41 protein-coding genes (1 of these 41 running past the window's edge) are annotated in these 57,671 nt (G+C 41.7%); 31 read left to right on the top strand and 10 right to left on the bottom strand.

Annotated elements, in window-relative coordinates:
- Positions 1-1,388 carry the 5' portion of a DUF3466 family protein gene (locus Q4567_RS14405; RefSeq protein WP_303500840.1) on the bottom strand. It extends 277 nt beyond the left edge of the window, so 1,388 of the gene's 1,665 nt are visible here — the first part of the coding sequence; it begins with the start codon at positions 1,386-1,388; the stop codon falls past the left edge of the window.
- Between the two features lie 132 nt (positions 1,389-1,520).
- Positions 1,521-3,029 (bottom strand): DUF4397 domain-containing protein, encoded by a 1,509-nt coding sequence (locus tag Q4567_RS14400; RefSeq protein WP_303500839.1) that lies wholly within the window; start codon positions 3,027-3,029, stop codon positions 1,521-1,523.
- 1,053 nt (positions 3,030-4,082) lie between these two features.
- Here Q4567_RS14400 and Q4567_RS14395 point away from each other — a divergent pair.
- From Q4567_RS14395 to Q4567_RS14380, 4 genes are all read left to right on the top strand, one after another.
- Complete coding sequence (locus tag Q4567_RS14395) at positions 4,083-6,911, top strand: TonB-dependent siderophore receptor (protein ID WP_303500837.1); 2,829 nt, start codon at positions 4,083-4,085, stop codon at positions 6,909-6,911.
- Positions 6,912-6,943: 32 nt separating this feature from the next.
- A complete protein-coding gene (locus Q4567_RS14390) occupies positions 6,944-8,545 on the top strand; it encodes a peptidase dimerization domain-containing protein (protein ID WP_303476633.1) in 1,602 nt (533 codons plus the stop codon).
- A 100-nt stretch (positions 8,546-8,645) separates the two neighbouring features.
- Positions 8,646-10,253, top strand: coding sequence for an amidohydrolase (locus tag Q4567_RS14385; RefSeq protein WP_303500836.1), 1,608 nt, complete (start codon positions 8,646-8,648; stop codon positions 10,251-10,253).
- Positions 10,253-11,881: an amidohydrolase gene (locus Q4567_RS14380; protein WP_303500835.1), complete on the top strand. Its 1,629-nt coding sequence runs from the start codon at positions 10,253-10,255 to the stop codon at positions 11,879-11,881. The genes Q4567_RS14385 and Q4567_RS14380 overlap by 1 nt, the downstream gene beginning before the upstream one ends.
- Before the next feature lie 175 nt (positions 11,882-12,056).
- Here the strand turns inward: Q4567_RS14380 and Q4567_RS14375 are convergent, their stop codons facing one another.
- Positions 12,057-12,911, bottom strand: a complete 855-nt coding sequence (locus Q4567_RS14375) for a LysR family transcriptional regulator (RefSeq protein ID WP_216047106.1) — start codon at positions 12,909-12,911, stop codon at positions 12,057-12,059.
- Between the two features lie 149 nt (positions 12,912-13,060).
- On the opposite strand from Q4567_RS14375, the gene glyA reads away from it, so the two are divergent.
- A complete protein-coding gene (gene glyA / locus Q4567_RS14370; protein WP_303500834.1) occupies positions 13,061-14,314 on the top strand; it encodes a serine hydroxymethyltransferase in 1,254 nt (417 codons plus the stop codon).
- Between the two features lie 83 nt (positions 14,315-14,397).
- On the opposite strand, the gene Q4567_RS14365 is transcribed toward glyA, so the two are convergent.
- A complete protein-coding gene (locus Q4567_RS14365) occupies positions 14,398-16,047 on the bottom strand; it encodes a SulP family inorganic anion transporter (RefSeq protein WP_303500833.1) in 1,650 nt (549 codons plus the stop codon).
- Between the two features lie 19 nt (positions 16,048-16,066).
- Positions 16,067-16,711, bottom strand: a complete 645-nt coding sequence (locus Q4567_RS14360) for a carbonic anhydrase (RefSeq protein WP_216047103.1) — start codon at positions 16,709-16,711, stop codon at positions 16,067-16,069.
- Between the two features lie 168 nt (positions 16,712-16,879).
- Here Q4567_RS14360 and Q4567_RS14355 point away from each other — a divergent pair, with 168 nt between their 5' ends.
- The 8 genes from Q4567_RS14355 to Q4567_RS14320 all read left to right on the top strand — a co-directional run bounded on the left by Q4567_RS14355 (position 16,880) and on the right by Q4567_RS14320 (position 27,787).
- On the top strand, positions 16,880-17,821 hold the full coding sequence (locus tag Q4567_RS14355) for a hydrogen peroxide-inducible genes activator (RefSeq protein ID WP_216047102.1): 942 nt from the start codon (positions 16,880-16,882) through the stop codon (positions 17,819-17,821).
- A 262-nt stretch (positions 17,822-18,083) separates the two neighbouring features.
- Positions 18,084-21,128 carry an ammonium transporter gene (gene amt, locus Q4567_RS14350; protein WP_303500832.1) on the top strand — a complete coding sequence of 1,015 codons (3,045 nt, stop codon included), beginning with the start codon at positions 18,084-18,086 and terminating at the stop codon, positions 21,126-21,128.
- Between the two features lie 87 nt (positions 21,129-21,215).
- Positions 21,216-22,487, top strand: coding sequence for an alanine racemase (locus Q4567_RS14345; RefSeq protein WP_303500831.1), 1,272 nt, complete (start codon positions 21,216-21,218; stop codon positions 22,485-22,487).
- Between the two features lie 106 nt (positions 22,488-22,593).
- Positions 22,594-24,189 (top strand): catalase, encoded by a 1,596-nt coding sequence (locus Q4567_RS14340; protein ID WP_303500830.1) that lies wholly within the window; start codon positions 22,594-22,596, stop codon positions 24,187-24,189.
- Between the two features lie 66 nt (positions 24,190-24,255).
- Complete coding sequence (locus Q4567_RS14335; protein WP_303500829.1) at positions 24,256-24,822, top strand: ankyrin repeat domain-containing protein; 567 nt, start codon at positions 24,256-24,258, stop codon at positions 24,820-24,822.
- A gap of 191 nt (positions 24,823-25,013) precedes the next feature.
- The gene (locus Q4567_RS14330; protein WP_216047097.1) at positions 25,014-25,445 is read left to right on the top strand and encodes a hypothetical protein; all 432 of its coding nucleotides are present in this window, start codon (positions 25,014-25,016) and stop codon (positions 25,443-25,445) included.
- Positions 25,446-26,050: 605 nt separating this feature from the next.
- Positions 26,051-26,392 carry a hypothetical protein gene (locus tag Q4567_RS14325; RefSeq protein WP_216047096.1) on the top strand — a complete coding sequence of 114 codons (342 nt, stop codon included), beginning with the start codon at positions 26,051-26,053 and terminating at the stop codon, positions 26,390-26,392.
- 15 nt (positions 26,393-26,407) lie between these two features.
- Complete coding sequence (locus Q4567_RS14320) at positions 26,408-27,787, top strand: lyase family protein (protein ID WP_216047095.1); 1,380 nt, start codon at positions 26,408-26,410, stop codon at positions 27,785-27,787.
- 85 nt (positions 27,788-27,872) lie between these two features.
- Here Q4567_RS14320 and Q4567_RS14315 read toward each other — a convergent pair whose 3' ends face one another.
- Entirely contained in the window at positions 27,873-28,721 is an 849-nt protein-coding gene (locus tag Q4567_RS14315) for a ferredoxin--NADP reductase (protein WP_354667859.1), read from the bottom strand.
- Positions 28,722-28,849: 128 nt separating this feature from the next.
- Here Q4567_RS14315 and Q4567_RS14310 point away from each other — a divergent pair, with 128 nt between their 5' ends.
- From Q4567_RS14310 to Q4567_RS14300, 3 genes are all read left to right on the top strand, one after another.
- Positions 28,850-29,386: a hypothetical protein gene (locus Q4567_RS14310; RefSeq protein ID WP_216047093.1), complete on the top strand. Its 537-nt coding sequence runs from the start codon at positions 28,850-28,852 to the stop codon at positions 29,384-29,386.
- A 126-nt stretch (positions 29,387-29,512) separates the two neighbouring features.
- Complete coding sequence (gene nhaD / locus Q4567_RS14305; RefSeq protein ID WP_216047250.1) at positions 29,513-30,742, top strand: sodium:proton antiporter NhaD; 1,230 nt, start codon at positions 29,513-29,515, stop codon at positions 30,740-30,742.
- A gap of 248 nt (positions 30,743-30,990) precedes the next feature.
- On the top strand, positions 30,991-33,138 hold the full coding sequence (locus Q4567_RS14300; protein WP_303500828.1) for an ATP-binding protein: 2,148 nt from the start codon (positions 30,991-30,993) through the stop codon (positions 33,136-33,138).
- 22 nt (positions 33,139-33,160) lie between these two features.
- Here the strand turns inward: Q4567_RS14300 and Q4567_RS14295 are convergent, their stop codons facing one another.
- Both Q4567_RS14295 and Q4567_RS14290 read right to left on the bottom strand, forming a co-directional pair.
- Positions 33,161-33,691, bottom strand: a complete 531-nt coding sequence (locus Q4567_RS14295; RefSeq protein WP_216047091.1) for a DUF3750 domain-containing protein — start codon at positions 33,689-33,691, stop codon at positions 33,161-33,163.
- A 120-nt stretch (positions 33,692-33,811) separates the two neighbouring features.
- Complete coding sequence (locus Q4567_RS14290) at positions 33,812-34,501, bottom strand: VIT family protein (protein ID WP_216047090.1); 690 nt, start codon at positions 34,499-34,501, stop codon at positions 33,812-33,814.
- A 337-nt stretch (positions 34,502-34,838) separates the two neighbouring features.
- On the opposite strand from Q4567_RS14290, the gene Q4567_RS14285 reads away from it, so the two are divergent.
- The 14 genes from Q4567_RS14285 to Q4567_RS14220 all read left to right on the top strand — a co-directional run bounded on the left by Q4567_RS14285 (position 34,839) and on the right by Q4567_RS14220 (position 54,515).
- A complete protein-coding gene (locus Q4567_RS14285; RefSeq protein ID WP_216047089.1) occupies positions 34,839-36,236 on the top strand; it encodes an MFS transporter in 1,398 nt (465 codons plus the stop codon).
- Positions 36,237-36,492: 256 nt separating this feature from the next.
- Positions 36,493-36,792 (top strand): FHA domain-containing protein, encoded by a 300-nt coding sequence (locus Q4567_RS14280; protein WP_216047088.1) that lies wholly within the window; start codon positions 36,493-36,495, stop codon positions 36,790-36,792.
- Positions 36,789-37,598: a MotA/TolQ/ExbB proton channel family protein gene (locus Q4567_RS14275; RefSeq protein ID WP_216047087.1), complete on the top strand. Its 810-nt coding sequence runs from the start codon at positions 36,789-36,791 to the stop codon at positions 37,596-37,598. Before Q4567_RS14280 ends, Q4567_RS14275 begins: the two co-directional genes overlap by 4 nt.
- A gap of 18 nt (positions 37,599-37,616) precedes the next feature.
- The gene (locus tag Q4567_RS14270; RefSeq protein WP_216047086.1) at positions 37,617-38,390 is read left to right on the top strand and encodes an FHA domain-containing protein; all 774 of its coding nucleotides are present in this window, start codon (positions 37,617-37,619) and stop codon (positions 38,388-38,390) included.
- Between the two features lie 2 nt (positions 38,391-38,392).
- The gene (locus tag Q4567_RS14265) at positions 38,393-39,166 is read left to right on the top strand and encodes a PP2C family serine/threonine-protein phosphatase (protein WP_216047085.1); all 774 of its coding nucleotides are present in this window, start codon (positions 38,393-38,395) and stop codon (positions 39,164-39,166) included.
- Between the two features lie 19 nt (positions 39,167-39,185).
- A complete protein-coding gene (locus tag Q4567_RS14260; protein WP_303500827.1) occupies positions 39,186-40,706 on the top strand; it encodes an FHA domain-containing protein in 1,521 nt (506 codons plus the stop codon).
- A gap of 60 nt (positions 40,707-40,766) precedes the next feature.
- Positions 40,767-41,588 carry a vWA domain-containing protein gene (locus Q4567_RS14255; RefSeq protein WP_303500826.1) on the top strand — a complete coding sequence of 274 codons (822 nt, stop codon included), beginning with the start codon at positions 40,767-40,769 and terminating at the stop codon, positions 41,586-41,588.
- A gap of 15 nt (positions 41,589-41,603) precedes the next feature.
- Positions 41,604-42,491, top strand: a complete 888-nt coding sequence (locus Q4567_RS14250; protein ID WP_216047082.1) for a serine/threonine-protein kinase — start codon at positions 41,604-41,606, stop codon at positions 42,489-42,491.
- Positions 42,492-42,514: 23 nt separating this feature from the next.
- Positions 42,515-44,395 (top strand): PP2C family serine/threonine-protein phosphatase, encoded by a 1,881-nt coding sequence (locus Q4567_RS14245; RefSeq protein WP_216047081.1) that lies wholly within the window; start codon positions 42,515-42,517, stop codon positions 44,393-44,395.
- 12 nt (positions 44,396-44,407) lie between these two features.
- Positions 44,408-46,963, top strand: coding sequence for a M4 family metallopeptidase (locus Q4567_RS14240; protein ID WP_303500825.1), 2,556 nt, complete (start codon positions 44,408-44,410; stop codon positions 46,961-46,963).
- 47 nt (positions 46,964-47,010) lie between these two features.
- Positions 47,011-49,308: a serine/threonine-protein kinase gene (locus Q4567_RS14235; protein ID WP_303500824.1), complete on the top strand. Its 2,298-nt coding sequence runs from the start codon at positions 47,011-47,013 to the stop codon at positions 49,306-49,308.
- A 55-nt stretch (positions 49,309-49,363) separates the two neighbouring features.
- Complete coding sequence (locus Q4567_RS14230; protein ID WP_303500823.1) at positions 49,364-51,823, top strand: protein kinase; 2,460 nt, start codon at positions 49,364-49,366, stop codon at positions 51,821-51,823.
- Positions 51,824-51,879: 56 nt separating this feature from the next.
- Positions 51,880-52,212 (top strand): hypothetical protein, encoded by a 333-nt coding sequence (locus Q4567_RS14225; RefSeq protein WP_303500822.1) that lies wholly within the window; start codon positions 51,880-51,882, stop codon positions 52,210-52,212.
- The gene (locus Q4567_RS14220) at positions 52,212-54,515 is read left to right on the top strand and encodes a DnaJ C-terminal domain-containing protein (protein ID WP_216047076.1); all 2,304 of its coding nucleotides are present in this window, start codon (positions 52,212-52,214) and stop codon (positions 54,513-54,515) included. The genes Q4567_RS14225 and Q4567_RS14220 overlap by 1 nt, the downstream gene beginning before the upstream one ends.
- Positions 54,516-54,622: 107 nt before the next feature.
- Here the strand turns inward: Q4567_RS14220 and Q4567_RS14215 are convergent, their stop codons facing one another.
- Together Q4567_RS14215 and Q4567_RS14210 are read right to left on the bottom strand one after the other, a co-directional pair.
- Positions 54,623-55,090 carry a CreA family protein gene (locus tag Q4567_RS14215; RefSeq protein ID WP_216047075.1) on the bottom strand — a complete coding sequence of 156 codons (468 nt, stop codon included), beginning with the start codon at positions 55,088-55,090 and terminating at the stop codon, positions 54,623-54,625.
- Positions 55,091-55,125: 35 nt separating this feature from the next.
- Positions 55,126-55,800, bottom strand: a complete 675-nt coding sequence (locus Q4567_RS14210) for a nitroreductase family protein (protein WP_216047074.1) — start codon at positions 55,798-55,800, stop codon at positions 55,126-55,128.
- A 267-nt stretch (positions 55,801-56,067) separates the two neighbouring features.
- Here Q4567_RS14210 and Q4567_RS14205 point away from each other — a divergent pair, with 267 nt between their 5' ends.
- The gene (locus Q4567_RS14205; protein WP_216047073.1) at positions 56,068-57,243 is read left to right on the top strand and encodes a thiolase family protein; all 1,176 of its coding nucleotides are present in this window, start codon (positions 56,068-56,070) and stop codon (positions 57,241-57,243) included.
- The last annotated feature ends 428 nt before the right edge of the window (positions 57,244-57,671 follow it).

Genomic DNA, 57,671 nt, shown 5'->3' with positions numbered 1-57,671 from the left:
TCTACGATGTTGTACTCGCTATTACATTCAAGCAAAGTATTTATCTCATTGAAAAGGTCATTTCGATAATCGTATAGAAAAGCGCCGGTACGACTTGTACCCGAAGTGGTGAGTTCCGAATCTCCGTATCCGATAATCATATTTTGATTATTGATATCAGTAGCATAGCTATTGGCAGTCGTATAAAAATCATCTGGGTATTCGGTGACGTCAGCATCCACATCGTGAACAAAAAACTTATTGACTAAACTGCCTTGAACTAACTTTGAAGCATAACCTACCACTATGTTGTCATTATTAATTGCCGTAGCAGAACTGGAATAAACGCTCTCATCTTGGTTAATTGTAGTGACTTCATCATCTATATAAATAGCCGCCGATGTAATAAGGGTTGTGGTATCTAAGTAGTAATCAGGGGATTCTCCCACAGCAACCCCATAATCATTGATTGCTACCGCTGTGCTGCTATATACGGTTTCATCACTGCTATCGGGTTCGATTAGCATGGGTAAAACATAAGTGTCAGTTACGCTCCCGCGTCCATCTACTTGCCATATAATTCCTCGGCGTTGTGATATTGTGGTGACGCTGCTGTTCAGTTCAATGCTCAAGCTGCGTAAACAGGATTCTTCTGGCACATCAGCACGTACTTCATCATCTGCACAGTCTTCTACACTTTGCGCAAACTCATCTGATACCAACTCAGTGGTTCCATAGCCAACAACTTGGTTACTATCATTTATGTCGAAGGCGTAACTTAGACCGCCAGCCGTGGTGTCAGGAGGAGGCAGGGCAACTGTATCGCCATCAATATAGGCAAAACCTCTGACATAAAAGTCATTTAGTACATAGGTAACATCGTCAATATCTTCATTGATATAATCGAGGGTGTAAAATCCGTCAAAACCGTATCCTACGGCATAACCAAAGTCGTTAATCCCTTGCAGATCGACAAAGGTACTATTGCTATAGTCATCAGTGGAGGAATCAACACTGTCAAATCCGTGTAACTCTTGACTGTCTGACTCGGTGGCTATAAAGCCGTTTTGTGTGGAAATTTGTTGGTATAACTGGTTCTCAGCGAAAGATTGAATATAGCTATATAGAAATGCGTAGTCATCATCATTGAAATCACCTACTTTTGCTGATTCTACGTCTGTCAAATAACTAGACAATGAATCGAAGTCGAGTAGCGATATGTCTATCGGTGGATTATATTTAGTCACGAGATTGACGGTGACCTCACCAATACTGTTAATGTCCGTGGGAGACGAATTCTCTCCTAATTCGGCTACTGGTAATTCTACTACTTTGTATTGCGCCCCATAGACCTTAAAACCCAATAATAAGGAGCAAGACAGCGCTAGTACAAGTCGGATTGTTTTCATTGAATTTCCTGTTTACTGCTTTTTAGCTACGCTCACATGCAGATTTCACGCATCTCTTATGGCAGGCACAATTAAATTGTGCCTGCACTTATAAAGGAATTACGGTAATTTTACTTGCGAGGAGTTGTCAGATTACTCGTCAGATTTTTGGTTAACTAAGGTCATCTCATAACCTGAGGGCATAGACTCATTTTCTGCGAATATCAGAAATTGCTCAACACTGTCTTCATCTAATGTCATCGTTAAGCTGTCCATTATGACGTCGGTACCGTCTATAGTGGCAATGGCGAAAATATCGTAGGTATTATTGAGCAATGAAACTGAACCACTGCTGGTTTCTAAAACTGATAATTTACTTTCAGCCGTTGATATTATTTCGTCGCTCAATACAAAGTAAAAAGTCACACGGCTAAAGTCATCAGAATCAGACAAGTTAACCACTTTGATACCATGACTATAGATACTTGAGCTGTTGCTTTTGGTAATTGTGAGTGATTTTATGGTGGCTTCGTAACCGTCTACAACACCATCACTATTTTCATCGATGTCATCATCTTCGTCATCATCAATAGGATCAACTTTGCTATAAATGAAGATAGTACTGTCAGCATTTTCTTCAAGGCTTAACAAGGCATCACTAATAAAGGTGTCTTCGGTATAAGTGTCCAATACATCAAATCCGTAATCGCCATTTGCAGTGGTTGTTGAAGTACTGAATTCTCCAGTGGCTAAACCTTCTATCAATACCTCTGAATCATCATTTAATTTGACATCAATATTCATGTATCCACGATAGTTAGGTAAATAATCGGATTCATCAACACCGTTATAAAATCCAAAGGAGGCTTCTGAGTCCACATCATTTAATAGGGTCACGCCGTTGGTGCCAATGCTATCGATAGCAAAAGGTGAAGAGCCAACCCCAACGTTTTCACGTAACACGATGACATACTGGCTCACGGTGGTATACGACTGATCCGTAGAGGTATAGATAACCTCGTCACTGCCAGCTTCGGTGATGTAGAAAATATATTGATCTTGATCCATTTTTATATTTTCAGACAACTCGGTATAACTGCTGCTAGTCACAAATACCGCTTCGTTAAAAGTTTCATTATCTGCAGACATATATACGTCAACATATTGGTAGTCAGGGTGCAGATTTAAGAACCTAAGGTTAAACAAGTCATCGTCGTCGTCATCATCGTCATCGACTACCGCAATATCAAATTTAAGTACCTCGGGGTCTCTAATATCGCCCGTCATAGCAAGGAACGTAATGCTGTCAGAGTTGATGCTTAATTGTTCCTGATAGACCATTTCGAGATCACTGCGATCACTACTTTCTTCATCCTGCCATGCTAATTCAACATAATAGCTACCCGTATCCAACTCGTTATTTGCACTGACTTCTGCAAACTCCACAGCGCTGTAGGTAAGTTCAATTTCATCGTCGTCGTCATTATCTAAATCTTCATCAACTGTGAGGTAAACCCCAGGCGCATTCGCCGATGCATTATAGAATTTAATATAACCTGAACTGTCGTCGTCACTGCCACAGCCAGTTAGTACGAATAGCATTAAACCCATACATACCCAAGGGTAGTAAGTGAATTTAAGGGGGGTCTTACTGATTTTCATGGATTCTCCACATTAATTATTGTTGGCAAAAGCGAGGTAATGAGCATAGAAGTCATATTTCTCACAATGGCGATTCGGACAGAGTTAAGTTCTACTTAGTTCATTAGTAAGGGGCGTCTTTACAGAAACTTTACGATCTAAATGAATTTGTTATCTCACTTGCTAAAAGCCCTTAAGAGGTCACCATGAAGCGTATGAATCAACGAGCATCCGATGATTTATTTTGGGAAAAAGGTAGCGGTTTTTCGCCTAACTAATCCAAATATCAATTTAGTATGCAAATACTCTGGCTTAGTTATAACTGTTTTGAGATGAGCTTTATTCAACGCACCTATATGAATGTTAAGTGTTAACCACTAAAAAATTGAAATGACATTTCATGATGTACAAAACATCCAATTTGGTGCAAAGCAGAAATGATTGAATAAAAATTCACTTTTTAGTGCATATTTACTCTTTTTTGAAGGTCGAAATGGGCTAGGGTAAGCGCAGCGTTTAGGGTTGAGCAAAATATTGGAAGTCTCATTGTATATTACAATATGTTTCTAAAATCATGACATATAGAAAATTATATCATTATAAGCGGTCATAATTAGGATGTTTATAACTTTAAGTCGGGTTAAAAAATTCTCCAATGTATAATTATCATCCGTATTTCCATTCCATTGCATCGAAATAGTGCGAGTTTTCAAAATGCATAAATGAAGTTTATTTTTGCATAAGATTTTTTTATCAAATTTAAAAAATATTAATTAATCTTATCTCAATCCTCAAATTTCAATAAGAAAATCTTATATGTTACAGCCTGTAAATAAAATGTTTTTATATCTTTCAAGTTGCTGTTATTAAAGATATTTTTTTATCTTTTTAGGTTGTTTCAATTTAACTTCTTCAAAGGAATTCAATAATAATTTTTTAAATCAATGTTTTAGGTATGACTTGTGCTTTTAACTCGTTGCAAGTGTAACGACGTGAAAATGCATTTATGTTTTAAGTCACAAAAAATCAGCAAATAAAAATAACTATTACATCCTTTGTACAGGAGAAGAACACATGAAAAGCCCCATTAAATCAAAAACGCATAGAGTTACCTATCTGGCTACATTGATTTCTAGCATGTTGGCAGTGAACACCGCTCTTGCTCAGGAAGCAGCTAGTGAATACGACAGTTTGAGTGAGGATTCCAAGTTGGAATCGATACAAATTACAGGATCACGGGTAGCAAGGGACGGCTATGACACGCCAGCACCCGTGACCATAATGACACAAGATGACATTAATGCTTACGCACCAGGAAGTGTGGCTGAGTTTGTTAATACGTTACCTTCTGTTACCGGCAGTAGTACCGCGTCTACATCATCCGGCTCATTGAGTAACGGTGCCTCAGGTATCGCAGCATTGAACTTAAGAAACTTGGGTGTCGGTCGTACCTTGGTGTTATTCGACGGTCAGCGTAACGTCGTGTCTGCATCAACGGGTCAGGTAGATACCAATACTTTCCCACAGGCATTGATCAAAAATGTTGAGGTGGTAACTGGCGGTGCATCCTCTGTATATGGCTCAGATGCCGTGAGTGGTGTAGTGAACTTTATACTCGATAAAGAATATACCGGTTTTAAATCTCAAGTTGAGTATGGCGAAACCACCTACAGTGATAGAGAAAATGGCAAAGTGGTACTAACCTACGGTACTGAATTGGCCGATGGAGCAGGGCACTTATTATTAAGTGGCGAATACTACTCTGCAAATGGCATTCACTATGAGACGCGAGATTGGGCAGAAAGAGGTTATGTTGGGATGATAAATCCTGATACCAGCGACGGTTCTCCATTCTTCTTAGTGGATGAAGGCATTGGTATTTCTAATTATACACCAGGCGGAATGATCGCATCTGGTCCTTTATATGGTACCTATTTTGGCGTTGATGGCGCAGTTAATCAGCTGGCTTTTGGCGATGTTTCAGGTCAGTGGATGCAAGGTGGTGATTGGCAATATACTTCTTCGGGTATGGTCGGCACGAACTCTTTAGCAGCCGATGAAGAACGTAAAAATTTATTTGCTCGTCTGAGTTATATGATTGGCGAAACAGAGGTGTATTTGCAAGGTTCTTATGCTGAATATGAAGGCTTAGCTTATTACATCAATCCGACCACTAAAGGCGTTACTATATATGCTGACAATGCATATTTACCTGATTCAATAGCCACGCAAATGGCAGACGAAGGGTTAGAGAGCTTTAGTTTAAATACAAGTAATGTCGACATGCCTGCATCAGGCGCAAATAACGTCCGCGATACCACTCGAATTGTATTGGGTGCTGATGGTGAATTTGAGATGGGCGGCAAGTACTTTACTTGGGATGCTTATTATCAATACGGTAAAACCAAAACCGATGAGCATATGACCCCTACCTATAATTCAGCTCGTTTAACTTTGGCAACCGATGCGGTAGTTGATTCTTCCACTGGCGAAGTTGTTTGTCGTTCTACCTTAACTGACCCCAGTAACGGCTGTGTTCCATTAAATCGTCTAGGTGTAGGTGTTGCCAGTGACGAAGCATTGGATTACGTATTAGGTCGTCCGCGCCGTGAACAAGAATTTATTCAAAATGTGGCTGCTGTTAACTTCAGTACCGGTGATTTTGAGGGCTGGGCGGGTCCAATTTCTGTTGCTTTTGGTGCTGAATACCGTAAAGAAGAAATGGATGGTTATGTCGAGTCACAATATCAATCAGGCTGGAAATACGGTAACTACAAAGTGACTGAAGGTGACTACGATGTAATCGAAGGTTATGTTGAAACGTTGATCCCACTAATGGATGATTTAGACTTTAATGGTGCAGTCCGCTACACCGATTACAGTACCTCTGGTGGTGTCACTACCTGGAAAGCGGGTTTAACCTATCAACCGATCGAAGATGCAACATTTCGTTTAACCAAGTCACGTGATATCCGTGCGCCTAACTTGAGTGAACTCTACGCTGCAGGTACTGCCCGTAGTAACTCTGTTACAATCGACGGCGCATCAGTTCCTATGATTCAAAACCTGCAAGGAAACCCTGATGTAGCGCCAGAAGAAGCCGATTCTTTGGGAATAGGTGTAATTTTACGTCCTAGCTTCTTAGAAAATTTCTCTGCTGCAATTGATTATTACGAAGTTGAAATCGATGGCATCATTAGTTTCGTATCAGCTGATGATACCGCGGAATTCTGCGTTGAATTTGGTGTCCAGAAATACTGTGACAACATGATTTATGATGAAACAGGTACGCTACAAACCATCAACCTTTTGTATGACAACCTAAACGTGATGACGGCCAAAGGTGTGGATTACGATTTGACTTATACCTTCGACCTAGCTGATGCATTTGCTGATGCCCCTGGTTCGTTGAAATTGCGTTTCTTAGCCACTAATTATTTAGAAAGTATCACCGATAATGGTGTTACTGCGGTTGATTCTGCTGGTGCCAATACGACTAGCACACCAGATTGGAAATACCGTGCTTCTGCAACTTATACCCTAGATGGTGTCACGGTTGATTTGACCGCTCGAGGTGTCAGTGATGGGGTGTTAAGTAATGCTTATATTGAGTGTACTTCTAGTTGTCCTGAAAGTGTTGCGCCTAACTACACAATCAATGACAACAGTGTTGATGGTGAAGTTTACTTTGATTTGTATGCCGCTAAAAAAGTTAGCTTTAGTCAAGACTCTGAAGCTGAATTTTACCTATCAATCCGCAATCTCTTTGACACCGATCCGGCAGATGTCGCATTTCCTGCTTCTCAAGGTTCTGAAAACCGTCCTGGCTATTTAGAAACACACCGCGGTTTGTACGACGTATTGGGTCGTCAGTTTAAAGTTGGCTTCCGAGTAGAAATGTAATGAACAAAAAGCTAATCAAAAAGGACAAAAGCATGTTTAAACGCAACGTTTTAAACGCCATCATTGGCTTAACTATGACGTCAATTGTTGGTTCAGCTGCAGCTTTTGAAGATATGTCTCAAGTCGAGCGTATGGAAGCAAAAATGACACTGATTGATGCAGTCGGTGCTAAAGCTAAGCAAGCGCAGGTGATGAACGATATGATCTTCAGTTTTGGGGAATTAGGCTTCCAAGAATTTGAAACCTCTGCATACCTAACCAAAATATTAGAAGACAATGGATTTACCATAGAGCGTGGTATTTCCGGTATTCCAACAGCTTGGATGGCGACTTGGGGAGATGGCGGTCCCGTCATCGCCCTTGGCTCTGATATTGATGGCATCCCCAAGGCTTCTCAGAAGCCTGGGGTGGCTTATCATGATCCTATTGTTGAAGGCGCTCCTGGCCATGGTGAAGGGCATAACTCTGGGCAAGTGGTTAACATCCTTGCGGCGTTAACCGTTAAAGAGTACATGGAAAAAAATGATATCGATGGCACCATTAAAATTTGGCCTGGTGTGGCTGAAGAGCAGTTAGGGACTAAAGCTTATTACGTCCGTGACGGCTACTTTGATGAAGTTGATGCTGTATTGTTTTCCCACGTATCCAATAGTTTCAGTACGAGCTGGGGAGCTGGCCGAGGAAACGGTTTAGTCTCAGTGCAATATGACTTCTTTGGTGAATCTGCGCACAGTGCTGGTTCTCCTTGGCGTGGCCGTAGTGCATTAGATGCTGTTGAATTAATGAGTGTGGGTATTAATTACCGCCGCGAACATTTGCGTTTATCCCAACGCATCCACTCTATAATTGTAGATGGCGGTGACCAGCCAAATGTTGTACCTCAAAAAGCGAGTATCTGGTACTTCTTTAGAGAAACTGATTTTCCCCATATTAAATCCTTGTGGGAAATTGGTGACAAAATGGCAGAAGGGGCATCTCTGATGAGTAATACCTCTTGGTCATCGACGGTTTTAGGTTCAGCTTGGCCACAACATATGAACAAAGCTATTGCTGAAGATGCCTACGAAAATATCAAATTGGTAGGCATGCCTGAGTGGTCAGCTGATGACATCGCTTTGGCTAAAGCGTTACAAACTGAAATTGGTGTCGCGCCGGAAGGCCTTAAAACGGAGCTCAATCCGTTACTCGATCCGCCTGATCCTGCCAAGTTAACGGGTGGCGGTTCTGACGATATTGGTGATATTTCTTGGCAAGTACCTACTATCACCTTGCGCTACCCAGCTAATATTCCTAATTTACCCGGGCACAACTGGTCTAACTCAGTTGCTATGGCAACCCCTATTGCTCACAAAGGGATTGTTGCTGGTGCTAAAGCGCAAGCCTTGAATTTATTCGACTTGTTGACCAATAGTGCGTTGATGGATGAAGCATGGGATTATTATAAGAACGTGCAAACGAAAGAAGACAAATACACGCCTTTATTGCGTCCTCAAGACAAGCCTGCCATTCATTTAAACAAAGAAATAATGGCAACTTACAAGTCTGAATTGGAAAAGTTCTACTACGATCCTGAAAAGTACGATACCTACTTAGAACAATTAGGTGTCGAATATCCAACCGTTAAAAACCCTTAGTACAGGTATTTGGTGGCAGTCGTTGGCTGTCACCATATTTTCGTTGAATAAGTAATGGTCACCGTGATCATAGTTAATGAACGTCTCGGAGCATATCAAGATGTTAAGTTTCACTAAAAAAAGTCTCACCAAAAAGGCAGGCATGGCAATGCTTGGCTTAATTTTTTCTCAATGCACTTTAGCAACTACCTTCACCGACGCACAGCGCGAGACGGCTAAGCAACAAGTTGCCGCCGCAGTCGATAAAAATGCAAAACTTGCTCAAGTCATGAACGACATGATTTTTTCTTTCGGTGAGTTAGGTTTCCAAGAGTTTGAAACATCAGCCTATCTAACCAATCATTTAGCTGAACAAGGCTTTAAAATAGAAAAGGGCATTGCTGGTATTCCAACGGCATGGGTAGCCACTTGGGGTTCCGGTAAACCCGTCATTGCCTTGGGAACCGATTTAGACGGTATTCCCAAAGCCTCGCAAAAACCCGGTGTCGCCTATCATGATCCTATTGTTGAAGGTGCTCCTGGCCACGGTGAAGGGCACAATTCTGGCCAAGTGGTGAATATATTGGCTGCTATGGCGCTTAAAGAATATATGTCAGAAAACAATATTGAAGGCACCATTATGTTATGGCCTGGTGTTGCTGAAGAGCAGCTTGCCACTAAAGCCTATTATGTGCGTGAAGGTTATTTTGACGATGTTGATGCGGTACTGTATTCCCACGTAGGTAACCGTTTTGGTACGTTTTATGGCAACCCATTCTTCTCTGGGATGGTGTCAGTCCAATATAATTTTTATGGTGAGTCTGCTCACAGTGCTGGTGCACCTTGGCGTGGCAGAAGCGCATTAGATGCCGTTGAGTTGATGAGTGTGGGTATTAACTATCGTCGTGAGCATTTACGCATCGCTCAGCGCACTCACTCGGTAGTGGTCGATGGTGGCGATCAGCCTAATGTAGTGCCTTCTAAGGCGACTTCTTGGTATTACTTTAGAGAGTTAGACTACCCACACGTAAAAGCTCTTTGGGAAGTGGGTGACAAAATCGCACAGGGTGCAGCTTTGATGACTAACACCACGTGGGATTCAACGGTAATGGGAACGGCTTGGCCTGGTCATTACAATAAACCTATGGCAATGCGGGCCTTTGAAAATATCCAAAAAGTCGGTATGCCTGAGTGGTCTGAAGACGATATTTTGCTGGCCAAATCATTGCAAAAAGAAGTGGGTGCGCCACAAACGGGTTTACCCACAGAGGTAATGCCTGTTGTTGCCCCCCCAGATCCTAAAACAATGACTGGCGGCGGCTCTGACGACATGGGAGATATCTCTTGGGTAACGCCTTCAATGTGGCTGTCTTATCCTTCAAACATTCCTAATTTGCAAGGACACCACTGGTCCAACGCAGTAGCAATGGCTACGCCTATTGCTCACAAGGGGATTGTTGCAGGTGCTAAAGCACATGCCATGACGATGATTGATTTATTCACCGATCCTGAATTGATGGCTGAGGTGCAAGACTATTTCGACAATGTTCAAACCAAAGATATGAAATATCAATCATTTTTACGTGATACCGATAAGCCACAAATTCATTTGAATGAGAATATCATGGGTGAATTTAGAGAAAAGATGCGACCTTTTTATTACGATCCTGAAAAGTACGATACGTACCTTGAGCAGTTAGGTATTGAGTATCCAATGGTGAAAGAATAATGAAAGGTGGCTTTATCTCAGAACTTCTGAACCGCACCCTACCGGCAACTTTGCGAGTAGCGGCAATTTTCGTTGTCGCTATCAGTCAAAGTTCGGCTGCGAGTTTAAGTGACAGTGAGCGTCGAGCCGCTAAAGAGCAAATCGCAGCGAAAATTGAAGGCCAGAAGAAATTAGCGCAAGTCATGAATGACACCCTCTATTCCTTTGGCGAGTTGGGGTTTCAAGAAATTGAAACTTCTGCTTATTTAACCCAATTTCTCACGGAGCAGGGGTTTACAGTCGAAAAAGGTATCTCTGATATTCCCACAGCATGGATAGCCAAGTGGGGAAGCGGAAAACCGGTTATTGCGCTAGGTACTGATTTAGATGGTATTCCTAAAGGCTCGCAAAAACCCGGTGTCGCCTATCATGACCCCATTGTTGATGGAGCTCCTGGTCATGGTGAAGGTCATAATTCAGGTCAGGTGGTGAATATTATTGCTGCATTGGCCCTTAAGGATTATATGTCTGAGCATCAAATAGAAGGCACAATCATGCTTTGGCCTGGGGTGGCTGAAGAGCAACTCGCTACCAAAGCTTATTATGTGCGTGACGGGTATTTTGATGATGTAGATGCGGTCTTGTACTCACATGTAGGAAGTGGTTTTGGCACTTTCTACGGAGAAGTGGGTATGTCAGGTTTAGTGTCAGTTCAATATAATTTCTATGGTGAGTCAGCCCACAGTGCTAGTGGTCCCTGGCGAGGAAGAAGTGCTTTAGATGCTGTAGAGCTGATGAGCGTCGGACTAAATTACCGTCGAGAGCATTTACGCTTAGCGCAACGCATTCACTCAGTGATTGCTGATGGTGGTGACCAACCTAATGTAGTGCCATCTAAAGCAACGGCATGGTATTACTTTCGTGAAATGGACTACGACCACATTAAAGCGTTGTGGGAAGTGGGTGACAAAATTGCCGAAGGCGCAGCACTGATGACCGATACCTCTTGGGATTCAGTCGTCATGGGAACGGCTTGGCCCGGACACTTTAATAAACCTATGGCATTGCGTGCTTATGAAAACATTAAAGCGGTTGGTATGCCCCAATGGTCTGCTGAAGACATCACTTTGGCCAAAGCAGTTCAAACCGAGATTGGTGCCAGTGCTGTTGGTTTGTATAGCAAGGTGATGCCGATTGGTGATCCTCGCAAGCCTAAAGTACCAACCGGTGGCCCCTCTGACGATGTAGGCGATATCTCATGGAGTGTGCCAACTATCTTTATGTTGTACCCATCTAATATTCCTAATTTGCCTGGTCATCACTGGTCTAATGCCGTGTCGATGGCTACGCCAATCGCTCATAAAGGTATTATTGCAGGAGCGAAAGCCCACGGGATGACCATGATCGATCTATTTACTGATCCGCAGTTAATGAAAGAGGTGTCTGACTACTTTACCGATGTACAAACGAAAGAGGTTAAATACCAGTCGCTACTGCGCAAAGATGACAAACCGCAAACTCAGCTAAACGAGGAGATTATGCAGCGTTATCGAGCGAAAATGCGGGCTTATTACTATGATGCGGATAAATATGAAACTTATATGGACCAGCTTGGTGTGAAATATCCAACAGTTAAAGCTAAACCCTAGTTAGGTCTGATATGAAAGTGTGGTAGATAAATAATAATAGCAATTTGTGTTCGTGTGTGTGCTCCCTAGAGCAATTTCCAGCACCCAAGGTTTACCTTGAGGTGCTGTTTTTTTAGATAATTACTTTTAATCTGCGATCATCATCAACTTTCATCAAGCTAAATACTCAGTTTGTTTAAATCGCCAGTTGTGCAACCATATCTTTGGCCAGTAACTCAATGGCTTCGGAACGCACTTTCTGTGGATTCAACAAGCATACGCCAATGTAACCTAAATCAGGTAAATCGGCTTGCGGTGGCAACACAAAAAGGCCGGGTGGCACAGTGCTTCTTGCTAATACAGTGATGCCTAAATCTTCGTTAATTGCCGCCTGAATACCGTTTAAATCGGAGATGGTATACACAATTTGCCACTGTTTTTTGCACTTGCCTAAAACATTCGTTGCCCGTTTGCGATAAATGCAAGGGGCGGGGGCTGCAATAAGCGGAAGTTTATTTGGCACTTTATTAACGTATCTTTGGCTGCCCACCCAAACTAACTGATCGGTAATGATAAAACCTTCCTGATCAGGATCGGGTTGTTCCTGTAGGGATAATATTAGATCAAATTGACTTTTAAGGGGCTCACAAACCAAGTCTTTGCTTAGCGCACAATGCACTTCTAAGGAGACTTCCGGGTAAGTGTGGGTAAATCGGCGAATTATCTTAGGCATCAAAGTTGTGGAGAACTCACTTGGAATTCCCAATTTGATGTTTCCGCTGACTTGAGGTTTACCAAATTCGGCCATTGCCTGATCATTTAGCATAAGTATTTTCATGCCAAATTCTAATAGCTTACTGCCGGCTAACGTTAGGGTAAGTCGATTCCCTTCACGCAAAAAAAGTTTTTCACCAACAACTTCTTCAAGTTTTTTTATCTGCAAACTGATAGCAGGTTGCGTGCGTTTAAGCCGCTCTGCGCACATGGTATAGCTGCCTGTTTGCGCAATAGTCACAAATGAACGTAGAAAATCGATAGATAAATTTTTCATGGCTTCACTCCTGTAAAGTGGGGTGGCATTTTTTAGTTTATGCCTTATTAAAGCCATATTAAAATCTTATGAGCTCATATTTATTATTAATTTTATTTATTGCCTGTGTAGTTCTAGCATAGAGTTTCTGGAAAGGCAATGGACATATAATGATGCAACTAAATAACCCGTTAAAAGCTGTAGACCCTGAGATTTTCGATGTAATCGAAGATGAAGAAAAACGACAAGAAGCGCATATCGAATTGATAGCTTCAGAAAACTATACAAGTAAAGCGGTGATGGAAGCACAAGGTAGCGTGTTAACCAATAAATATGCTGAAGGCTATCCTGGCAAACGTTATTACGGTGGATGTGAATTTGCCGACAAAGCGGAAACGTTAGCAATCGAGCGTGCTAAACAACTATTTGCAGCAGACTACGCGAATGTACAACCGCATTCTGGTTCGCAAGCAAATGCCGCTGTTTACATGGCACTACTTAAGCCCGGCGATACAATTTTAGGTTTAAGTCTGGATCACGGTGGTCATTTGACCCACGGTGCAAAACCGAATTTTTCTGGAAAGTTATATAACGCGATCCAATATGGTTTAAATACTGACAGCGGTGAAATTGACTATCAACAAGTGGCTGAATTGGCGCAAGAGCATCAACCTAAAATGATTGTTGCAGGATTTTCTGCTTATTCCCGTGTGGTTGACTGGCAGAAATTCAAAGATATCGCACAAAGCGTTGGTGCCTACTTGTTTGTAGACATGGCCCATGTGGCAGGTTTGGTTGCAGCGGGTCTGTATCCTAATCCTGTGCCAATCGCAGACGTAGTTACTACTACTACTCATAAAACCCTTCGTGGCCCCCGTGGTGGCTTAATAGTGTGTAAGTCAAACCCTGAACTGGAAAAGAAGTTTAACTCTTTAATTTTCCCCGGTATTCAAGGTGGCCCATTAATGCACGTAATTGCCGCAAAAGCAGTAGCGTTCAAAGAAGCGTTAGCCCCTGAATTTACGACTTACCAACAACAAGTGATTGATAATGCGCGGGCGATGGCTGATGTTTTCTTAAAGCGTGGTTATGGTGTGGTTTCTGGTGGCACTGACAATCATTTATTTTTAGTGGATTTAATTGCCCGAGGAATGACAGGAAAAGAAGCTGACGCGTTGCTTGGTTCGGTGAACATAACCGTTAACAAAAATACCGTGCCCAATGATCCACAATCACCTTTTGTGACCAGTGGAATTCGCATTGGTACGCCGGCAGTGACCTCTAGAGGGTTTAAAGTTGAGCACGTAACCGATTTGGCAAATTGGATATGTGATTTATTAGATAATCCTGAAGACGCTAGCATAAGCGAAAAAGTTAAGGCTAACGTTGCTCAACTTACCGCTAAATTTCCGGTATACGGATAAACAAAAAAAGCGCTGGATCCAAAGGATGCAGCGCTTTTCTATTATTTACCTTTAAGGTTAAGTCTAATTATCCTGCTGTCAGCCTATTGAGCTCCTGCTAACTTTGTAGAATTAGATAACGCTTTAGGTGAGTTGGGGTCTTTATTAATAATTTCGACTGCATATTCCAATGCGCCCAGCAAATTATCAAAAGACTCAACGTCTGTTTGCGCGGCATTAATTCCTTTCAACACCTTTTTAATCGCATCATTAGCACCACAAATAATCAACTTTCTACCAGCACTTTTAGCATCGGTGGCAACCGTTTCAACTGCCATCCCCGCGGATACATCAACTGTGGGGACTCGGGTAAAGTCCATGATTAATACCTGTGAACCTGGTTTTACTTTGTCACGCACATGGTGTCCAACATCGGCCGCAGCACCAAAGCTAAGCGGTCCGCCGAAACTAAAGATACTTACTCTACCGTCAGCTTGTTTAAGTAGCGCATTTTCTTTAGGGTCGTTCAGCGTGTCGGGGATTTTCTTTAAATCTTCGATCTGTATTTGAGCGATTTGACGAACAAATGCCAATGCCGCCAATACAACACCCACACCCACAGCTGTGACAAGGTCAACAAATACAGTTAGGCCCAATACAAGAATCATCAATGCAAAGTCCCAACGAGGACCATTATGAGCTCGTTTTAGGTAACTCCAATCAATAATATCCAGACCTACTTTCACCAATAACCCAGCTAAAACTGCATGGGGGATACTCGCGGCAAGTGGGCTTAATCCTAGCACTACAGCAAGTAATACAAGGGAGTGAACCATCCCAGAGATTCGGGTTTTACCACCGGTTCTGATATTTACAACAGTACGCATTGTTGCGCCAGCACCAGCAATACCACCAATTAAGCCAGCAACCGTATTACCTATACCTTGACCAATAAGTTCTTTTTTACTGTCATGGCGAGTACGAGTCATGTTGTCAGCCACCAAAGAGGTTAACAAGCTGTCTATGGCCCCCAAAATAGCAAGTATGAAAGCGGCTTCTAAGATTAGAAAGAATTGGCTTTGTTCGTAAACCGGCAGATGCAAACTCGGTAGTCCGGTAGGGATATTACCTAGTGCTGGTACGTTGGAAAAAGCAAAGCTTGCTAGCGTTCCAATTACCAGTGCCGCTAATGGTCCAGGTATGTATTTACCTAAAGTTGGCGGCCATTTGTAAGCGATGAGTAAGGTACCTATACCTAATATCAAAGTGGCAATGTTAATGTCTGCCAAAGCTGTCGGAATATAGCTTAATGCACCAATAGTCCCGCTTGGAGGCTCATGCCCCAACAGTCGACCGAGCTGGAGAATAATAATAATTGCGCCAATTCCAGTCATAAAACCAGAAATTACCGGGTAGGGAACCAATCGAATGTATTGACCGACCCCTAATAAACCAAACACAATTTGGAAAAGGCCAGCTAACATAACAGCCGTAAAAATTAACGCAGCATCACCAGATAAACTGGCAAAAAGACCCGCTAACACTACTACCATCGGACCCGTTGGACCTGATATTTGTGAAGGTGTTCCACCAAACAGGGCGGCAAAAAAGCCTAAGGCAATAGCACCATAAAGGCCTGCCATTGGCCCTAAACCTGAGGCGACACCTAAGGCTAAAGCTAGTGGAAGAGCAACAATACCAGCGGTAAGACCGCCGGTAATATCACCCTTCAAATTGGATAAATCTAGTTTCATATAAGTACCCTGTATGTCTTTACGCTATAGACAATTTGGCTTCGGTTTGTGTCTGGCCCAATGGTGTAAACTTAGCGCTTTGTGGATCATAACTAAGGACTTGACCGCTTTCGATATTGTAAACCCAGCCGTGCAGTTTCACTTGACCGGTGGCTAACTTGGCCGCAACAGATGGGTGAGTACGAAGATGTTGTAATTGTTGTACTACATTCTCTTCAGTTAACTTTTCCAAATGGTCCATACATAGGCTGCCATATTTTTCTTTGACTATTTCCGACGCACAGCGACTATGGGATAACCATTCTTTTACGTGGGGTAATCCATCAAGTTTTTCAGGGTACAAAGCACCTTTCATTGCGCCACAATCAGAGTGTCCACAGACGATAATATGTGAAACACCTAACGCTGCTACTGCAAATTCAATGGATGCGGTTATTCCGCCGGTGACATTGCTGTGAGGAGGGACAATGTTGCCCGCATTACGACAAATGAAAAGTTCACCAGGTTCAGTTTGAGTTAATAGATTTGGATCAATGCGCGAATCGGCGCAGGTAATAAATAATACTTCAGGGTTTTGCCCATTCGCTAACTTTTTAAAAGTTGCTTTCTTATCAGGAAAGACTTCTTTTTGAAATTTAGCAACACCAGAAATTACGTGGTCCATGAAAGTCACTCCTATAAAATGTTTAAAAATACTTGTTACGAATTGAACAACGTTTTTAGTTTTACCTGATAGACAGATAGAAGTATACTTGTTGTCGCGATAGCTTTTTGCTATCAGTGATCTCTAAGAGAACTCCATGAGAACTCATTAATACCAACAGGTTACAAAATGACTACAGACAATAAATATCCCTCCATAAATCAACTAAAATACTTTGTGGCAGTCGCCAAAAGTTTGAGTTTTCGACGCGCTGCACAATCGTTGGGAATCAGTCAACCTACTTTAACCACACAAGTTCAAACCCTTGAAAAAAACATGAACTTGAGTTTATTTGAACGCAATCGAAGCGGCACTTTACTGACCCCTCAGGGGAATACTTTACTTGCGCTTGCAGAAGAGGTTTTACGCGCAGGTCAACGTTTTAACGACACTGCACGTGAACTCATTGATGGAGCCTCAACTACCTATCGCTTGGGCGTTCCGCCTACGTTGGGACCCTATTTGTTACCATTTGTATTGCCTGAATTACATCGGCGTTTTAGTCAATTAAAATTCTACGTGCGAGAAGAGTTTCCGCAACAGTTGGAAGAAGGTTTACTTAACGGCCAATACGACCTAATTATATCACCGTCAACTCATGAATCCACGCAATTCATCGTTTCTGAGCTATTTACAGAACCGCTAAAGTTGGTCATGCCTGGAGATCATCCTTTGGCAGGTCAAGAGTTTGTAAAACCCTCTGATGTGCAAGGTGAAAAGGTGCTGACGTTAGAAGGTCACCATCACTTCCATCATCAAGTTCAAACTATTTGTGCTCAAATTGGTGCACAGATGTATCGGGATTACGAGGGCACAAGTTTAGATACGCTCAGACAAATGGTCGTGATGGGAGTGGGTGTCGCTTTTTTACCTGGGCTATATGTGCACTCTGAATTACATCGTCCAAATGAACTTCATGTGTGTGAGTTGTTAGACACGCCAATTACTCGTGTGCAACATTTGATTTGGCGAAATACCGCGCCAGGTCGGGTATTCTTTCGCGAACTTGGGCAATTTTTTAGAGAGATTGTTGCTGAAAAACTCGCCAATGCGGTCTACGTCAAAAAGTGACAGTATTGGCTAACTTGGCAGTCTTCAAAAATTACCTGTTCAGTCAGTTTTCGATAATCTTAAAATACGTGAAATTCTCTCGCATCTTGTTGCGCACTAATTTGGATGTAATGCACAAAACTTGAACACTGGTTGCACAGTTTTGGTGGTGTATTGCAGTTTAACCGCATTAAATGGGACTTTGCTAAGGGAATATAGCGGGAATAGTTCTTGCAAAAGCGACCGTTTACTAACTGAAATATACTACTTTTAGGGTCATCGGTTGTCTGATAATTTTTGGCTGCTCTTGTCAGCGATGTTTGTGTTTTTAATGCAAGCAGGATTTTTGTGTCTAGAAAGCGGCAGAACGCGCAGCAAAAATAGTATAAATGTTGCTGCAAAAAATATTGGTGACTTCATTGTATCCGCTAGTATTTTTTGGTTGTTTGGCTTTGGTATTATGTTTGGTCCAAGTCTAGGAGGATGGGCGGGAACTGGCGACTTTGCTTTTGGCGAGGGGAATACTTCTTTTCAAATCACCTTCTTCTTATTTCAAATGATGTTCTGTAGCACCGCAGCGACTTTAACGTCTGGTGCTATTGCTGAGCGCGCTCGGTTTTCCAGCTATATGTATATCACGTTGATTTTAAGCGGGCTAATTTACCCTTTTGTAGGGCATTGGGCTTGGGCTGGTGTATACAATCCTGATAATCGAGGCTGGCTTGAATCTTTGGGATTTGTGGATTTTGCTGGCTCAACGGTGGTGCATTCGGTAGGTGGGTGGGTCGCTTTGGCCAGCGTCTTAATTGTTGGGCCAAGAATCGACAGGTTTAAAGCAAATAGCAAATTTCCTTCAGGTAGCAATTTACCTTTGGCTGCCATGGGAACCTTACTTATTTGGTTTGGATGGTTTGGGTTCAATGGCGGCAGTACTTTGAAATTTGATGAGCAAGTTCCTTATATCATTCTGAACACCTGTCTTGCTGCTATGTGGGGTGGGTTAACAGCCACATTTATTCATTTGCGAACCAAAAAATATGTGGATATGGGGGCGAGCTTAAATGGCATTATTGCCGGTTTAGTCGCGATAACGGCGAGTTGTCATGCGGTAGCACCTGTGGACGCCGCAATAATAGGTGTTGTAGCAGGTATAGTCGTGCATTACGGTTCTAAATTAATGGACTTGCTTAAAGTTGATGATGCCTTAAACGTTATTCCTACTCACCTATTTGCCGGCATTTGGGGAACTCTGGCGGTCGCCTTTTTTGGCGAACAAGCTAAGTTAGGTACTGGCTTATCATTTATGTCTCAGCTCACAATTCAACTTTTGGGGGTAGTGGTGATTGGCTTATTTAGTTTTTTAAGCTGTTATTTCATACTCTTAATTTTGAATAAAATATCGCCATTAAGAGTAACCAGAGAACATGAACTTAGTGGCCTGAATATCAGTGAACATAAAGCTTCCACTGAATTAATAGATTTGCTGGATGATATGCAAAATCATCAAAATAAAGGCGATTTCACCCTTCAAGTAAAAGAAGAACCATTTACCGAAGTAGGTCAAATAGCGCGCAAATATAACGAAGTCATCAGTAAAGTGTCAAAAGAGATGACCCAGCGTGAAAAGGCAATAAATCAGTTTAAGATAAGTGAAAGGCGTAAGAGTGCCATTCTAGATTCATCAATGGATTGTATTGTCTCTATTGACTGGCAGGGAAACATTATTGAGTTTAACCCTGCAGCAGAGAGAACATTTGGCTGCTTGAAAGCCGAAGTCATGGGGCAAAGTTTTATTAATAGTTTTGCGCTAGATAAAGATATAGTGGAGTTTAGTGAGAGCTTAAAACTGCAGTTTGTCTCAGCGAATGGCTTAGTACTTAACCGGCGCAGTGAAATAGAGTTAAAGCGGGCCGCAGGGCAAACGTTTCCCGCTGAAGTGACTATTACAAGTAGTAAATTAAATAATAGTCTTATTAATGAATTTACTCTGCATATAAGAGACGTCACCAAACAACAAAAAATTCAAGCTAGATTAAATTTTTTGGCATATCACGACCCGTTAACCCATTTATCTAATCGCACCCATTTGATCACTGAATTAAATTACCAAGTGGCAAAAGCGAAAAAACACATGGGGGTTATTGCGCTATTCTTTTTAGATTTGGATAAATTTAAAAAGATTAACGATACCTTGGGGCACAAAGCCGGTGACTACCTATTGTGTCAGGTGGCCAATCGCTTAAAAGAAATTTGTCGTGAGGAAGATATTATTGCGCGCCTTGGTGGTGACGAATTTATCGTGGTTATGACCGGGGAGCTGAATCAACAATTAATCACTGAAAAAGCGCAGCGAATTCTGTCTATCATGCGAGAACCTATTACCTTGAATGGTAAAAACTATCAAATTGCCACTAGTGTTGGTGTTGCAGTATCTACCAATGGCGAACTGGGCACAGAGGAATTAATCCAAAGAGCGGATATTGCCATGTACAACGCAAAATTTTATGGCCGTGATAATTTCAAGTTGTACACTGAAAAAATGGGACAAAAAGCACAACAAGAGATGAGCTTTGAAAGAAAAATTGGACAAGCCATCGAACAAGATGAATTCAGTGTTGTTTATCAGCCGAAAGTTAAAGCAGATGGTGAGATATTATCATTAGAAGCCTTGATTCGATGGCAGCAAAAAGGTTCGGATGAAATATCCCCGAACGAATTTATCCCGATTGCCGAACAAAGTAATTTGATTGTGCAAATTGGTGAAATTATGATGACTAAAGTCCTTGAACAACTACGTTATTGGCTCGACCATAATTCGAATGTGGTGCCTGTTGCTATCAATATCTCAGGTCGCCAATTAGTTGCTGAGGATTTTATTCGTCACATTAAACAACTGCTAAAGCAGTTTTCAATACCCGGTGAACTGCTCGAATTTGAAATTACTGAAGGTATCTTGATTCAAGATATACAGAGTTGCATCGCCATTTTGAAGGAATTAAAAGGCCTTCACATTAAAGTCTCCATTGACGATTTTGGCACAGGATATTCTTCCCTAAGCTACCTCAAAAAATTGCCGCTAGATATTCTGAAAATAGACCGCTCTTTTGTCCATGAGTGTGACTCTAAAACCGAAGACGCAGAGATTTGCGCTACCATTATTAATTTAGCCAAAAGCCTAAATTTGATGACGGTTGCCGAAGGGGTAGAAACGCATTCTCAATTTAACACTTTGCAAAATATGGGCTGCGATCTATACCAAGGGTATCTATTCCATCAACCTCAAGGGGCAGATGCTGTATTTAAATTATTAAATTCCCAGTTGAACTGACCTTGATTAACATCTATAGAGCTTAAACATAGAATAATTACTCACCCTTAACATTCATTTAGTAACGTTGAAATTCAAAGGACGCTAATGGACTCTTACCAACCGAAACCGCTATTTAAGGGAATACCTTTTCACGCACAACAGTTTAGTCGTGAACAAATAGCCAATGCAGGCTGGAATATTCTGCAAGAAGATTTGCCTCTGCCTTGTGCAATAATTAAAAAACATGCGTTGCTACAAAATAGTCTGCGGATGAATCAATGGCTTGAGCGCAACGATTTGTTGCTTGCTCCACATATCAAAACGACCATGAGTCCTGAGTTGATTTTTGAGCAGTTAGCCGATGGTGTATGGGGTTTAACGGTGGCAAACGTGACCAATTCAAGGTTAGCTGCACAGATGGGGGCCAAACATATAATATTTGCCAATCAGTTAGTTGGCCGAGCAAATATCAAAGAGGTTGAGTTACTACTGGCAGAATACCCTGATTTAATTATGTACCTTTTTATCGATTCTTTAGATGCTTTCGAATTGTTAAAAGCGGCGAATATAAAAAACCGTGGTCGGCTAAAATTACTAATCGAATTAGGGGCTTATGGTGGACGGTGCGGCGTACGAGAAGCCGCTACGGCTAAAACGTTAATCGAGGCCATTTACACTAATCAATGGGAAATTGCCGGCTTCAGCGCGTATGAAGCCGTTTTTGAGGGCTCTGATGAGCAAAAACAGAGTAGCGTTCAGGACTTTTTGAGCTTACTTGATAGCACCATCTGTGCATTTATAGAACAGCAAACCATAGTGCCTGCGCAGTCGTTGATTATCAGTATTGGTGGTTCTGAATACTACGATATGTGTGCGCTAACATTTGCCCGTTTGCAACACGAGTATGACGCAAAAATTGTGCTTAGAAGTGGGTGTTACTTATTCAGTGACTCTGGCGTCTACGAAAAGGCCTCCATGGCTATTGATGACAGGTTAGGCAGCGCGCAACTGACTTTGCCTGCTTCTGAGTCGGCAATTGAAGTTTGGTGTTATGTGTTGTCTCAACCAGAACCCGGAGTCGTTATTTTAGGTGCAGGCAAACGAGATTTTTCCTATGACAAAGGATTGCCAAAACCCTTGTATGCCAAATCGAAATTATCTTCGAAGATAACCCCTATTGATCACACAAATTACCAAATAACCCGAATTAATGATCAACATTGTTTTTTAAGGGTACCTATTGATGACAGTTTAGCGCCCGGAGATATGGTTGCTGTTGGCATTTCTCACCCATGTACCACCTTCGATAAATGGCGAAAAATGTTAATAGTTGATGGGCAGTATAACGTCATTGATGCCATCCAAGCTTGGTTCTAAAAAATAGAATCTAGACTTCGTTTTTATCAAATGTACTAATTTTCACCGAGTTTTTATCCTAGCACTCTATTGGGGCTTCCCATGTTGTAGATAAATAGGATGTAAAATGAAAATGAAAAAATTAATAACCCTATCAAGTTTGATCTTGTTATCGGTTAGCGCGCTTGCTGAAACAACCATGACAAGACAAAACGGTGCGCCTATCGGTGACAACCAAAACTCTCAAACAGCTGGACCTTGGGGCGGCGTATTACTCCAAGACAGTCACCTAATTGAAAAGTTGGCAGCCTTTGATAGAGAGCGTGTTCCTGAAAGAGTAGTGCATGCCCGCGGTACTGGTATTCATGGTTACTACGAAAATTACGCCGATTTATCCGATTTAACCATGGCGGCCCCATTTCAAGAAAAAGGTAAAAATACTGAAGTATTTACGCGTTTTTCGGCGGTAATTCACGGTCATCAATCTCCTGAAACATTGCGTGATCCTCGTGGATTCGCTGTGAAGTTTTACACAGAGCAAGGTAACTGGGATTTAGTCGGTAACAACTTCCCGATCTTCTTTATTCGCGATGCGATTAAGTTTCCAGATATGGTTCATAGTTTAAAACCATCGCCCTATGACAATGTGCAAAAAGCATCAAGAGTGTTCGATTTCTTTTCTCATGTACCAGAATCAACCCAAATGCTCACCATGTTGTTTTCTGACTACGGCACACCAAAGAGTTACCTAAATATGGACGGATCTAGTGTTCATGCGTATAAATTTGTGAATGCTAAAGGTGAAATGAACTATGTGAAATTTACTTGGAAAACCAACCAAGGTGTAAAGAACTTCACTTACAAAGAAGCTTCGACCGTACAAGGTCAAGATATGCAGCCTCATACCACAGATGTTTATACACGTATTGGTGAAAAAGGTGAAACCGCTTCTTGGGACTTATATATTCAAGTATTGTCTCCAAAAGACGTAAACAACTTTGATTTCAACCCACTAGATGCCACTAAAATTTGGCCTGAAGACAAATTGCCGCTGCGTAAAGTTGGCAGAATGGTGCTAAATAGAGTGCCTGATAACTTTTTTGAAGAAACTGAGCAAGCTGCTTTTGCGCCAAGTAATGTGATTCCAGGTATCGAGCCATCAGAAGATAGATTATTACAAGGTAGAGTGTTTGCCTATGCAGATACCCAGCGTTACCGTTTAGGCGTGAACTCTTACCGTATTCCGATTAACGCACCTAAAAATGTGGCTATAAACAACCACATGCAACACGGTAAATTGCGTCCTACCAATACCCAGCGTGAGGTTAATTATCAGCCAAGTGAGTACATTGATTTAGCAGAAGATACAAAATACAAGTATTCAACCATGCCTTTGTTAGGAAGCTATCAACAAATACCTTTTTACAAGCAATTAAACTTTAGACAAGCTGGTGATTTGTATCGTTCATTTACTAAAGACGAACAAGCAAGGCTTATTGAAGTATTAGGCGGCGCATTAGCAACATCTGATAAAGAGCTAGTTCGAATCAATATCAGTGCATTTATGTACAACGCAGATAAAGATTACGGCACCGCTATCGCGAAACGTTCAGGTACTAACTTGAGTAAAGTGAAAGCCAGAGCTAAAGCGCTAATGGCCGAGCAACAAGCCTTGGCTGCTGAAGGTGAGAAGATTGCCCTTAAATTAAGCAAGTTGTTTTAATTGATTCGCTGCATAAAACCCGCCACTGCCTGTTAAACCAGGCAGTGGCTTTTGAAGGAAAGAGTTATGAAAACCTTGATTCATGTCTGTTTGATTATGCTTGTTGTATTCGGGTCTAATCCATCATTTGCCCATAAAAGTGAACGAAGCAATCAACTTAAAAAGCTTTATTTTGATGCTGCTAGAAACGGTGATATTGAATTACTATCGACCTTTTACAATGCCGGTCTATCAGTCAATATCGCTAACGAAAAAGGTTATACTGCATTGATTTTATCTGCCTACAATGGCCAAACTGAAACCGTTAACTATTTACTCAGTGTAGAGGATATCAATCCATGCCAAGAAGACATTAAAGGAAATACTGCGTTAATGGGCGCTATATTCAAGGGCAATTTTCGCATTGCTAAATCTTTGATGGGGCTGGACTGTGAAGTTGATCAAGCCAATCAAAATGGTCAAACAGCATTGATGTTTGCTACCTTATTTGACCGACAAGAGATTATTGAAGAACTCATAGCACAAGGTGCTAATGTGGACTTAAAGGATAGCAATAGTCGTAGTTTAAGCGACATTGCTGCAAGTCAAGGCAATCAAACTTTAGCTGACAAATTCAAACCATCTAAACCATAAATGCAAGAGTAGTTCACTAAGTTTAATAATATCCCTGACATAAAATTTACCAAAAATGTTGACGAGAATGCTGACGAGAAAAGCTAAATTAAAGCCGGCCAGTATGGATTAAAAAGGTTATGTCGACTGCGATTTGACCTCGTTTCTAAATGCGTATTTAATCGGTTTACTCTTTTCAGCAGTGTAGAACGATGGCAATAGTAAATACCTTTGGTTTGGCTTATTTCGGTAATGATTACGGAAGCCCGAGTTTTGATCTACTTGTTGATGGTAACTCTTATTTAGAAACCATCACTGACTTTGAAAAACCTTTTGCTGGGCGCATTGCTGGTACTTATCAACCGGGGCTGGGAATCAATCATTTAGATTCCGCCGATAGTGCGGTGCCTTATGTCTGTACATGTGGAGAACCTATGTGCTGGTTCTTAACCGTTGATATTTTTTGTCAGCAGGACGTTGGTCAGGAATATGTTATCTGGCATCGCTGGGTGAATCCCTATCGAGATGATAAAAATAAAGCCGACAAAGGGGGATACTGGAACTACTCTGGATTAGCACCATTGATATTCGAAAAACATCAATACCTACGTGAAATCGAGCGCAATCGTCGCATGTATTGTTAAAGGTGTGTCTATCTACTTATTATTAAAAGGCTGAGCGCTTTGTAACTTCATGCTCTGAACACATTGCTTAATCTACAGGCTTGGTTGCTCACAATTTACACCTCTGACTAAGCCGATTCCATGCATTGCCTTCTAAAACCTTCTACATCGTTTATTGATATATTTGCTTGGCCATCTATTTTCAAAAATAAACGTGTAAAACAATGGCGTGATTTTCTCGGAATATTCAGCTAATTCGATTTGGACGCTAACAAACTGTTTCAACTGTTCTGACCGCGCAGTTCATAGCGCTCACGAGCTATAGGGAGGTGGGTAGGCACCTTGGAGAAAATGCCTACCCGTGTGGTAGCGTTAAGCCAGGACCAGTGAAACTTAACGATTCCAGGCAGAACCACAATATATCAAATGAAAATCATTATCAATAGCATTTGGACTTTTTTAGTTTTCTAATTTACTGATTAATTCGCTCATGTATCAAAACATCCTTTTGCAGGTTGAATTGACCATACCGTTTAACAAGGTTGACAAGTACTCATAGCATAATGATAATGGGAATTATTATCATTTGGGTTGTTACATTGAAATTTCATTGTTTAGGGGGCTCTGTGAATCAAACATTAGCATTCGGATCGCTTGAGTTAACCATTCGCCATGGTTTACAACCGAATAACCCTCATGCACTTTATCAATATTTAGATATGGCCAACCAGCGTTTAGAAGATGAACAAAATGATACAATAAAGAGAGCTATTTTAAATCGGGTTCTTCGCACCTTATTAGATACAATTTGTGATACTAATATAAGTTTTCAATGGCGTTATTTGTGTTTAGATAATATTTATCAACCACTGAATAAAGTGGAGCGATATGATCATAATGAACAACAAAAAGCGCAAACGCGACACTTCAAGTATGAACTGTCTTTGTTAGGAACGTATTTTTTATAGAAGTAGGGGATTAAGATGACTAAGTTTCGAATCGAAAAAGATAGCATGGGCGAGCTTGAAGTTCCTCAAAATGCCCTGTACGGCGCGCAAACTCAAAGAGCGGTTAATAACTTTAAGATAAGTCACACTCCTATGCCTGAAGCATTTATCCGCTCACTTATCCAAATAAAATCAGCTGCAGCAACTGCAAACGCGAATCTTAAAGGTATCGAGCAGGAGACTGCGGATGCAATTAAGCAAGCATGCGCTACCTTATTAAAAGACAACAATCTTATGCTGCATTTTCCTGTTGATGTGTATCAAACTGGATCAGGCACCAGCACTAACATGAATGCCAATGAAGTTATTGCCAACCTAGCGTCGAAGCAATCTGACCTGCGGATTCATCCCAATGATCACGTTAACTTTGGTCAAAGCAGCAATGATGTGATCCCTACTTGTATCCATGTCAGCGCTTCTTTGGCGATTCACAAAAAGTTAAAACCTTCTTTAATTCATTTAGCTAAAAGCATAGATGAAAAGTCGGCAACATTAAGCGGTTATTGTAAAACAGGCCGTACCCATTTGATGGATGCGATGCCAATTCGAATGGACCAGAGCATGTCTGCTTGGTCAGCGCAGATTAGGCAACAAATTAGCCATTTAAATAGTCTACAAAATGCTATTCAATCCCTTGTGCTAGGTGGCACTGCGGTTGGTACTGGAATCAATTCCCATTCCGGTTTCGCCGACGAATTTTCGAAAATTTTAAGCCAAGATACGGGAATTTCCTTTGTTAAAACAGACAATTTTTTTGCTGGTATAGCTGCTCAAGATACCGCCGTGAGTTTGTCGGGTTTAAGCAAATCTATAGCCGTTACTTTTATGAAAATTGCTAACGATTTACGCTGGATGAACTCCGGACCTTTAGCTGGGCTTGGCGAGATTGCGTTACCTGCATTGCAACCTGGCTCTTCAATTATGCCAGGTAAAGTCAATCCGGTTATACCTGAAGCTGTTGCCATGGTATCTGCACAGGTAATAGGCAATGACGCAGCAATAACGGTTGGAGGTCAATCAGGGAATTTTGAATTGAATGTAATGTTGCCTATGATTGCGCTAAATCTGTTGTCTAGCATAGAGTTATTATCCAATGCGGCAATGTCTCTGGCCGATAATGCGATTCGTGATTTCGAAGTGAATCACGAGAACCTAGAAAAGCCATTACACAAAAACCCGATTTTAGTCACAGCTTTAAACCCTATTATCGGCTACTCAAAAGCCGCTGAAATAGCGAAGCAAGCATACAAAGAAAAACGGCCGATCATTGATGTAGCAGCGGAAAATACCGATATTCCAAGAGCCAAATTAAGCGAATTACTTGATCCTATGAAACTTACCAAAAATGAATCATAGTAAAAAGCCAGCACGACAAGAAAAGTCTAGTGCTGGTGGTTACTTGTATTGTCTTGCGATCCCATGAAAGTAAAAATAACAAGGCTTATTTTTCAATAAACGCTTGCTCAATAACATAATGACCTTGCTTGCGGGACGTGGCTTTTGTAAAACCTTGTTGATTTAACATCTGCATTAAGTCCTGCAACATAGCATCATTACCGCACATCATGAATCGATCATTGTCTGGGTTGACGTTAGGCATATTTAGGTTTTGGGTGAGTTCATTGGTCGCTAATAAATCGGTAATTCTGCCCTGATGTGGTTTGAGCCCATCTTCAGTTTTCAAACTGTTGTATTGGTACTTTTCGCGGGTAACAGTAGGGTAGTAAAGTAACTTTTGCTTCACTAAATCACCAAAATACGGGTTGTTAGGTAAGTCATATTCAATTTCAGTTTGATAGGCCAACTCGGAAACTTCGCGCACACCATGGACCAAAATGATTTTATCAAATTGTTCGTAAATGTCTGGATCTCGAATAATACTCATAAAAGGCGCTAATCCTGTGCCTGTACAGAGCAAATAAAGGTGTTTGCCAGGCATCAAATAACCACTGACTAAGGTGCCTGTGGGTCTTGTACTTAACATTACTTCGTCACCAGTTTGTATCATTTGCAGTTTAGATGTCAGTGCACCGTCAGGTACTTTAATACTGAAAAACTCTAACTCATCTTCATAATTTGCACTGGCAATACTATATGCGCGCATCAAGGGTTTACCTTCTACCTCTAAGCCAATCATGATGAATTGTCCGTTTTCAAAGGTTAAGGATTTCTGACGGGTTGTTTTAAACGTAAATAAACTGTCGTTCCAATGATGAACGTGGGTCACTTGCTCTTTAACCAGATTTCGCAAAGATAATTCTCCTACTACAAGATTGTTTAAGTATCCCATTGTTCGTGAAAAGATGCAAATGCTATTACGAATCATTATCGTTAGCGGATGAAATTAATTTATCTTTTATATTATTGAAGTAGAATCATCCCTATCTACTTGGATTATTAGCTTCACTATTAGGTCTCATGACAAACAAAGATTTTAACGAAATTAACGGGTTGGGTGATGAAAACGCGGATGTTAACGTGTACATTCAGAATCGCCCAACCTTTGGTTTTGAACATAATCAGCGAGCAGTTTATCCCCTTAAAAAAGGCGAGATTTATGCCCTGGGTCAAGCCTGTGGTAACGGTTGGCGCAAGGTGTTTAACGTGTATGCTAAGTTGCTATACGCTTTACCGAATAAATGTTTTGAATTCAATGATGCTTATGCTAGCTGGCAGCAATATCGTGATCAGGAACTGTTGCAGTCCCGCAGCAAAACCGCACTCTGGTTTTCACCTCCCAAATTTCAACAAACCAATAAGTTACACATTGTAATGGGTCGGACTTACGCTAAATCGTTGAGCCTACCCAACACCCTTGAATGGATTAATCCAGAATTTGCAATTGATCTGCACAGACGCTTAATTGTGTGCCCGTATTTTGATTACCGCCAGCTCTCAAACAGCAAAATCATCTTTCTTGTTGACTTGATTGCTGAAAATTTCACAAAAAAATAAAAACCAGTTGCACCTTTATATGGCAGGAATAACGTTTTTTAGGCTATAATTCTGACCTCAAATTTGTGTCCTGCAACGGGATCCATTTTCTACTTTTAGTATTCTGGAACGCACATCATGTTCGATATGTTTGAAATCACCATTATCGGTTTGGCTATTTTGGCTTTACTGACCATCGTTTTTGAAGAAATTACTCACATCAATAAAGCAAAAACCACCCTGTTTTTAGGATGTTTAGTGTGGTGCTTGTTGTTCATTCGAGGCCATGGTTCAGGCCAAGCTGAAATAGAAAGTGCATTAAATGAGAATTTATTAGAGATAGCAAAATTGTGGCTGTTTTTAATGGCTACCATGACCTTTGTTGCGTATTTAAATGCCAGGGGCCTGATTGGTGCTATGGTTAATCGACTATTGCCAGGTGAATTGTCATTAAGAAAGCTGACCTTATTAGTGGCACTTTTTGCATTGGTTTTATCCATGCTGTGCGACAACATCACCGCTACCTTAGTGTCGATTAGCATTATTCTGGCGTTTAAGTTGGAAGTGCCAGAAAAAGTAAAACTCTGTGTGTTAATTATATTTGCGGTGAATTCTGGTGGAGTGGTACTGATTACCGGAGATGTCACAACTCTGATGATATTCAGTGAAAAACACGTATCTATTGTCGAACTATTAGGTTTGATTTTACCTGCTATATCAGGTGTGGTTGTGCTTGCATTACTGATGAGTTTTGGTAAAAACCGCCGAGTTGAAGCAACTATCGGCAGTGAAAAATTTAAGTCGCTAGACTTTGTTATTGCCGGATTATTTTTTGGCACTATATGTTGCACCATGCTATTTAATTTACTGTTTGCGATACCCCCTGTTTTGACCTTTTTATTAGGCTTATCGGTGATGTTTATGATCGGCGGTATGGTGAATAAATTTAAGTACGAAATTCATTTATTGGACTACGTGCGCAAAATTCAGTTTGATACTTTAATGTTCTTTCTAGGAATATTATTGATAGTCGGGTCGCTCAAAGAAATTGGCGTGTTAGTCTGGATGACAAATATCTACTTTATGTTGGACCCTGATTATTCGAATTATTTGGTTGGAATTTTATCAGCCTTTTTAGATAACGTGCCCTTGACCGCAGCCTTACTTAAAGCCCAGCCTGAATTAACCAATATTCAATGGTTATCGCTTACTTATGCCGTAGGTGTGGGAGGATCAATGTTGGTGATTGGTTCCGCCGCAGGGATAGTAGCCATGAGTCGAGTAAAAGAGCTAACGTTCGTCAGCTACAGTAAATATATCGTACATTTATTGGTTGCTTATAGTGTTGGGTACGCTTTGTGTCTGGTGAATGTATAAATATCTTGAGTTAAGACAGGGAAGGGGACTTCATAATAAATTATGACCTCGTTGTATGAGTGAGGTTCCCCCTTCTAACTGCGCCGCGCTATACATCCCCACCTCCAAGCAATTAAGTACTTCTGATAGGGAGTGACTTATTTGCTATTATACAAAAGTCTAATACACTTTAGTTGCAGACAGGGTTTTAATGCTCTATTCGATTCAACACGGTTTTATCCCATTATTATAAAAACTAACGAATCTACATGCCTTTAGAATCTCAAGAAAATTCGCTTGAACACATTCGTGAGAAACTAACAAACACTGTGTTGATCGCTACTATTGCTTTCGCTGGCGTTGCCTTGGCTGGTTCCTTATCACGCATTCCCACAATTGGTTTTCTCCCCGCTATGTGGGTTCATATTGTCAGCACCTGTGTGTTAGTGGCTTTTTATCTGTTTCGTCATCGCTTCTCAAACACTATTAAAGCTGGTTTGATTACGTCCCTGTTTTTTATAATGGGGGTGGTAGGGATCCATACTTTTGGTTTGTCAGGCAACGGCATATATCTTATTTTTGCCGCCGCTATTTTTAGTAGTTTGATGTTAAGTATGGGGGTCGCTGTCGCAATCGCAATTTCTGGCGGCTTGGTGTTATTTTATTATATGGAACTGGTTTGGCTAAATGCTTTTGAGTTTAGTGTAGAACAAAGCGTTTACGGTTTAAGTGTTTCTGCGTGGGTTACATCATTACTGACTTATGCATTTATTATTAGTATTGCGTTGTTTTTGATCCAACACTTTTTACATTATTTACAGTCTTTGCTGCTAGATAAGCAGATCACTATTGATTCTCAAAGTAGTAAAATTGAACGTTCAGAGGCTATCTTTCAAACCGTCATAAATCACCTACCTTACGGCATATCATGGAAGGATAAACAACTAAGATATCTAGGAGCAAATCAAGCGTTTTTGGAAGACTCAAAGATTGAACATATTAATCAATTGAAAGGAAAAACAGACTTTGATATCGCAGATGAAAAACAAGCCAAAAAGCTCGTAAATTTAGATAGACGAATCATCTATGGTAATGAAAAAAGTATCCAGTACCAAGAAAAAGAAGTCAGTAGAGGTAATAAATTCAAGTTTAAAGAAGTGACTCATTTAGCGCTTCAGTCTAAAAAACAAGACCTAATTGGGGTACTCACTTCCTACCATGATATTACGGAAAGTAAAAATTTAGAGCTTAAAGCTGAACGGGCCAGGGAAATCGCTGAGAAGGCAAGCAAAACTAAGTCGCAATTTTTAGCTAATATGTCACACGAAATTCGCACCCCAATCAATGGTGTTTTAGGGTTGTTGGATTTGTGTTTACATACGGATTTGAACAAACAACAAACGGAATATTTATCCCGAGCAAATTTTTCTGCAAAACTGTTGTTACAAATCGTTAATGACGTACTTGATTTATCTAAAATTGAAGCTGGCCACTTTAAATTAGAAAATCATCACTTTTGTTTTGAAGACATTCTATTGCAAGTCGAAAACTTATTTTCGAGTCAGGCAACATCAAAAAATATCAAGTTTAATACACAAATATTAGGCAAACAGAATGTTACCCTTATGGGCGATCCTACTCGTGTCATGCAGATATTAATGAACCTGAGTTCTAATGCTGTGAAGTTCACACATATTGGTAAAGTTGATGTATTAGTCAAGATAGTAACCAGTGACGATCAAGCTAAAGTGAAAATATTAGTAACTGATACTGGTGTTGGAATTGAAACCAAGTCTATTCCCAAGTTGTTTAATAAGTTTACACAAGTGGATGAGAGCATCACAAGGAAATACGGTGGTACAGGACTAGGGCTTTCCATTGTTAAACAATTAGTTGAAGCCATGGGCTCTAGCATAATCGTAAGAAGTGAGATAGCTAAGGGGACCGAATTCAGTTTTATGTTGCAATTGCCTTTAGCGAAAGAACGACGGGTCAATATTGCTAGACCTAACTTCAAACAAAACCTCGCCAACAAACGTATTTTATTGGTGGAAGACAATGCGATTAATCAAGAAGTTGCTAAAAGTATTCTAGAGCAAAGTGAGGCTCAGGTGACAGTAGCAAACAACGGTCAAGAATCACTAGACATATTGCTTGAAGAAGATTTTGATTTAGTTTTAATGGATGTGCAGATGCCGGTTTTAGACGGCTGTAGCGCGCTCAAAATTTTGCGTCAAAATGAAAAGTGGGTTGATTTACCAGTTATTGCTTTAACTGCTAATGTGTTTGCTGAAGAAGTGGCTTATTATAAAGAAATTGGTTTTACCGCCCATCTTGGAAAACCCTTTTCTCGACAGGCATTGTTAGAAATTGTTCAACTATATATGCAACCCAGTATGCTCAGCGAACAGGTATAATACAATCCTTCCATTTAGTTGATTAATCAGCATACCCACTGCCAATGGCGTTAAATGGCATGGTCAGTTCCAATTCAGGTACTTGCAAAGCAACCCATGCAGGAAAGGTGTTACTATTTGGACCTGGAAAAACCGTGTATTCATTTGCCCAAGGATAGCGGCTAACAGCAGCAGAAACTTGGGGGATCAAGGCACTGGCCTTTTCACCTTGAATTGACAGTAACTTTTCCGGTTTTGCTCCATACCAAAATCGATCTGGGGTAGGCGTTTGGTATTCTCGCAATGCAGGAAGCCCACTTTTGACACGCCATCCCACCACTTCATAAACCGTATAATCTGCTGCATTTTCTGGTTTAATGGCAATCCAAGTATGTACCGCAAACCAGCCTCTCCAGCTATATGCGTCTGCTGCGTAAACTTCTATTACGGCATTCTTATTGAGCTGTGGGTTCGGAGCAATTCCAGCAGACTCTCTGCTTGCAGTACGCCAACTATTATTTGAACAGGCGTTTATCAACACACAAATAAATACCACTAATATGACTTGTTTCATTTAATACCTTTTGCGATTTAAGCATGCCGCATGTGTTTTAATTAGCCACGCGTATTTTCAAATCAATAGCGTTTTATGGTTTTTTTACTCAAGTACTATCTCGGTTTCGTTTGATAGTTGTTATCCTGATACTTGGAAGACGTAACCAACACCAATAGACACAGCCATGGCTAACGAGCCCCAGATTAATACCCGTAGTGAACCTTTTAATATGGAAGCTCCACCAATATTAGCCGACAAACTGCCTAACAATACCAAAGACAATAACGACACAATCACTATCGAAGGGATTAACAAAGGACCACTCACCAGTAGCACTGTCACTAGTGGTAAAAGCGCTCCGGCAGTAAAAGACAATGCCGAGAACAAAGCGGCTTGAAAAGGGTTACCTTGAGACTGTTCGGTAATCCCTAGCTCATCCCTAACATGACTTCCAATGGCGTCTTTAGCCATGAGTTGCTTGGCAACTTGCATAGCCAAATCATCTTCTAAACCACGTTCTATATAGATGTTAGCCAATTCTTGTTCTTCAGCTGCCCAGTTTCTATCAATGTGTTTTTGCTCTAATGAAATTTCTGCATGTTCAATATCCGTTTGTGAACTCACAGATACAAATTCGCCTGCAGCCATAGACATTGCCCCCGCCACTAGCGCTGCCAAGCCGACAATAAACAAATGCTCTGGTGCAACTTGCGAAGCTGCTATGCCGACGATCAAACTTGCGGTGGAGACTATGCCATCATTTGCGCCTAAAACAACGGCCCTAATCCAACCAATTCGGTCTGCTTTATGTTCATGGTTATAGTCCATAAGAAATTTATCTCTACATCTGGTCGGTAATTCGAAAGCGAATTGTAAAAGTATTGCAGACAATGATATTGCAATTAGAAGGCCGCGCCAACAACCGATAACTTGTTATCGTCATTTATTCTCAGGCTGGGAATGTCGTTAGACATCGTATATTGGTTGTTTAGATAAATAGTGCACAGAGCAATTCTTTAACATTGAAATTAAATAGATGCTGAAGATTGCCGTGGCTATATTGTAAACTAAGGCATTATATCAATTGGATCTTAGAATCACTGTACAACTCACGGTTGATCAGTATGATCTTTTTACAATTTTTATTAGCAGGTATTTTACTTTTTTGAAAAAGCTTCCGGTAACCACTGTCGCCCTTATTGTTGTATGTCTCGGTTCTTTTATTGGTCCATTAGGAATGGCATCTGTGAATGTCGCTATCCCCAATTTAGCCGCCGATTTGCACGCAAACGCTAAGATGGTGAGTTGGTTGCCAACCCTATTCCTACTCAGCAGCGTGGTTTTTATGCTGCCGTTTGGCAAGTTGGCAGATAATTACGGTAGGAAGCGAATTTATACCATTGGCTTAGCATTGAATGCCTTTACTTCGCTAATGTGCGCCCTGGGGCAACAAATTGAATGGGTGTTATTTTGGCGCTTTGCTCAAGGTGCTGCTTCGGCGATGATTTTTGGCACTGGGGTCGCGATTCTCACCTCTGTTACCCCTTCTCATAAACGCGGAGCGGCCCTTGGTTTGGCCGCTGCCTGTGTTTATATTGGCCTAACCCTAGCACCAGCTATTGGCGGCTTGCTTACCGAGATTTGGAGTTGGCGGGCTGTATTTTTATTTCAAGTTCCGTTAATCCTGTTTTTGTTGTTGTTAATTAAGTGGGGCTTGAAAGGAGAGTGGAAAAATGACGAAGTCGCTTCATTTGATTGGCGCGGAAGTTTCATTTTTGCGGTGTCTTCAGCTTCTTTAGTTTTCGGCTTTAGCTCTGTTCCAAAACTGTATGGCTTTTTATTGTTGATTTTGTCGGTCATCACTATGATCTTTTTTGTTTATCACCAGAGTCGACACCATACACCGTTAATTCGCGTTCAAATGTTTCGAGAGAGCAGGGTTTTCTCAATGTCGCTGACGACGTCATTATTGATGTACGGCAGTAATTTTCCATTGGCGTTTTTGCTGAGCCTGTATTTACAAGTCGTGCAAGGCTACGGTCCAGCAGAAGCCGGTCAAATATTGTTATTACAAGCATTCGCAATGGCTATATTAGCGCCAATGTCTGGTCGACTGTCCGACAAAATCCAACCTCGATTTTTAGCGACTATAGGATGTGCAATAGTCGCTTGTGGTTTTTTGGTGCTTTCACAAATGACAACGGCTACGGGGACAACTTATATTGGAGGTTCTTTATTATTAATTGGCATTGGTTTCGGTTTGTTTTCCTCACCCAACAACAATGCCATTATGGGCGCTGTGCAAGATAGAGAGTTAGGCGTTGCCTCCGCATCTTTGAATCTTGCTCGAACAATAGGTAACCTTTTGGGAATGAGTTCGGTTAATTTGTTAGTTCACTATTATCTCGGGGATAATAAAATTGTTGCTGAGCAAACACCTGCCTTAATGAACACTTTATCGACTGCTTTTTACATTTCCTTGGTCAGTGTGATTATCGCTACCTTTCTATCTGGATTTCGTGGGAAGGCAGAACGGCAGACTAATTCATCGGCATCTGGTTAATCTAAATTATGCCCAGAATTAGTTTGCTTGAACTCGCAAATTAACCTCTTAATGTTAAGCGTAAAATTCTTTCCCAACCTCATATTATGCTGTCTTAAATTCTTATATCTTTGTCTTATAAGGAAAATAAGTTAAATCATCTTTCTATCACTAAATGTTGTTTTCCTTAAAATTAAAGCTTGTTCGACTTTTCAACTACCGCTAGTATTAAATTCGGAACCCAATATTCATTGCTTAAAAATGCAGCATTTTTCGTATGTTTACTAGTGACACTGTCATAAGTGTGGGTCGTTGCGCGCAAACAAATGACGTTCATATTAATGATCCCAGTGTTTCTCGTAACCACTTACAACTAAGAATCAATAGTCTAGACTTTATTGAAGTCAGAGATTGTGGCTCATCATATGGATCATTTTATTGGGAAGGGAGTCAATGGCTTCAATTTGACGCAGTGACGTTAAGCGCCAACGATTATATCGTGGTTGGTGAGACGAAACTTCGCATAATGGAAATCATGATCGCATATCAAATTAAGAGCAGGAGCCGTGGTATATGACCAGTTTGGAGAAAGAAGAATCTTACTATCGTCTGGTTGTGTTACTGGCAATGTCTTTCATTGCTTTAGTAATCATTATTATCGGCTTTGTACTGACCGATAAGCAGCCGGAAATCAGCACAGAAATGCGCTTAGCTGATATTCTTTTTGACCGCAGTGGTCCTTCTTATCCCTTTACTATTCAGAATGTAATGTGGGTGTTTTTCTTTGTTTGTGCTGGCGAGATTTGGGTACGCTGGCAAAGGGCAACCCAAGAAATAAATCAAATAAACCGCGGTTTAATCAGTGATGATGAAGATGCTCTTTATCGACCCAAAGACTTAGGTCCAATATATCAAGCTATTAAAGCTGATAACCTTGGCAGTCGTTTTTACCTGCAACGCTTAATTAAACGAATTATTTTACAGTTTCAACTTTCCCGCAGCACTGAACAAGCTAACAATCTTATGAATTCCTCTTTGGAGTTAATGCAACACGAAGTCGATTTAAAGTACACCATGGTGCGTTACTTAGTTTGGCTTATTCCTACATTAGGCTTTATTGGCACCGTGATAGGTATCGCAATGGCATTGTCCAGTGCGGGTGATATGCCACCATTATCCGATTCTGATGCGATCAAAGGGTGGGTTGCCGTCATCACTATTAAGCTTGGCGTAGCTTTCAATACAACATTATTAGCGCTAATTATGTCTGCGGCGTTAGTATTTTTTATGCATCTGGCCCAAGGACGAGAAGAAAAAGCGTTAAATCTGGTTGGCCAGTATTGTTTAGACAGATTAGTAAACCGCTTAATCGCGGCAGATTAAAATTAAGGAGTGAAAACCATGAGCTTTAGACGTGGTCCAGATGGGAAACCAATCGAAATCGAATCAAGCTTTGTTAAAAATGATAATAAACCAACCCAATCGGGACCTGATGGCGGCACTAAACCGCCGCAAGGTCAGTTTGGTGGCCAAGCCAGTAAGCCAAAAGAAGGGGCGACACAACCGCCCAATGTCGATTTATTTAATCATATGAAATCCTCTGGTCCTGCGATGCGTCCAGGCGGAGTGGCGGTTCCACCTGAACCGCCTACACGACCACCTAATATGCCAGGGGAAGATAACGCCGCTGGAAATTCGCCGGAAAACGCTATTCCGCCAGGCGGACAACAAGCGGCTTCTAGACCTGTGGTAGAGGAACCTAAAACCTCAATTAACTTTGGGGGAGCCAGCGCAGGGGCAAGTGTCGGTGGCAATGCTTCGCAGGCCAGTGCTGAATCTTTTGTATGCGGCTGGTTGGTAGTGGTTGATGGTCCAGGTAAAGGTAAAAGTGTGGTCGTAGGCCCAGGCCAAAGTGCCATATCTCGCTCACCCACTGAGCGCATTACGTTAAACTTTGGTGACACTTCTATTACTTCTAAACAGCAGTTATTAGTTATATATGACGATGAAAATCGCGAGTTTATAGTGGCTCCCGGTAATGGCTCGAGCTTGAATCGAGTGAATGGACAAATTGTCGCAGGCCAGACTGTATTGCAGACAGGAAGCCTATTAAAAGTCGGCGCCACGACCTTAAGGTTTGTAGCGTTTTGCGACCAAAATTTTAATTGGGAATAATGATGCTACAAATCTCCGTAGGATGGGCTCAAACCGTCGGAAAGCGAGACTATCAGCAAGATGGTGTTACCAAATTGGTTTGGCCCAACGGGTTTGCATTAACTGTTTTATCTGATGGTATGGGCGGTGCGGTTCATGGTGAAGTTGCCAGTCAGGAAATTTTACGAGCCTTTAATGACGCTTTTTGCAGTAGTGAAGAAGAGCACATGGACGCGCGTTTGCAACTAAGTTTAAACGCCACAAATCAACATTTAGCTGAATATATCATCGAAAATCCTGAATGCAACGGCATGGGCGGGACGCTAATCGCGGCGGCATTTACAGGCGAACATTTGGATTATCTGAGTGTTGGAGATAGCCCTTTATGGCTGTGTCGAGGCAATTCCCTGCAACGCATAAATCAAGACCATTCAAAAAAATCTGAATTAATGCAGTTGGTTGAAGAAGGCGTGATGACCGCCGAAGACGTTGCCGTTCATCCCCAGCGCAATCAATTAACTTCTGCGGTGATGGGTTATGACGTCGACATGGTGGACATCAATAGCATTGAACTGCAAGTCGGCGACATTGTGCTTTTAGCCAGTGATGGGATAGAGAGTATTCCTGAACAGGATATTGCCACTATGTGTCATCGATTTAATCAATCTGATCCGCAAATATTGGCGGAACATATTGTGGGATATGTGGATAGTCTTGATCAAGATTATCAAGATAATGCAACGGTAATGGTATTAAAAGTTTCTCAGGAAACTGACTCGGAAGAATTAACAGAATAATAGACGTAAGGAAATCGGCATGTTTTTGTCACCTAGATTGATAGCACTACTGGCACTGGTTTTTAGTTCGACGATATTTTCCGCCACGGCGGAAACGTACGCTTATCAAGTTCAAATTGAGCGTAAAAACGGTAAAACCCAAACGGCGATAGCGACTAAAGTGAATGATAACCAGTTTGTCACTGATGCAGAGGTGATAGATGGTGCTAAATCACTTTTTATTGTCGATAACTCAGTGACACCAGCAGCTAAAATACTGGCTACAGTGATAGTCCAAGACGAAGACAAGCGCCTTGCGGTTTTGTCCGCAAGCAATGTAACTGGTGACCCTGTTTTGTTAGCAAAAGAGGCACAAACTGTCGGTGAACAATTGATCTTAAAAACCGACTCTGAAGAAACCCCTTCCATCGTTCAGCGATTAGAGCCTGTAAAAGATCTCTCCGAAGGCGATATTTATGTTCACACTGCGCTCTACCAAGAAGGACAGTGGGCAGCGCCTTTACTGAATAACTGTAAACAATTGGTAGGTGTAAGTGTTTTTGAAACGGCCATTTTTGCGGGTATGAAAGCGCCAGAAAACATCGCTTATGCATTATCTACACAAACACTAAAGTCTTTTCTAAGTGAAAATAATATTACCTTTAGCGTTGCTGATGAAGTCTGTCTTTCGGATGTAGAGCAAGCAAAAGCCAAAGCAGAACAAGCCGCAAAAGACGCTGAAGAGGCAAGCAAACTCGCTGAACTTGCTAAAAAGGCCAAAGAAGATGCAGATTTGGCTGCGAAAACCAAATTAGAAGAAGCTCAAAAGAAAGCGCAAAAAGCCAAAGAAGAAGCTGACAGGTTGTTGCAAGAAGCGAAAGATGAAGCCGCTAAAATTGCTGCAGAAAATTTAGAAAAACAAAAGAAAACCGAAGACGCTATCAAAAAAGCGGAAGAGGAACGTTTAGCGCTCGAAGAAGCTAAGGCCAAAGCAGAGCAAGCCGCCGAATTAGAAGCGCAAAAGCAGGCTAAGTCTGAACAGCAAAAAACCTACATTTTATTAGGTGGTGGCGTTTTGCTATTGGTTATGTTGTTGCTGTTCGTCATTCTTATGCGTAAGCGAAAAGAAGCGATGCAAGCGCAAACAGACGAACTTCAAAATAAAGTTAAAGAAGCCAGTGGCCTTGCTCAGGAAAAAGATAATCTAGCGGGTAAAATCGCAGCAATGGAGAAGTCCTTCAACGATATCTTATTAGATGGTTCGACTACCAAAGGTGACACCGTAAGAATTAAAATAAATGGTAAAGCATTAGCGCAAAGTGAAGGTCAAATCATAGGTCGTGAAAGTGCTCAAGTAGATTATGTTTTGGGAGAGAGCGAGATTTCCAGAAAGCATCTAATGATTCGATTGCACGAAAATAAAATCTATGTGGAAGATATGGGAAGTCAAAACGGCAGTTGGTTAAATGAAGTCCAGCTTATCCCAGGTCAACCGATGGAATTGAGCAATGACATGGTTCTTCGCTTAAGCACTATATCGTTTAAAGTCACAGTGCTTTAAATTTGCCTAACCGGCAATGTTAGTCATTGCCGGTGATGTAATCAAAAGGGAAATCGACAGATGAAGCTCAAAAGTAGGGAAATCAATATCTTTAGCATGTCAGCTTTAGATTTGTTTGCTTCAGGAATGGGCGCGTTTATTTTACTCGCTGTCATTTCACTTCCTTTTTTTGGCAATGTATCGAAAATTCCCGCACCTGCGCCGCAAACGTGTCCAGAAGTGAAGGTGTGTCCACCGCCTAGTGTGCCAAAACCTGATCCAGTTCCAGTGCCTAAACCCACGCCATCGGGGTTCCAAAAAATGCAAACCCTTGATTTAGTGGTGGTATTAGATGTGACTGGCAGTATGGGGCAAGAAATCAATGGTTTACGTGCTGAAATTGGCAATATTGCACGGATTATCGAAATGTTATCTGACTCAGCGGCCATGCGCATCGTTGCCTTTGGAGATAAAAACTTTGATCGGCCTGTGTCTGAATTCCCTCTTACCCTCACCAAAGATATCGCCGTTTTAAAATCTTATTTAGAACAAGTCAATCTTAACTTGGGTATTGGTAGAGGATTCAACCCTGGTGATAATGGTGAATCGGTTTACGCAGGATTTGAAGCTGCGCTGGACACCAAATGGCGATCAGAGGCGCAACGTAGAGTGATTTTTATCATTACTGATGATGAAGCGCACTCTGGTGAAGCTCGACCATTAATGACCAAAGTTCAACGCTTCGCCAATGAAAAATACAGCGTATCTGTGCGTTACTCTGGCGATGAAAAACACGAAAAAGAATTTTATCAAGGATTGGCAAAAGCTGGCTTGGGTAATTATTTAGATATTTCCAACGGGTCGTTAACCGCAGCGTTGTTAATTGCGCTCATGCCCAAGTAAGTTAAGAACAGTATTGTGGAACGAGAACTTCAACCCGGCGATCGAATACATCGATATGTTATTGAAAAGGTGCTGGGTAGCGGCGGCTTCGGTGTTGTTTATCTTGCCCAACATGCTTCCCTTGAATATCGAGTGGTTATTAAAGAGTATTTGCCGAATCAAATTGCTCACCGTGTTGACGGCATGGTCAAACCCTTCATGGCGGATTTGACCCAAGTTTATGAAACAGCATTGCAGCAGTTCAAAAATGAATGTGAAACTTTACTCACCTTAGATCACGATAACATTGTTTATGTATACGATTGTTTTTACGAAGCGGGTACTGCCTATATGGTTATGCATCAAGAGATCGGTAATACCTTATGGGAAAGTTATGTGCAACAAGTTGAAATTCATAACCAGCCGTTTTCGTGGCAACAAATTAGTGCAGTATTACCTGGCGTATTAGCAGGGCTGGATTATTTACACCAACAAAACTTAGTACACAGAGACGTTAAAGCCAGTAACGTGTTTTTACGTTCAGGTGCAGTGCTGCATCCTATTTTAATCGATTTTGGGGCGGTAAAAGTAGCGGGTGGCTACGTGAGTCAACAAGCCCAAAATACTCAGTCGTATGCTGCATTGGAACAAGAATATAATGTTTTCCCTATAGGTCCTTGGACTGATATCCACGCTTTAGGGGTGATGATAATTGAACTTTTAACAGGGCAACGGCCGATTAAAGCGTTTGACCGATATACGCAATCAAACAGCGATGGCAGCGACCCTATTTTAATGTTGTTGGAACAGGTGTCTCATAGCTGCGGCGATACTGTTGCTAATGCATTATTTTATGCCACTCAACTGCAACCTGAACACCGGTATCAGGATATCAGTGAATTTAAAGCAGCGTTGCCATTATAAGAGCGCGTGGAAGGGAATTATAAATGTCTAATAACCGTATTATTTTTGAAAAATCTGAACAAGCGGGCAGAGATTACAATCAAGACCGATATGCTTATCATTTGAGTGACCAGAATAACGATATATTCATCGTTGTAGCGGACGGCGTGGGAGGCACTAAGCAAGGCGAGTTGGCAGCTGAAATTATCGCTAATAAAAGTGGCGAGTTCTGGCAAACTCGCGATAATTTTATGCATGCTGAAGATTTTCTAAATGCTTTTGCAGAGCAGTGTAATGCAGCGATTAAACAAACCTGTGAGCAAGGTATTTCAACCGCTGCTACGCTAACAGCATTATTGCAATTCAATGGAGAATTAGTCACTGCCCATGCTGGTGATTCGCGAATTTACCAATTTGATCAAAATGGCAAAGTAAAACAAACCAAAGATCATTCCCTTGCTTATGCAAAGTTCTTGATGGGTGAAATACGCGAAGATGAATTAGCCACACACCCAAGCCAAACCCAACTTTTGAACTGTCTTGATGGTAGTGACAGTGCCCATTGTGAAATCACTCACTGGCAGCTAAATGACGGTGAGTACTTTGTATTGTGTACTGACGGTTTCTGGGAAATCTTCGACAATGATGAAATCTTAGAGTTAGTCAAAAATGACAATAGAGATTACATATTCGCTAACCGCATGGATGACACATTGCAAGTTAAGCCTAGTCAAGATAATACCACCGTTGTATTGTGTGAATTGGATAAAAGCACCGCTGTGCTGACATCTGAAAACAAGGTTGAGGCAGCGACAGCGGCACAGATACAACAACAAACTTCAGTTTCCAACACCGCACCGACGTCAGTGACGAATAAGACAGTCACGCCTAGTGAAAACGAGATAAAGACAGTCGTTAATTGGAAAGTGATCGCTTTGGCGCTTGTGGCCTTAATGTTGTTAGTGTTGCTTTACTTTACCTACCGTACCTCCATCGAACCATGTTGCACCGATGAGCCGCAAATATTAACCGAAGATGAGTTTGAGCCTTCGCCTAATGATGCGCAAGTGCATGAAGATATGCTCAAGGAAGTAGGCACTGATAGTGATGCTAAGATTGCGAGCGACTTAGAAACAGAGGAAATTGAAAACCAAGCTGAACAAGTGCTTGAGGATGTTGAAAAATCCCTTGATCAAGTTGGTTCACAGGTCGCCAATGAGGTAACTGACTCCATTGATGATGCGAAACAAGCTGTTGAAGAGTCGGTGAGTGAGGTTGACAAAAGTGTTGATTCGATGGAGCAATCACCACCATCTTCGGCTGTAAAAAATTATGTGAAAAATGTTGATGTAGCGGTAGTGGCTAGTTCTGATGAGCAAGGCAATGTATCTGGGCCTGCAGATTTGAACGCCAATTTAGATTCAGCGCCAAGTTTAGAATTAGACATTGCTGCTGGTGAAGATCCCATTGCTAAACTTGAAGATCGTTTAACCCAAGATGGTAGTTTGTCAAAGGGCAGTAAATTAAGCAAAACGGATATGATGAAAGATCAATATACTGAAATTATCACAGTTCAATTAAAGGTCAAAGATACACCAGTGTATGGCGCTTTATTGCGTTACCAAAAAACCAGTTCAGGGATTGAGGTGATTTCTGGCAAAGTCAGTAATTTATCACAAGTGCCAGACTCTCCAAGCCATGATTTTGCAACCTGTTTTAAGCAATATCAAAGTGCTCAAAGTCAACAAGCAAAAACAATTGAAAAAGGTAAATCTGACGCCGTACTTTATATTGACCCTGCCAGTTCAGGCTATTTTTGGTTAACCGACATTATCCTGCAAGAGACTGGGCAAACGTTTGATTTATTTTTGCTTGATGCTAGCTGTGAATCACTGCGCCTAGTACCTAAACATGTTAGTCGTTAAGGATCATAAGTGGTGAAATACTTTGCCTTAATCGCTGTTTTCATTAGCTTCACTAATATTGCGGCTCAGCAGTTTGAAGAAACTGGGAGGGGAAGTGCCACAGCGCTGCAAGCCCCTCGTCTAGAAACCTCATTTGAGCCTGTTGATACGCCTATTCAGTCAGAGCAAGATCTGAATGGCTGGGTGAGTGAGAATAAAGCGCTTTTAGGGATGTCTGATGCTGCGCAAATACAAATACTGCAAAGTACCCAAGAAGATAACGGCTACAGCATCTATCGGATTCAACAGAAACTAAATAATATTGATGTATTTACCCATCAGTCAGTATTGGTTTTGTCACAAGGGCAACCTGTTAGTGCTCACTTAATGACGACTGATTTGCCTGCACCCGCTGCGCCAAGTATGGCGAGTTTACAACAAACGGTAACGGCCACTTTAGCTGAGTTAAAAATTGAATACCAAGACCAACCTGAGGTTGAACCTGTATATTTCAAAGTTGCCAAAGAACTGCTCGCAGCAGCCGTAGTGCGTGGCAAATTCAAAAAAAATCAATTGGACTATTTATATACTTTGGTTATTTCTAGTAACGGTTCTGTACTTAAAGAAATCCCCAATCGCCTTGATTTTAGTTATGGTTTGATTGATGTCGATGAAATGTGCGCTGTGGTTGGTTATGACCGCCCAACGACCATAGTTGAACTATTGATAATGGCTGATAGTGGCTACATTCAGGCTTATCCACCAGCTGAATCCCAGTCTATGGCAAGTTCTACCAGTGAGCGAAAATTAGCCGCTATGCTAGATGATGCTAATTCCTATTTAACAACTCTGTTTGGCCATTCTGGCATCGATAGACATGACAATGTGCAAGTTTTGGCTTTTGTTGGTAATAAATTTTATGAAGAAAGTCTGAGTTGTGCTGGTAACAATACCACTAACGCATTTTGGACTGAACTGAGTGACTCACTTGGTTTAATGCAGATACATGCTCCCTTATTACAAAATCCTGAAGTTATCATGCACGAACTCACCCACGGTATTGTGGCTTATGGGGCAGGGCTGATTTATCAGCAAGAGTCGGGCGCATTAAACGAAGCTATTGGTGACGCTATTGGCGTAGGTTTCGTCAGTTGGCAGAACAAGCGGTTAAACTCACCAGCCTCTTCTGATTGGAAGTTAAGGCTAGGTAACCAAGTAATACGTGATTTCAGCTACCCAACCCGAATTCAAGATATGCCTGATCATTTCAGTGAACGCTACACTGGCAGCAAGGATTACGGTGGCGTTCATATTAATTCATCTATTATTAACCATGCTTTTTATTTGCTCGCCGAAGGGGGAGCTCATCGGCGTTTGGGGGGCGACAACGTTCCTAAAATCGGGATGAAAAAAGCGTTGTTAATTTGGCAGTATGGTGCCACAAAAATCTTAACGCAAACCTCGGATTTTCAAGATGCTCGTTATGCCTTTGCTAAATCGGCTGAAATTATTTTTGGCAAATACAGTGAAGAAAGAACAGCAGTGCACATGGCATTTGACGCCATTGGTGTAAAAGGTCGTTGGACTAAAAACGAGCCACCGCCTAAACCAGATCCTAAACCTGATCCCAAGCCAGATCCTAAACCTGACCCTAAGCCAGATCCTAAACCCGATGCAATTCCAAAACCGGATACAAAGCCAGAGTCTACTGCCGAAATAAGTAACCAAGTGCTGTTGTTAACTGTCCTTTGCTTATTTTTATTGTTCGTTGTTTTGTTTTTTATGCTCAAAAAATCTCGCCCAGGTAAAGCGGACAATTCGGAATTCGCTCCCTATAATCTAAATTTAGACACTAACGGCGATAAAGGTCAGTCTGGAAAAGCTGGCAAATTGAATGCTGAGCTAACCGGTAATTATGGGTTTTTATTGGTTGATGACAAATATTACTCGTTGTCGAATGCAGCCTTGTGTGGCAAAGGAATCACCGTTGGCCGTTCTGATTCGGCAACTATTTCTATTCAGTATCCTTCTGTTTCTAGTTTTCATATACGTTTGTTTTTGCACGACAAGTTCTTGTATGTAGAGGATTTAGGCTCAACTTACGGGACCTTCGTAAACGCTGAAAAAGTGACTAAACATCAAGCGGTACGGCTAAATATAGGTGATGAAATTCTGCTTGCTGATTTGCCGTGTCATATTACTGATAGCAAACAATCGGCGGCCAAAAACGCTAAACAAACTGCGAATATCTCGTCCACTTTAACCTTGCAAACCGACAAAGGTCGGTTTCAAATTCACAGTGAAAAAATGTCAGATGAGGGAGTTACAATTGGCCGAGATACTGCTTGTCAGCTGGTTATTCCCCATGACTCGGTTTCAGGGACTCATGGCAAATTTACCTTTAAAAATGATACATGGTGTTTTCAAGATTTAGATTCTTCTTACGGATCATTTTTGAAAAACAACAACCAGGCTGAACAGCTGGAAAAGTTTTCAGAGCAAGAACTTGTAAATGGTGCAGTGTTGTATTTAGCTGATTTCAAAATTGCAGTGGGTGTTGAGCAGGATGACGGCAAAATTAGGCTCTAGTCATTTTTTAAATTATCGATAAGTTAAGGCATTAGGGGGGAAACATAGTGGATGAAAATATATTAGCATTGCCGCAAGGTACAAAGCTAAATCATTACATTATTGAATCTGTTTTAGGCCAAGGCGGTTTTGGTGTGGTGTACAAAACGCATCATGCTCACCTAGATGATGAAGCGGTAATTAAAGAGTTTTTACCGGTCGAGTTAGCGAGTCGTCAAGGTCAAACTGTGTCTCCCCATAGTTCTTCTAAATATGACCTGTATGCTGATTGCTTAAATCGTTTTATGCGAGAAGGCGCCACCTTAGTTCGACTTAAGCATAAAAATGTTGTCCGTTGTAGAGATCTTTTCACCGCCAACGGTACGGCTTACTTGGTGATGGATTTCGAAGATGGTTTAGCCTTAGATGAACTTATTAGTAGCCTAGAGTCCCAAGGACAGCATTATTCCGAACAACAGTTGATGCATTTTTTAATACCTCTAGCTGATGGATTAGCATACATCCACAGCCAAGGAGTATTACATCGTGATATTAAGCCCGCTAATATTTTCATTCGTCGCAGCACAGGTTTACCTGTACTTATTGACTTTGGCGCGGCAAAACAGAATTTCGCTTTAGCATCTCAATCACAGGCTCCTTATACTGAGTTTTATGCGCCAATGGAACAAATTGAAGGTGGTGGAGAAGCCAAAGCAACCATTGATATTTATGCGTTTGGTGCACTTATGTATCGTATCGTAACCGGCACTGTTGGGGTTAAGGCCGAGAGTCGTGCGCTGGCCATGGTGATAGGCAAAGATGATCCTCTTGCCCCAGCCGCGAGTTTGGCCAAAGCGGATTATTCTGAATCTTTTCTAACCCTGATTGATGATTGTTTAAAGTTTAAGGCCGAAGATCGGCCTCAGACAATGGCTGAGGTAAAACAAAGGTTACAGCTTATTGCTGAGCCATTTATTGAGGTTATCTCGGATCCTGCTCCTCAGCCGTTTCATTTACTCAATGATTTAATCGATATGGCCGGTAGTGATGGCATTATCTCGGAAAGTGCAATGCGATTAATTCTGAGTAAAGCTAAAACACTGAATATTGATGCCGAAGCAGCTAAAGGTTATATATTAACCAAAGCCGCAGCAAATCATTGGAAAATAGACGATAGCACGACTAATGCTCCTGAGAAGGACAGCAGACCGTCAACAAGCAGCGCTGATAAGCCGGAGCCTCCGTTCAAGAAAAAGCCTGAAAAAACCAACAAAGTTGCTCTTCAAGAGGAGCAGAATAAAGCTAAAAAAACATCCTCTTTTAAAGCCAAGCTTCTAGCGAGTCTTGTATTTGTAGGCATTTTAGTAGCTCTGCCAGCGATTGTGGATTATCAACAGGAACAAGAACGAAATCGATTAGCAGCGTCCTACCAACAACAAAAAGAAAGCCTTGCATTAAAGCTTAAGGCAGAAGATGAAAATGCTTGGGCCAAAGCGAAATCAAGCAACACCGCAGCGGCTTATCAGGTCTATCTTGATACCCAGCAATTTGGTCAATATCGCAATGCCGCAAATAGCGCCATTGCCGAATTGAAAATCATACAGGAACAGCAGCAAGCTCGAATCAAAAGCGATGAAGCTGACTGGGCGATAGCGAAAAAAGGCAACTCTGCATTACATTATCAAGGTTATTTAGATAAAGGGTCCATTCGAATCCATCGACAAGAAGCATTAGATGCCTTAGCTGAATTAACCAAGCAAGGATTGAACCCTACTGATTCTAATGAACAATTTATCCTAGGTTATAACTTTGATTACGGTAAAGATGGTCGCCAACAGTCTTACGAACAAGCATTATACTGGTATAAAAAAGCTGCGGATCAGGGCGAAACTGGGGCGATGAATAATGCTGGGCTTCTGTATAAGTTAGGCCAAGGTGTTGAGCAGTCTTATTCTGAAGCAGTAAAGTTTTTCCGTAAAAGTGCTGAGCTTGGGAATGCCTATGGGGCAAATAATTTAGGGGCAATGTATAGAGATGGTATTGGGGTAACTCAGTCACATCAAGAAGCTAACAAATGGTTCAAAAAAGCGGTCGAAAAAGAATTAGCTTCTGCATACGTTAGCTATGGTTACCAATATTACAAAGGCCATGGTGTAACCCAATCTTATTCTGAAGCGTTAAAATATTATCGATTGGCAGCGGATCAAAATAACAGAGTCGGGCAGTACAATGTGGCGATCATGTATGAAAATGGTGATGCTGTCCCTCAATCCGAATCTGAAGCGATAAAATGGTATCGATTATCGGCCAAACAAGGGTATGAAAAAGCCCAAAAAGAGTTAGAAAACAGAAATCTAACTTGGTAACGCGGCAGAAATAATTAGTTGTGAATGCAATAATAATTAGAAAAAGAGTGTTGAAATGGAAAATATACTAGCGCTACCTATCGGAACTGAAATTAATCACTACGTTATTGAATCAGTGCTTGGTCAAGGTGGATTTGGTGTGGTGTATAAAGCTCACCACGCCCATTTAAACGAGCAAGTTGTGATTAAAGAATTTCTGCCTGTTGAGCTAGCTAGTCGCCAAGGGGAAACTGTGACGCCCCATGGCACTTCGAAACAAGATGTATATGGAGATTGCTTAAGACGTTTCATGGAAGAGGGGCGTACTTTGGTAAAACTGCGCCATCCTAATGTTGTACGTTGCCGTGATTTGTTTACGTCCAATGGTACAGCTTATCTCGTTATGGACTTTGAAGATGGTTTAGCGCTAGATGAACTTATTAGTAGCTTAGAGTCCCAAGGTCAGCATTATTCGCAAGAACAATTGATGCATTTTTTGCTGCCCTTGGCTGATGGGCTGGCTTATATCCATAGTCAAGGTGTGCTGCATCGCGATATTAAGCCTGCTAACATTTTTATCCGTCGTAGTGACGGTTCACCAGTTCTTATCGATTTCGGTGCAGCCAAACAAAACTTTGCTTTAGCTTCGCAATCGCAAGCCCCATACACAGAATTTTATGCGCCTATGGAGCAAATTGAAGGCGGTGGTGAGGCCAAACCTACTATCGACATCCATGCGTTTGGCGCCTTGATTTATCGTATTGTAACAGGTGAAAAGGGAACTAAAGCAGAAAGTCGAACTTTAGCGTTTGCCATGGGAAAACCCGATCCTTTAATTCCGGCGATTGAGCTGCAAAAAGGCGAGTTTAGTCAATCATTGCTCAAACTTGTAGATGATTGTCTGCAGTTTAGGGCAAATGATCGTCCGCAAACTATGCAAGAAGTGAAAGACCGATTACTGAAAAGCGCTAATAACAGCGAAGACGATAGCGCCCAGCCTTTGAATTTGCTTGCAAAATTAGATGATTTAATTGCGCTTGCAGGTAGCGATGGTGAGATCAGTGAAGCGGAAATGAAACTGATCTTGGATAAGGCTGTTATGTTGACCATTGATCCTGTCGAGGCGCAACAATATGTAGTCTCTAAAGCGACGCAACACGGTTGGCGATTTGCCAACGGGGTTGAGCAAACAGCAACGGAACAACCGTCTGCTACTCCAATTCCCACGCCGTCGCCAACACCTCCGCCGCCTGCACCCGCTCCCCCTAAGCCGACTCCAACAGCAGATCCTGTTTGGCCAGCCAACGAAAAAGTGGAATCTTCCGGAGGATTAAAATGGTTGGCTTTGATTATTGTACTTGCTCTGGTTTCAGGTGGCAGTTTCTATGGCTATTCACTCTATGAAGAAAAGCAGCAAGAATTAGCTAAACAAGAGCGTTATTTAAAGCAAAAACAACGTGAGCTCGATAATCAAAGACAGCAGCAAGCTGAAATATTAGCAAAACAACAAGCCGAACAGCAGAAAAAGGAAGAGGACGATCAAGCATGGTCGGCAGCGGTAAAACTAAACTCCCGTTCCTCCTATCAACATTATCTTGATGTGCAAACTGAAGGACGCTACCGCACATCTGCTCAAAATCGTATTGACCAATTTGAAAGAGTGGCGAAACAACGTCAAAGCGAATCGGCCGATAAAACCGCTTGGAACAAGGCTAAAGAAGCTAATACAGCGATGGATTATGATGGATATCTAAACACATACCCATCTGGAATTTATCGATCTTTGGCTGAAGCAGCTTTACGGAAATTGACAAATGAAGGATTGAACCCCGCAGATGCTGAGAAGCAATTTGTTTTAGGTAACAATTATCGTACTGGTAATGACTCTGATATTCCTGTTTCGTACGAGCAATCTGTGTATTGGTATAAACGTTCGGCCGACCAAGATCACGCAAATTCTGCGAATAACTTAGGTTATATGTACGAAAACGGCTATGGCGTTAGTAAGTCTTTAACTGAAGCTGCAAAATGGTACGCAAAAGCCGCTAATTTAGGCAGTAAATACGGACAGAATAACCTTGGAATATTATACAGAGATGGGGATGGAGTGAAGCAATCTTACTCCAATGCACTCTATTGGTTGCGTAAATCAGCGGAGCATGATCACTCACCCGCACTGCATAACTTAGGTAATCTGTATCGAGATGGTAAAGGCGTGACACAATCCCATACTGAGGCGATTAAATGGTATCGAAAAGCAGCAGACCTAGGGAATGCCAGCGCACAAGTTAGTTTAGGTTTGCAATACGAAAGAGGGGATGGCGTCCCGGTATCAAATACCGATGCTGTTTATTGGTATCGCAAGGCAGCTGAACAAGGCAATCAATGGGGACAATACGATTTAGGTCTTAGTTATGAGTTTGGTCGCGGTGTAAATACCTCGTTATCGACGGCTATCGAATGGTATAAAAAAGCAGCCAAGCAAGGCCACGAGGATTCCCAAAAAAGGTTAACCGACAAGGGATATACTTGGTAAAGCCATTATGTTGAATATTAAAAATAGTAATAATTCCAAGGGCTGTTTATAGCTAAATGACTGATAATGTATTTGCTTTACCTACAGGGACAGAGCTTAATCATTATGTGATTGAATCTGTGTTGGGACAGGGTGGTTTTGGCGTTGTGTACAAAGCACAGCATGCTTTGCTGCGCCAAATGGTGGTGATTAAAGAGTCCTTGCCTTTTGCATGTTCCAGTAAAATGAGTGCTAGCTACAATAAAGCCGTGGAATGGCATAAAAAAGCGGCGCGAGCTGGAAATCCCTCCGCAAAAGATGCCTTAAGCGGCAGAGGGATTTTATCGAGAGTACGATTGCGCGAACAGGAATATATAATGAAGAACGGAACGTTAAGGTATAATAATTGATGGATGAGAATATTTTAGCGCTGCCTCAAGGCACCCCGTTAAATCACTATGTTATTGAGTCGGTACTTGGCCAAGGTGGGTTTGGCGTGGTGTATAAAGCTCATCATGCCCATTTAAATGAAGAAGTGGTCATTAAAGAGTTTTTACCGGTAGAACTTGCAAGTCGGCAGGGCACAACAGTGGTGCCCCATGGGACTTTGAAACAAGATGTGTACAGTGATTGTTTGCGTCGATTTATGGAAGAGGGTCGCACATTAGTGAAGCTGCGGCACCAAAATGTTGTGCGTTGTCGAGATCTGTTTACCGCCAATGGGACTGCTTATTTGGTGATGGATTTTGAAGACGGGTTAGCGCTAGATGAATTGATCACCAGTTTGGAAGCCCAAGGTCAACGGTATTCACAAGAGCAATTGCTGCATTTTTTATTACCTATGGCCGATGGTTTAGCTTACGTACATCAGCAAGGTGTATTACATCGCGACATTAAACCTGCGAATGTGTTTATCCGTCGTTCCGATGGTTCACCTGTGTTAATTGATTTTGGCGCGGCCAAACAGAATTTTGCGTTGGCATCTCAGTCGCAAGCTCCTTACTCAGACTTTTATGCACCTATGGAGCAGATTGAAGGCACTGGTGAAGCTAAGCCCACAGTGGATATTCATGCTTTTGGTGCACTAATGTATCGTATCGTTTCGGGTACCGCAGGTATCAAAGCTGAAAGTCGCATATTGGCCATAGTGAGTGGCCGAGAAGATCCGTTGAAATCTGCAACCAGTTTTACCGATTTAGGCTATTCAACTCAGTTGTTAACCCTAATTGATGACTGTTTGAAATTTAAGCCCTTAGAACGTCCGCAAACAATGTTAGAAGTTAAGGCGCGTTTGTTAGCCAGTGTTGAAATTGATGGAAGTGAAGCGGCACAGCAGCAAAACCCGCTTTCATTATTGGATGATATGCTTGAATTAGCTGGTTCTGATGGTGTGGTTAGTGAGACAGAAATGGCGATGCTGGTTAGTAAAGGCATCAGCTTAGGCGCCGACGAATCGGCCGTGCGTAAATACGTAGTGGCAGAGGCGACGCGTAATGGCTGGAAGCTTGAAATCGCTGGTCAGGACGACCCAAAACGACGTTCAACTAAGCACACAGCTCAAGGTGATGAAGGTGCCGGCGATCTTGCTGGCAAAGATATTAATCATACTTTAGCGTACACGTTGGAAGATTCCGTTCAGGAAAATACCGTAGATATCAATTTCAGTAAAATCGTATCTTGCCAAACCTGTGTTGCCAAAGGAGCTGTTAACTCCTCTTGTTCGGTCTGTAAAGGAAAAGGCTTAGTCGCCCAGAATCAAGCATTGCGAGTCAAAATTCCGCAAGGCGTGATGACCGCCGATCGCATTCGTTTAAAGGGTGAAGGCAATGTGACCAGCTTTGCTGGAACCGCTGGTGATTTATATATCGTAATAGCGATCCAGCCTCACTCGGTATTTACTATTCAAGGGCAAGATTTGCATGCCTCTATTAGGGTGTCTGAGGATCAACTCATCGCCGGCAATCAAATACCTTTTACCGCCCTTGATCGACAGTTTAAATTAAAAGTCCCCGAGGGCTATAAAAACGGACAAGCTATTCGCTTAAATGGAATCGGACTGCCATTCGGCGCGGAAACGCGGCTGCGTGGTAGCCTCTTCCTCAGCTTAGAGCCATCAGACACGGGAACTACCGAAACGACAGTTACCGAAGATGGTGCAGTTGTTATCGTACTAGAAAAGAATAGTCCAGCGATTACTAACGGGATCGCCCAACAAAATATTGGTATAGAAACCTTGGGAAGCACCTTGACTCCTCTGGTAACTAAAGGCACTAATTTAGCTAATCCTGTATCGCAGACTTTTTCTACCTCAGAAGATAATCAGCAGCTAATTTCTCTTAATCTATACCGGGGAAATAGCAACAAATTGAGTAAATCTGTGTTCTTAGGTTCCTTTGATATCAGTGATATTTCGCCAGCTACAAAGGGGATTCCCAAAATTGAAGTGTCTGTGTATTGCCAAGGTAGCGACATTTTGATGAAGGTGAAAAGCTTAGACGGGAAACCACTGCGTTTGAGCAGCGAAAATCATGTAAATTTACAAACCATCCAGTCTCAAAGTACAAAATCAGCAAATAGTCATACAACCGAACAAGTCGCTGAAAAGTCAACAGACAACAAAACATACACTAAGGCTGGCATTTTTTGGCGAATCTTAGCTTGGGTACTGTTTGTATTGAGCGTGAAAACCTTAATTTCTGTGATGATGAATTAGCATTTCACTGAGTTAAGACAAAAGCTCAATGACGTGACCCCCCAATCATTGAGCTATTCAATAATTGGGGGGATAACCTTAACTAACTGAACGTTGATATTTGTTTGTTAGTTAACAGTTAGTTTTTTAGGATAGGCTGCGGTGCCCCACAAAGGCACCGTAGACAAACTGTGTTTATAACTGCCAGAGGTTTCTTTAGTTGAATATGAAAGATACATCAGGGTTTGTGATTTTGGGTCAAAAATCCGTCTCACTTTCATATTTTTGAAAAAGATGCTTTTCGATTTTTTAAACACCACTTCACCGGAATCAGACTTATCAATTTGATTAATCATCTGCGCGGTAATCTCTCCGGTTTGACGGCAAGCAATTGAACTATCGGAGGGATCCGATAAATCCAAATTAGCTTCGATACTTGAAATATGACAAGTCACTCCGGTTACGATGGGATCTTGTAAGGCATCTAATTTAATGTCTTTTGTGGTAAATACACCTAAAGATACATCGCCCACTTCATTGTCACTACATGCGGATATACTCACTGTTGCGAGTAGCACGATAATCAATTTTTTCATTCTGTTAGTCCTTATAGGTACTTGAATTTGCATCGTTATAAAAATGTGCAGATCTCTGATAACGCTTTTTTGCTCTGTGCATGTTTAGGCACAGTGGCATCGGTGTCTGGGTAACCTGCTATTAATAACATGTAAGGTCGCTCATCGTCTGGTCGGTTGCAAATTTTTGATAAAAATGACATGGGTTTAGGTGTATGGGTTAAGGTAACTAAGCCTGCATGATGCAAAGCGGTAATTAACATACCTGTCGCGATACCTACAGATTCATGAACATAATAATTAGTGTGTTTTTCTCCTGTCACCACACCGCCTTTTTTCTGACTAAATACGGCGATTAACCAAGGAGCGTGCTCTAAATAGGGTTTTTGCGCATCCGTTCCCAAAGGTTTAAGAGCATCAAGCCATTCTTCACCTGCACGTCCAGCATAAAATCCTTGCTCATGCTGCTCGGCTTGCTCTCTAACTTGTTTTTTTACTTCGGATGAATGTATTGCCACAAAATGCCAAGGTTGATGATTGGCACCACTTGGTGCTGTGCCTGCTGCTTTTATGCAATTTTCTATAATCGATTGCGGTACGCTACGATCACTAAATTGGCGAACACTATGACGGCGTTTGATATTTTCGTAGAAGTCTTGCGCGCGTTTTTGCATCTCGTCGACAGAGTATTCAATATAATCAGTTAATGGTGTTGCATCATGTTGTTTCATCGATATCCAGTTTTGCTTAAACTTAATAGGTCCTTTCTTCAAGCAATGAGTATATCTAGATATCAATTAAGACAGCAAATTTACTCTGTGTTGCAGTAAGTGAAATAGTACCAAAGTTATACTCTCTAATATGACAATGATCATTGATCTCTGCATAATATTGCTCTAGTTTGCTTCTACAATTTTGAAGGCAAACAATTGGCAGACATCAAAAGTCTTGTTCTCAGGACGTTTTGAGCTGCTAATTCAGCATAAGAGGTTATAAAAATGAGTAATGATTCTATTGTTATTGTATCTGCTAAACGCACCGCGATGGGCGGCTTTATGGGTAGTTTATCAGCCGTAGATGCAACCGAATTAGGTGCCACAGCGGTTAAAGCTGTTTTGGGTGATGTAGATAAAAATATCATCGACGAAGTCATCATGGGTTGTGTACTACCTGCTGGTTTAGGTCAAGCGCCTGCTCGACAAGCGACATTAAAAGCTGGATTACCATTAAGCACTGGAGCGTTGACGATCAATAAAGTCTGTGGCTCTGGCATGAAAGCGGTTATGTTGGCAAACGATCTTGTCACTGCCGGATCTGCGCAAGTGGTTATTGCCGGCGGTATGGAAAGCATGAGTAATGCACCTTACATTTTGCCTAAAGCCCGCGGCGGTTATCGAATGGGACACGGCCAAGTCATCGATCACATGATGATGGATGGTCTCGAAAATGCGTATGATGGAAAGGCAATGGGGTGTTTCGCTCAAGATACTGCTGACGCAGAGTCTATCACCCGTGAACAAATGGATGACTTTGCTCTGTCTTCTCTAACCAAAGCGTCGAATGCAATAGAAAGTGGCGCGTTTAAAAATGAAATTACTCCACTAACGATTAAAACTCGTAAAGGAGAAGTGGTTGTAGACACAGATGAAGGACCAGGTAATGCAATGCCGGATAAAATTCCTAAACTGCGCCCTGCATTTAAAAAAGACGGCACTGTAACTGCAGCTAATTCTAGCTCGATCTCTGATGGTGCTGCTGCATTATTGATTATGAAAGAAGCTAAAGCACAAGAACTTGGATTAACGCCTTTAGCTAAAATTGTAGGTCACTCAACCAACTCCATTAAACCTGAAGACTTTACGGTCGCCCCAGTTGGTGCAATGGAAAAATTGTTTGCTAAAACTGGTTGGGACAAAGAGGATGTTGATTTGTTTGAAATCAACGAAGCTTTTGCCATGGTGACCATGTTAGCCATTACTAAACTGGGTTTAGACAGCAACAAAGTAAATATTAACGGCGGCGCTTGTGCTTTAGGCCATCCAATTGGCGCGTCTGGTGCTCGACTTATCGTTACCCTCCTACATGCTTTACAAAACAAAGGTCTAAAAAAAGGTGTTGCCTCGCTATGTATTGGTGGTGGTGAAGCTACCGCTATCGCGGTTGAAATGTGTTAGTCCTGTAGGCGGGCGCTTTAGGCCCGCTTAGATAGGTTAGCTAATTCCACGGGCTAATTCCATGGCCTAAAGGCCATGCTACAGGGTTGGGTTGTAGGTGGGTGCTTTAGGCCCGCTTAGATAGGCCAGCTAAATCCACGGGCTAATTCCACGGGCTAATTCCATGGCCTAAAGGCCATGCTACAGGGTTGGGTTGTAGGTGGGGGCTTTAGCCCCGCTTAGATAGGCCAGCTAAATTCATGGGTTATCTCCGTGACCTAAATCCATGGCCTAAAGGCCATGCTACAGGATAGGGATGTAGGCGGGCGCTTTAGGCCCGCTTAGATAGGTTAGCTAATTCCACGGGCTAAATCCACGGGCTAATTCCATGGCCTAAAGGCCATGCTACAGGGTTGGGTTGTAGGTGGGGGCTTTAGCCCCGCTTAGAT

The organism is Aliiglaciecola sp. 2_MG-2023 (assembly GCF_030548145.1).
Classification (GTDB): Bacteria; Pseudomonadota; Gammaproteobacteria; order Enterobacterales; family Alteromonadaceae; genus Aliiglaciecola; species Aliiglaciecola lipolytica_A.
Note: the sequence above shows the minus strand (reverse complement) of the source record. Positions and strands in the feature narration are given on the sequence as shown.

Bases quoted from the DNA above. Each gene is read 5' to 3' on its own strand.
- Q4567_RS14270 (WP_216047086.1), top strand. From the start codon at position 37,617: ATGAGCTTTAGACGTGGTCCAGATGGGAAACCAATCGAAATCGAATCA.
- Q4567_RS14380 (WP_303500835.1), top strand. From the start codon at position 10,253: ATGAAAGGTGGCTTTATCTCAGAACTTCTGAACCGCACCCTACCGGCA.
- Q4567_RS14345 (WP_303500831.1), top strand. From the start codon at position 21,216: ATGGACTCTTACCAACCGAAACCGCTATTTAAGGGAATACCTTTTCAC.
- Q4567_RS14320 (WP_216047095.1), top strand. From the start codon at position 26,408: ATGACTAAGTTTCGAATCGAAAAAGATAGCATGGGCGAGCTTGAAGTT.
- Q4567_RS14260 (WP_303500827.1), top strand. From the start codon at position 39,186: ATGTTTTTGTCACCTAGATTGATAGCACTACTGGCACTGGTTTTTAGT.
- Q4567_RS14225 (WP_303500822.1), top strand. From the start codon at position 51,880: ATGACTGATAATGTATTTGCTTTACCTACAGGGACAGAGCTTAATCAT.
- Q4567_RS14365 (WP_303500833.1), bottom strand. From the start codon at position 16,047: ATGAAACTAGATTTATCCAATTTGAAGGGTGATATTACCGGCGGTCTT.
- Q4567_RS14400 (WP_303500839.1), bottom strand. From the start codon at position 3,029: ATGAAAATCAGTAAGACCCCCCTTAAATTCACTTACTACCCTTGGGTA.
- Q4567_RS14355 (WP_216047102.1), top strand. From the start codon at position 16,880: ATGACTACAGACAATAAATATCCCTCCATAAATCAACTAAAATACTTT.
- Q4567_RS14290 (WP_216047090.1), bottom strand. From the start codon at position 34,501: ATGGACTATAACCATGAACATAAAGCAGACCGAATTGGTTGGATTAGG.
- Q4567_RS14360 (WP_216047103.1), bottom strand. From the start codon at position 16,711: ATGGACCACGTAATTTCTGGTGTTGCTAAATTTCAAAAAGAAGTCTTT.
- Q4567_RS14335 (WP_303500829.1), top strand. From the start codon at position 24,256: ATGAAAACCTTGATTCATGTCTGTTTGATTATGCTTGTTGTATTCGGG.
- Q4567_RS14245 (WP_216047081.1), top strand. From the start codon at position 42,515: ATGTCTAATAACCGTATTATTTTTGAAAAATCTGAACAAGCGGGCAGA.
- Q4567_RS14280 (WP_216047088.1), top strand. From the start codon at position 36,493: ATGTTTACTAGTGACACTGTCATAAGTGTGGGTCGTTGCGCGCAAACA.
- Q4567_RS14315 (WP_354667859.1), bottom strand. From the start codon at position 28,721: ATGGGATACTTAAACAATCTTGTAGTAGGAGAATTATCTTTGCGAAAT.
- Q4567_RS14255 (WP_303500826.1), top strand. From the start codon at position 40,767: ATGAAGCTCAAAAGTAGGGAAATCAATATCTTTAGCATGTCAGCTTTA.
- Q4567_RS14210 (WP_216047074.1), bottom strand. From the start codon at position 55,800: ATGAAACAACATGATGCAACACCATTAACTGATTATATTGAATACTCT.
- glyA (WP_303500834.1), top strand. From the start codon at position 13,061: ATGATGCAACTAAATAACCCGTTAAAAGCTGTAGACCCTGAGATTTTC.
- Q4567_RS14390 (WP_303476633.1), top strand. From the start codon at position 6,944: ATGTTTAAACGCAACGTTTTAAACGCCATCATTGGCTTAACTATGACG.
- Q4567_RS14265 (WP_216047085.1), top strand. From the start codon at position 38,393: ATGCTACAAATCTCCGTAGGATGGGCTCAAACCGTCGGAAAGCGAGAC.
- Q4567_RS14385 (WP_303500836.1), top strand. From the start codon at position 8,646: ATGTTAAGTTTCACTAAAAAAAGTCTCACCAAAAAGGCAGGCATGGCA.
- Q4567_RS14330 (WP_216047097.1), top strand. From the start codon at position 25,014: ATGGCAATAGTAAATACCTTTGGTTTGGCTTATTTCGGTAATGATTAC.
- Q4567_RS14205 (WP_216047073.1), top strand. From the start codon at position 56,068: ATGAGTAATGATTCTATTGTTATTGTATCTGCTAAACGCACCGCGATG.
- Q4567_RS14215 (WP_216047075.1), bottom strand. From the start codon at position 55,090: ATGAAAAAATTGATTATCGTGCTACTCGCAACAGTGAGTATATCCGCA.
- Q4567_RS14220 (WP_216047076.1), top strand. From the start codon at position 52,212: ATGGATGAGAATATTTTAGCGCTGCCTCAAGGCACCCCGTTAAATCAC.
- Q4567_RS14395 (WP_303500837.1), top strand. From the start codon at position 4,083: ATGAAAAGCCCCATTAAATCAAAAACGCATAGAGTTACCTATCTGGCT.
- Q4567_RS14375 (WP_216047106.1), bottom strand. From the start codon at position 12,911: ATGAAAAATTTATCTATCGATTTTCTACGTTCATTTGTGACTATTGCG.
- Q4567_RS14300 (WP_303500828.1), top strand. From the start codon at position 30,991: ATGCCTTTAGAATCTCAAGAAAATTCGCTTGAACACATTCGTGAGAAA.
- Q4567_RS14275 (WP_216047087.1), top strand. From the start codon at position 36,789: ATGACCAGTTTGGAGAAAGAAGAATCTTACTATCGTCTGGTTGTGTTA.
- Q4567_RS14340 (WP_303500830.1), top strand. From the start codon at position 22,594: ATGAAAATGAAAAAATTAATAACCCTATCAAGTTTGATCTTGTTATCG.
- nhaD (WP_216047250.1), top strand. From the start codon at position 29,513: ATGTTTGAAATCACCATTATCGGTTTGGCTATTTTGGCTTTACTGACC.
- Q4567_RS14295 (WP_216047091.1), bottom strand. From the start codon at position 33,691: ATGAAACAAGTCATATTAGTGGTATTTATTTGTGTGTTGATAAACGCC.
- Q4567_RS14230 (WP_303500823.1), top strand. From the start codon at position 49,364: ATGGAAAATATACTAGCGCTACCTATCGGAACTGAAATTAATCACTAC.
- Q4567_RS14310 (WP_216047093.1), top strand. From the start codon at position 28,850: ATGACAAACAAAGATTTTAACGAAATTAACGGGTTGGGTGATGAAAAC.